Annotated in this window: 49 protein-coding genes (1 of these 49 running past the window's edge); 13 read left to right on the top strand and 36 right to left on the bottom strand. The window is 50.1% G+C overall.

From position 1 onward, the window contains the following. Positions 1–1,680, top strand: partial view of a DUF5776 domain-containing protein gene (locus EKM99_RS08355; protein ID WP_125582740.1) — the 3' portion only. Its footprint begins 150 nt before the window's first position; the window shows 1,680 of its 1,830 coding nt (coding positions 151–1,830); the start codon falls outside the window, past its left edge; the stop codon is at positions 1,678–1,680. A 256-nt stretch (positions 1,681–1,936) separates the two neighbouring features. Beyond that, complete coding sequence (locus EKM99_RS08350) at positions 1,937–3,808, top strand: DUF5776 domain-containing protein (protein WP_125582738.1); 1,872 nt, start codon at positions 1,937–1,939, stop codon at positions 3,806–3,808. A 181-nt stretch (positions 3,809–3,989) separates the two neighbouring features. Here EKM99_RS08350 and EKM99_RS08345 read toward each other — a convergent pair whose 3' ends face one another. Together EKM99_RS08345 and EKM99_RS08340 are read right to left on the bottom strand one after the other, a co-directional pair. After that, complete coding sequence (locus tag EKM99_RS08345; protein ID WP_225419822.1) at positions 3,990–5,828, bottom strand: S53 family peptidase; 1,839 nt, start codon at positions 5,826–5,828, stop codon at positions 3,990–3,992. 701 nt (positions 5,829–6,529) lie between these two features. Beyond that, the gene (locus EKM99_RS08340; RefSeq protein WP_367376938.1) at positions 6,530–7,441 is read right to left on the bottom strand and encodes an alpha/beta hydrolase fold domain-containing protein; all 912 of its coding nucleotides are present in this window, start codon (positions 7,439–7,441) and stop codon (positions 6,530–6,532) included. 139 nt (positions 7,442–7,580) lie between these two features. Between EKM99_RS08340 and EKM99_RS08335 the strand changes: the two genes are divergently transcribed. After that, entirely contained in the window at positions 7,581–8,375 is a 795-nt protein-coding gene (locus EKM99_RS08335; protein ID WP_125582734.1) for a tyrosine-protein phosphatase, read from the top strand. Between the two features lie 79 nt (positions 8,376–8,454). Then, positions 8,455–9,393: an alpha/beta hydrolase gene (locus EKM99_RS08330; protein ID WP_125582732.1), complete on the top strand. Its 939-nt coding sequence runs from the start codon at positions 8,455–8,457 to the stop codon at positions 9,391–9,393. Positions 9,394–9,773: 380 nt separating this feature from the next. Here the strand turns inward: EKM99_RS08330 and EKM99_RS08325 are convergent, their stop codons facing one another. From EKM99_RS08325 to purB, 3 genes are all read right to left on the bottom strand, one after another. Further along, positions 9,774–10,031, bottom strand: a complete 258-nt coding sequence (locus EKM99_RS08325) for a type II toxin-antitoxin system Phd/YefM family antitoxin (RefSeq protein WP_125582730.1) — start codon at positions 10,029–10,031, stop codon at positions 9,774–9,776. A 68-nt stretch (positions 10,032–10,099) separates the two neighbouring features. Further along, the gene (locus EKM99_RS08320; protein ID WP_125582728.1) at positions 10,100–10,330 is read right to left on the bottom strand and encodes a hypothetical protein; all 231 of its coding nucleotides are present in this window, start codon (positions 10,328–10,330) and stop codon (positions 10,100–10,102) included. 60 nt (positions 10,331–10,390) lie between these two features. Continuing rightward, entirely contained in the window at positions 10,391–11,689 is a 1,299-nt protein-coding gene (purB, locus tag EKM99_RS08315; protein WP_125582726.1) for an adenylosuccinate lyase, read from the bottom strand. Between the two features lie 274 nt (positions 11,690–11,963). On the opposite strand from purB, the gene EKM99_RS08310 reads away from it, so the two are divergent. Then, on the top strand, positions 11,964–13,250 hold the full coding sequence (locus tag EKM99_RS08310) for an adenylosuccinate synthase (protein ID WP_125582724.1): 1,287 nt from the start codon (positions 11,964–11,966) through the stop codon (positions 13,248–13,250). A 25-nt stretch (positions 13,251–13,275) separates the two neighbouring features. Beyond that, entirely contained in the window at positions 13,276–14,262 is a 987-nt protein-coding gene (locus EKM99_RS08305) for a GMP reductase (RefSeq protein WP_125582722.1), read from the top strand. A 221-nt stretch (positions 14,263–14,483) separates the two neighbouring features. Here the strand turns inward: EKM99_RS08305 and EKM99_RS08300 are convergent, their stop codons facing one another. From EKM99_RS08300 to EKM99_RS08270, 7 genes are all read right to left on the bottom strand, one after another. Beyond that, a complete protein-coding gene (locus EKM99_RS08300) occupies positions 14,484–15,005 on the bottom strand; it encodes a hypothetical protein (RefSeq protein WP_125582720.1) in 522 nt (173 codons plus the stop codon). Between the two features lie 184 nt (positions 15,006–15,189). After that, positions 15,190–15,972, bottom strand: a complete 783-nt coding sequence (locus tag EKM99_RS08295; RefSeq protein ID WP_125582718.1) for a CPBP family intramembrane glutamic endopeptidase — start codon at positions 15,970–15,972, stop codon at positions 15,190–15,192. A 136-nt stretch (positions 15,973–16,108) separates the two neighbouring features. Continuing rightward, positions 16,109–16,810 carry a B3/B4 domain-containing protein gene (locus EKM99_RS08290; protein WP_164511567.1) on the bottom strand — a complete coding sequence of 234 codons (702 nt, stop codon included), beginning with the start codon at positions 16,808–16,810 and terminating at the stop codon, positions 16,109–16,111. Between the two features lie 696 nt (positions 16,811–17,506). After that, positions 17,507–17,938 carry a universal stress protein gene (locus EKM99_RS08285; RefSeq protein ID WP_125582714.1) on the bottom strand — a complete coding sequence of 144 codons (432 nt, stop codon included), beginning with the start codon at positions 17,936–17,938 and terminating at the stop codon, positions 17,507–17,509. 10 nt (positions 17,939–17,948) lie between these two features. Next, positions 17,949–19,511 carry an Nramp family divalent metal transporter gene (locus EKM99_RS08280; RefSeq protein WP_125582712.1) on the bottom strand — a complete coding sequence of 521 codons (1,563 nt, stop codon included), beginning with the start codon at positions 19,509–19,511 and terminating at the stop codon, positions 17,949–17,951. Positions 19,512–20,058: 547 nt separating this feature from the next. Further along, positions 20,059–20,490 carry a universal stress protein gene (locus EKM99_RS08275; protein ID WP_125582710.1) on the bottom strand — a complete coding sequence of 144 codons (432 nt, stop codon included), beginning with the start codon at positions 20,488–20,490 and terminating at the stop codon, positions 20,059–20,061. Between the two features lie 3 nt (positions 20,491–20,493). Then, on the bottom strand, positions 20,494–22,086 hold the full coding sequence (locus tag EKM99_RS08270; protein ID WP_125582708.1) for an Nramp family divalent metal transporter: 1,593 nt from the start codon (positions 22,084–22,086) through the stop codon (positions 20,494–20,496). A 394-nt stretch (positions 22,087–22,480) separates the two neighbouring features. On the opposite strand from EKM99_RS08270, the gene EKM99_RS08265 reads away from it, so the two are divergent. Then, the gene (locus tag EKM99_RS08265; protein WP_125582706.1) at positions 22,481–23,146 is read left to right on the top strand and encodes a metal-dependent transcriptional regulator; all 666 of its coding nucleotides are present in this window, start codon (positions 22,481–22,483) and stop codon (positions 23,144–23,146) included. Positions 23,147–23,272: 126 nt separating this feature from the next. Here EKM99_RS08265 and EKM99_RS08260 read toward each other — a convergent pair whose 3' ends face one another. From EKM99_RS08260 to EKM99_RS08245, 4 genes are all read right to left on the bottom strand, one after another. Beyond that, a complete protein-coding gene (locus tag EKM99_RS08260; RefSeq protein ID WP_164511563.1) occupies positions 23,273–23,968 on the bottom strand; it encodes an ATP-binding cassette domain-containing protein in 696 nt (231 codons plus the stop codon). A 13-nt stretch (positions 23,969–23,981) separates the two neighbouring features. Beyond that, positions 23,982–24,719, bottom strand: a complete 738-nt coding sequence (locus EKM99_RS08255) for a hypothetical protein (protein ID WP_125582702.1) — start codon at positions 24,717–24,719, stop codon at positions 23,982–23,984. A 425-nt stretch (positions 24,720–25,144) separates the two neighbouring features. Then, positions 25,145–26,590, bottom strand: coding sequence for a Na+/H+ antiporter NhaC (nhaC, locus tag EKM99_RS08250; protein WP_125582700.1), 1,446 nt, complete (start codon positions 26,588–26,590; stop codon positions 25,145–25,147). Positions 26,591–27,049: 459 nt separating this feature from the next. Beyond that, on the bottom strand, positions 27,050–27,586 hold the full coding sequence (locus EKM99_RS08245) for a GNAT family N-acetyltransferase (protein WP_125582698.1): 537 nt from the start codon (positions 27,584–27,586) through the stop codon (positions 27,050–27,052). A 170-nt stretch (positions 27,587–27,756) separates the two neighbouring features. On the opposite strand from EKM99_RS08245, the gene EKM99_RS08240 reads away from it, so the two are divergent. Continuing rightward, positions 27,757–28,146, top strand: a complete 390-nt coding sequence (locus EKM99_RS08240) for a hypothetical protein (RefSeq protein WP_125582696.1) — start codon at positions 27,757–27,759, stop codon at positions 28,144–28,146. A 326-nt stretch (positions 28,147–28,472) separates the two neighbouring features. On the opposite strand, the gene EKM99_RS08235 is transcribed toward EKM99_RS08240, so the two are convergent. After that, positions 28,473–29,336 (bottom strand): aldo/keto reductase, encoded by an 864-nt coding sequence (locus EKM99_RS08235; protein WP_125582694.1) that lies wholly within the window; start codon positions 29,334–29,336, stop codon positions 28,473–28,475. Positions 29,337–29,542: 206 nt separating this feature from the next. Here EKM99_RS08235 and EKM99_RS08230 point away from each other — a divergent pair, with 206 nt between their 5' ends. Next, positions 29,543–30,151 carry a hypothetical protein gene (locus EKM99_RS08230; RefSeq protein WP_125582692.1) on the top strand — a complete coding sequence of 203 codons (609 nt, stop codon included), beginning with the start codon at positions 29,543–29,545 and terminating at the stop codon, positions 30,149–30,151. A gap of 403 nt (positions 30,152–30,554) precedes the next feature. On the opposite strand, the gene EKM99_RS08225 is transcribed toward EKM99_RS08230, so the two are convergent. The 6 genes from EKM99_RS08225 to EKM99_RS08200 all read right to left on the bottom strand — a co-directional run bounded on the left by EKM99_RS08225 (position 30,555) and on the right by EKM99_RS08200 (position 34,669). Further along, positions 30,555–31,322, bottom strand: a complete 768-nt coding sequence (locus EKM99_RS08225; protein ID WP_125582690.1) for a potassium channel family protein — start codon at positions 31,320–31,322, stop codon at positions 30,555–30,557. A 251-nt stretch (positions 31,323–31,573) separates the two neighbouring features. Next, complete coding sequence (locus EKM99_RS08220; RefSeq protein WP_125582689.1) at positions 31,574–31,840, bottom strand: hypothetical protein; 267 nt, start codon at positions 31,838–31,840, stop codon at positions 31,574–31,576. Between the two features lie 113 nt (positions 31,841–31,953). Further along, positions 31,954–32,226 carry a hypothetical protein gene (locus EKM99_RS08215; RefSeq protein ID WP_125582687.1) on the bottom strand — a complete coding sequence of 91 codons (273 nt, stop codon included), beginning with the start codon at positions 32,224–32,226 and terminating at the stop codon, positions 31,954–31,956. Positions 32,227–32,518: 292 nt separating this feature from the next. Continuing rightward, complete coding sequence (locus EKM99_RS08210; protein WP_125582685.1) at positions 32,519–32,854, bottom strand: hypothetical protein; 336 nt, start codon at positions 32,852–32,854, stop codon at positions 32,519–32,521. Beyond that, complete coding sequence (locus EKM99_RS08205; protein ID WP_125582683.1) at positions 32,851–33,309, bottom strand: Panacea domain-containing protein; 459 nt, start codon at positions 33,307–33,309, stop codon at positions 32,851–32,853. The genes EKM99_RS08210 and EKM99_RS08205 overlap by 4 nt, the downstream gene beginning before the upstream one ends. Positions 33,310–33,484: 175 nt before the next feature. Further along, complete coding sequence (locus EKM99_RS08200; protein WP_125582810.1) at positions 33,485–34,669, bottom strand: ArgE/DapE family deacylase; 1,185 nt, start codon at positions 34,667–34,669, stop codon at positions 33,485–33,487. 196 nt (positions 34,670–34,865) lie between these two features. Here EKM99_RS08200 and EKM99_RS08195 point away from each other — a divergent pair, with 196 nt between their 5' ends. Both EKM99_RS08195 and EKM99_RS08190 read left to right on the top strand, forming a co-directional pair. Continuing rightward, positions 34,866–35,375 carry a YbhB/YbcL family Raf kinase inhibitor-like protein gene (locus EKM99_RS08195; RefSeq protein WP_125582681.1) on the top strand — a complete coding sequence of 170 codons (510 nt, stop codon included), beginning with the start codon at positions 34,866–34,868 and terminating at the stop codon, positions 35,373–35,375. A 20-nt stretch (positions 35,376–35,395) separates the two neighbouring features. Beyond that, complete coding sequence (locus tag EKM99_RS08190) at positions 35,396–35,911, top strand: universal stress protein (RefSeq protein ID WP_164511562.1); 516 nt, start codon at positions 35,396–35,398, stop codon at positions 35,909–35,911. Positions 35,912–36,061: 150 nt separating this feature from the next. On the opposite strand, the gene EKM99_RS08185 is transcribed toward EKM99_RS08190, so the two are convergent. From EKM99_RS08185 to EKM99_RS08160, 6 genes are all read right to left on the bottom strand, one after another. Then, on the bottom strand, positions 36,062–36,526 hold the full coding sequence (locus EKM99_RS08185; RefSeq protein WP_125582677.1) for a VOC family protein: 465 nt from the start codon (positions 36,524–36,526) through the stop codon (positions 36,062–36,064). Positions 36,527–36,587: 61 nt separating this feature from the next. After that, entirely contained in the window at positions 36,588–38,348 is a 1,761-nt protein-coding gene (locus EKM99_RS08180) for a DUF5776 domain-containing protein (protein ID WP_125582675.1), read from the bottom strand. 309 nt (positions 38,349–38,657) lie between these two features. Further along, positions 38,658–39,032 (bottom strand): iron chaperone, encoded by a 375-nt coding sequence (locus EKM99_RS08175; protein WP_318531061.1) that lies wholly within the window; start codon positions 39,030–39,032, stop codon positions 38,658–38,660. A 1,072-nt stretch (positions 39,033–40,104) separates the two neighbouring features. Next, positions 40,105–40,884: a (S)-acetoin forming diacetyl reductase gene (locus EKM99_RS08170; protein ID WP_125582673.1), complete on the bottom strand. Its 780-nt coding sequence runs from the start codon at positions 40,882–40,884 to the stop codon at positions 40,105–40,107. Positions 40,885–41,129: 245 nt separating this feature from the next. Next, complete coding sequence (locus EKM99_RS08165; RefSeq protein ID WP_125582671.1) at positions 41,130–42,095, bottom strand: hypothetical protein; 966 nt, start codon at positions 42,093–42,095, stop codon at positions 41,130–41,132. A gap of 109 nt (positions 42,096–42,204) precedes the next feature. Beyond that, positions 42,205–43,578: a sugar porter family MFS transporter gene (locus tag EKM99_RS08160; protein ID WP_125582669.1), complete on the bottom strand. Its 1,374-nt coding sequence runs from the start codon at positions 43,576–43,578 to the stop codon at positions 42,205–42,207. Positions 43,579–43,946: 368 nt separating this feature from the next. On the opposite strand from EKM99_RS08160, the gene EKM99_RS08155 reads away from it, so the two are divergent. Continuing rightward, entirely contained in the window at positions 43,947–44,219 is a 273-nt protein-coding gene (locus EKM99_RS08155) for a hypothetical protein (RefSeq protein ID WP_125582668.1), read from the top strand. A 244-nt stretch (positions 44,220–44,463) separates the two neighbouring features. Here the strand turns inward: EKM99_RS08155 and xylB are convergent, their stop codons facing one another. Continuing rightward, entirely contained in the window at positions 44,464–45,972 is a 1,509-nt protein-coding gene (xylB, locus tag EKM99_RS08150) for a xylulokinase (protein WP_125582666.1), read from the bottom strand. A gap of 785 nt (positions 45,973–46,757) precedes the next feature. Beyond that, on the bottom strand, positions 46,758–48,107 hold the full coding sequence (gene xylA, locus EKM99_RS08145; RefSeq protein ID WP_125582664.1) for a xylose isomerase: 1,350 nt from the start codon (positions 48,105–48,107) through the stop codon (positions 46,758–46,760). A gap of 510 nt (positions 48,108–48,617) precedes the next feature. On the opposite strand from xylA, the gene EKM99_RS08140 reads away from it, so the two are divergent. After that, positions 48,618–50,828: a MucBP domain-containing protein gene (locus EKM99_RS08140; RefSeq protein WP_125582663.1), complete on the top strand. Its 2,211-nt coding sequence runs from the start codon at positions 48,618–48,620 to the stop codon at positions 50,826–50,828. A gap of 46 nt (positions 50,829–50,874) precedes the next feature. Here the strand turns inward: EKM99_RS08140 and EKM99_RS08135 are convergent, their stop codons facing one another. The 5 genes from EKM99_RS08135 to pglZ all read right to left on the bottom strand — a co-directional run bounded on the left by EKM99_RS08135 (position 50,875) and on the right by pglZ (position 57,434). Beyond that, a complete protein-coding gene (locus tag EKM99_RS08135; RefSeq protein ID WP_125582661.1) occupies positions 50,875–52,068 on the bottom strand; it encodes an ROK family protein in 1,194 nt (397 codons plus the stop codon). Between the two features lie 302 nt (positions 52,069–52,370). Next, a complete protein-coding gene (arsC, locus tag EKM99_RS08130; protein ID WP_125582659.1) occupies positions 52,371–52,787 on the bottom strand; it encodes an arsenate reductase (thioredoxin) in 417 nt (138 codons plus the stop codon). Positions 52,788–52,866: 79 nt separating this feature from the next. Continuing rightward, positions 52,867–53,331: a Panacea domain-containing protein gene (locus EKM99_RS08125; protein WP_125582657.1), complete on the bottom strand. Its 465-nt coding sequence runs from the start codon at positions 53,329–53,331 to the stop codon at positions 52,867–52,869. 169 nt (positions 53,332–53,500) lie between these two features. After that, on the bottom strand, positions 53,501–54,811 hold the full coding sequence (locus EKM99_RS08120; RefSeq protein WP_125582656.1) for a replication-associated recombination protein A: 1,311 nt from the start codon (positions 54,809–54,811) through the stop codon (positions 53,501–53,503). Between the two features lie 85 nt (positions 54,812–54,896). After that, entirely contained in the window at positions 54,897–57,434 is a 2,538-nt protein-coding gene (gene pglZ, locus EKM99_RS08115) for a BREX-1 system phosphatase PglZ type A (RefSeq protein WP_164511561.1), read from the bottom strand. Between the last annotated feature and the right edge of the window lie 237 nt (positions 57,435–57,671).

Genomic DNA, 57,671 nt, shown 5'->3' with positions numbered 1-57,671 from the left:
AGTGCCGTAGAAACACCCTACATACTAATTTCAACTACTGATGGGATTAAGAAAACTCCTGCAGTTAGCGGTTGGCCAGACAGTTTGACAACGACCCAGCTGAGCAATGATGACTATATGGCCAAATTAATTGCGGCAACCCCTGAGAATAATAAGGACTCAGCTGAAAACGTTAGAACCGCGATGACTACCCTTACCAGTGCCGTCACTGCAAATCCTAATGAACCTTACGTCACTTCCGTACAGAAATCTTTGGGCGCAACGCAGTATACTGCCGATGAATTTTTGGGCCTAATGATGCCTTCTTCATACATGCAATTTTGGAATGCTTCAATGTATGCCCACTACCAAGCAGGTTTAATGGACCGTGATGCTATGATTAAAGATTACGATGAAAACGTTCGACCAGAACTAATTAAGTTGGGCGTAAATAACACGATTATTTCTACTTATGATCCTGCAAATATCACGGAGAAAATGTTCAATGAAAAGATTTTGGATTTCTATAAGCAAGATTATGAAAGAATTTCTTCTAGTCCTACTTTTTCTGGGATTTCTAAAGAACAGTTTCTCAAGTTAGACCCTACCGGTACAATAAACGAACAAATAAAGCTTTGGAAGGCACCTCTCTCCGCTTACTATACTAAGCTCGCTGATGGTACGTATAAAGTCAGTGGCTTATTATCTGGGGGCCTGTCATTTTTTGATTTTGGAACGACCCCATCTATCATCCCCACCCCAGCCAAGAGCCAGCCGGTCACCGTTCACTACGTCGATGACCAGGGCAAGACTTTGGCCGCCGACAAAACGCTGACTGGCGACCTGAACGCCGCCTACCAGAGTGACGCGCTGACTATTACTGGCTACAAGCTGACCCAGACGCCCGCCAACGCTACTGGTAAATTTACCAGTGACGCTCAGACCGTGACCTACGTTTACACCAAGCAGGGCACACTACAGACGGGTTCCGCCGCCGACACTATCGAGCCAATCGCGGCCAAGGGTACCGTCGTTTACGCCACCAAGAAAGTTGGCCTCTACAAAACGGCCACCTTTTCCAAGAAGGCTCGCAAGCAGTGGTACGTGAAGAAGTCGCGGATGAACCGGCCGATGTTTGTCGTGACCGGCTACGCAACCTCTAAAAACGGGGTCAAGCGTTACCGCGTCAAGGACGTCAACCACCGGAGCGCCACCGCTGGCAAGACCGGCTACCTGACGACCAACCGTGCTTACACCACGCCCGTTTACTACGCAGCCAAGCACAAGACGGTCACGGTGATCAATCCCGCTGGCGTGAACAGTTATGCCAAGAAGACGTTGACCGGCAAAAAGACTCATTACCAGCAGGGACAAGTGTTGACGGTTAAGAAGATCGTTACCCATAAGTTGACCACCCGTTTCGTTCTCAGCAACGGTCGCTACATCACCGCCAACAAGAAGCTGGTGCAGGCTGGCAAGATCACGATGCCTAGTAAGGTCACCGTCAAGCGGGCCATCAACCGTTACGGCAACGCCAACCTGACCACGAAGAACAAGGCCATCAAGCGTGGCACCACCCTGAAGATTCGCGGCTGGCGTTACAGCAATGCCAACAACTTCAGCAAGCACGACACGCTGCGGTACCACGTCGCTGGCGGGTACATCACCGCTAACCCGCATTTTGTCAAAGCGATTCGTTAATTACCGAGAAGTCTGGATAACATCCAGGCTTCTTTTAAGACAATTACTGGGCAAAAGCACTTGCGCAATTGCCCATGCCAACCGGACACATCATCCAATCTGAGCAAAGTTAGTTCAATTACTTAACCGACCGACAAGTAGTTAGGCAATCCGCCCATAATCGCCTTCATACGGGCGATTGTCTTAGGATTAACACCTACATTCATGTTATACTGCTACTAGATACGACAGCCAAAGGTAAAAGGAGTGTTCTAAAATGACTAGGGGCCTTAGACAACTCGTGACTGTGGGATTGACCGTGATTCTTTGCGGCGGAATCCTCAGTCCCAGCGTAATTTCCGCTGACGCTGCCACTGCTGAACCGACTACGACGACCAAAGCTGCTGAACAGACCTATACGATTAGTTCCGTGGAATTGCCCTATACGAAATTAATTCAGAATCAACAAGTCACGAAGTCTTACTGGCTGAAGAAGGACCTGAGTGCCGACCCAGCTGGTGGCGCGAACGCTTTGACGGTTGACCAGCTGAACGATGATGCTTATATGGCGGATTTTGCTAAATATAATGATAATGATGAAATTGCACAAAGCATGTCTTACCTCTTTCAAACTTACTTTGGTGAAAAGCTAACTGCTGCCGCAGATACTACTGTCGGCGCGTACTTTTACAGCTTAGCGCCTGACGAGTATGACAGTTTGGCAGATTCCCTCTACGCCGCCGAATTTGGTGCCTACTCAGATGCATGGTGGATCAGTAATCTCACGCAATATCAAATTGACCAGAGCAACTACGCACACATGCAACAGACCTACAAGGAAAAGATTCGGCCCGGACTGATTGCCACCGGTCAAGACTCTTTGCTCACCCAATACGATCCCGCATTCGAGGACGAAGCAAAGTTTGTTTCACTTGAAAAATATCTGTATGGCATGGTTCTTCCTGCCCTGATCCAAAAGGTCCACGTTGCCGACTACACGCTAGAGCAACGGACCCAGTTGAACCCAGACACGTCCGCTGCTGAAACGAAAGCCGCGTTAGCCCAGCCACTCTCGACCTATCTGACGAAGCAAGCCGATGGCACCTATCAACTGAGTGGCATGATTATCTATCCTGAACTTTCCATCTTCAGCTTCGACGACAAGGTCCTGCCACCCATCGTGGACCCCAATCCGGGACCAGATCCCACGCCAACGCCCGCAACCAGCCAACCGGTGACCGTGCATTACGTGGATACCGCTGGCAACGCGCTGGCCGATCCCCAGACGCTGACGGGTGACCTAGGAACCACTTATGAAAGTTCCGCGCGCAAGATTACCAACTACGCGTTGAAGACCACGCCGGCCAATGCGACTGGCAAATTTACCAGTACCGCTCAGACCGTGACCTACGTTTACCAAAAAGTCCTGACCAGTGGTGCCGGGGCCGACATCACTGCGCCTAAAGGCAGTGTCGTTTACGCCACCAACAAGATTGGCCTTTACAAATCAGCTGCCTTCACCAAACAGTCGCGCAAACAATGGTACGCGAAAAAGTCGCGGCAGAACCGACCAATGTTTGTCGTGACCGGTTACGCGAAATCCAAGAATGGCGTTAAGCGTTACCACGTGAAGGACGTCAATCATCACAGCAAGACTGCCGGGAAGACGGGCTATATTACCGCCAACGGTCGCTATACCAGCCGCGTTTACTACGCGAAAAAGCAGGCCAAGATTACCGTGATCAATCCGCAAGGTATCAATGCGTACGGCAACAAGAACCTGACCAAGAAGACCACCCACTACCGTCAGGGACAGGTGCTCAAGGTGAAAAAGATTGTCAGCCACAAACTGACGAAACGTTTTGTCCTAAGCAACGGCCGCTATGTCACCGCCAACAAGAAACTGGTGCAGGCGGGCAAGGTGACCATGCCCAAACGCGTGACGGCCAAGCAAGCGCTGAACCGTTACAGCAACGTGAACCTGACAAAACGCAACCGGCACTACGCATTCAAGAGTCACCCAACCTTCACCGTTCTGGGTTGGGACTACAGCAACGCCAACAACTTCGGTAAGCGTGACACCCTGCGTTACCGCGTTGCCGGCGGCTACATTACCGGGAACCCGCAACTTGTTCGGAACGTGAAATAGCTGGGACAGCGCCTTACCAGTCAGACGAAATGACCTCTCGGCTGACATCCATTTAACCCTTACACTTGCGTCTCTCAAGTAATTCCATCTCATTTATTTAGTCCAAATTTGTCTAAACTAAAAACGTCGCCCACCAATTTCTCGGTGAGCGACGTTTTTCATTTAAACCAATCATTTCAGCTTACTTAAACACCTTGGCCAGCTGGTCAAAGTCCAACGTTCCCAGTCCGGCCGCTTGGTTGTACGTCTTGCCAGGTTGGCCGACGTAGAACAGGTTGCCGTTGTCCGTATCGGAATCTAATTTGGTAAACGGCGACTTGCTGGTCTGGGCTAACGCGTAGAGTTGCGGGTTCCAGAGGCCCATGCGCTTGCTGCGGTTACTGTTGATGACTGCCGCCATGGCCGCAAACTGCGGTGCGACCACGCTGGTGCCGCCCGTCGTTTCCCATCCGTCCGTGCTGGTGTACTCGTCATACCCGGTAATCGGGTCGGCATTGGCCACCACGTCCGGATAGTTCCGCCCGCTGGCCTTGCCAGTAATCAGACTCGGGTTCGACCGCGGCAGACCACTCGCCGTCAGGTATTGCCGGGCGTTATAGGTGTTGACGCCGGAAACGCCCTTTTGGTATTGCGGCGTGGCGTACAACGTGGAAATGCCACCGCCACTGCCGCTTTGGAGTGTGTCCATCAAATCTGAATTCTTTTTGAAAAAGTTTTCGTCCTGGAAGTAGGCGCCAAACAGCGCATCGCCGCCCCACGTCCGTTCCTTAGAAATGTTCACCTTCACGCCGTTGGCCAGCGTACCGGAGACTGGCAACGTGGTCCCACCAGTGGCCGTGACCCACGGATTGTTCGCGGGGAAGTTGGCGTAAATGCCCTCGCTCGTGTCGCCATTCTTGTCGAGCTCTTCACCGTAAGCCCCGGTATCCCCGGTGGCCGCAAACGTGGAGACCCCTTGAACGGCGCCCTGTGCCAGCAACGTATTCATGATGCTGCCGTAGAGCGGCGTGATTAGGTTGTATTTGTTCAAACTGGCCAGCACACCTTCTGACAGGCCCCAGCTCAGCGATAAGGAACTCGCCTTGTTCTCACCAAAGGCCGTGGCAAAGGCGTTCAACCAACCGACGTCACTCAACGACGCCGTGTAAACGCGCACGTTGGCCTTCGGTGCAATCGCTCCAGCCTGCTCGACGTCTAAAGATGTTTCCTCGTTGCCGGGATCGACATTGCCCCAGACATCCATGCCGCCCGTGGACTTAACACTGATTCGGTTGGCGGAAGACGAGATGCCCTCTTCGGACCAGAAATGGGTGATGTCACTCTTGTTCACCTTGCTAAAGCTAATGATGCCAATGGTTTCGCCCTTTCCCTGATTGCCCAGGTTCGTGGCGTCGTACTGCTTGAGGAAGTTCTGTGGCGCACCATCGCTGGTCGGCCCGTCGGAACTGGTGCTCGTGGTATCCGCCAGACTGCTCATCTTCACCAGGTTCGTGATGCCGACCACGGCCTTGATGGGCTTAGCCACGTTGGTCGGCAGCTTTGGCGTCTGCTTGGAGAACTGAATCTTCTTGCCGTGATAGCTGGCCGTCTTCAGTTTGGTCGCAAAGGTTTTATTGACGGCCGCCGTGCTCCCCTTAATCTGCATGATCAGGCCGTCATTAAATGTCGTGACCTTGAACTTATGTGCTTTAAAGTATTTTGCCAACCGCTTAGTTGTGGTCGTGGACTGCCCGAACTTTTGCCGAAACTGCTTAGGCGTTAAGTAGGACTTAAATTGCTTGTTGCCGGATGTGTTCACGGCGTAGGCGGTCTTGGTCAGCTCCGCCGAGTTACGCGAATTCAAAACTAAATCCAGCGTCACGGTCTTACTGCCAGAAACCTGTTTCACATTTTTTAAATTAGATAATTGACTCTCCCGATACGGTGTCGCCAGCGTGCTGGTACTTGCCGCCATGGCGGTTACGCCACCAAAGCTGCCCAGCCCCACAATTAGGCCAGCCACCAGAATACGAATCCTCATGAGCATCCCCTCCATATAAGCTTCATTATACCCCGCGCTGCCGGGAAAAGGACGACTAATCACCACGCGGCGTTAGCATAATTAAATGGTCTAACCAAGTCCCTGGTAACGGGTGGGTCGGGGTTTCCCGGGGGAGTGTAGGACTGGCTTAGCTTATCGCGGTGGCGGTTTAGTTATTGGGGTTAAGGTTGGGGCAATTTTGGAGATTTGGGGTGGTGCTTTTCGGGGGGCGGGGAGATAGTTTTGGGGGGATCGTGTAGGTTGGAATGATTAAGGGCTTTTAGATAGTAAAAGCGCAGACGGATGGTGGGTTTTAGCCCTTCGTCTACGCTTCTATATTGTTTGGATATTGTTTATTGAAATTGGTTGGCGTTTACCAGCCTTCTGGTTTAGCCCGTTTGACTGGTTCTACACGGAACAATTCGGAAATATGCAGCCTCTGAAACGTGCTACACGGGGCGGGTCCTTAACTTCGGTTCTGTTATTTCCCCTGTTCGATGCGGGACTTTCCTTTGAGCCTACTTTGCTTTAGCCCGTTTGACTGGTTCTCCACGGAACAACTCGGAAATATGCAGCCTCTGAAACGTGCTACACGAGCCAGACTCCTCCGCTTAGAAAGCCCCAGAACTCCTGCCCGGCGAAGCCGAACAGAAGCCCTGGGGCTCCCTAATGCTCAGAGTCTAAGCGGCTCGTTCCGCACTCTATAACTTTCCCGTCAATATAAACTGCTTAACTTCCTTCAAAGTCCGTTTAGACTCAGGCAACTTACCCCACAGGATATAATCGTGGAGCATCGACTTTAGCTCGTGGACCTTGGCCGGGGTGCCGCTGGCCTCTTGTAACTTTTGAATCAGCCGCTCGTCATCCGCGGCTAATAATTCATTCGTGCCGTAATACAATAGAATTGGCCCGAGATCGTCAAATTCGCCGTAAATCGGGCTGACGAGTGGGTCGGTCACCGGGTGCTTCCCGGCGTAATCAAAACCAATTTTCTTTAGCGTGGCCAGCGTTAAGTACGGATCGTGCTTGGCCGCCGTTTTTAAATCTGGATTCATCATGCTCAGGTCGGTCCACGGCGAAATGAGCACCGTGCCGGCTGGTAAGGGTTCTTGATGAATTTTCAACTGTTGGAGCAGCGTTAACGCCAGTCCACCACCGGCTGAATCGCCCATCAGGAAAAACTGATCGTCCGGATATTGGGCCCGCAGATACTCGTAGGCGTTCATGGCAAAGACCACGGTTTCGTCCACGGTGGCTTCGGGCACCAGCGGATAATCAATGTATGAGATGCGCAGGTTTGCCTGCTGGACCAACGTTTCCATCAACTCGCGATGGCTGTCGATGCCCTGCATCGTGTACGCGCCACCGTGAAATAACAACACGTGTTGCGGTAATGGCGCACCGGACGCTGCGGTTAAAATGCGCCCACCAAAAACTTGGCGCTCCTTCGTTACAATGGTAGCCGGAAACTTTTCTGGCACCACAGCCCGATTTTGCCGACTGGGCTGTAAAAATGCTTGTTGAATCTGCTGTTTGAGCTGACTATGCTGGGTCTTGAAGAGTAACCATTTCCCACGCAAACTCACGACTATCACCCTATCTTTGTCCTTCACCAATTCTCTCGACTTATATTGCCAGTATACAGCGTTTTCACAAAAAACGCTTCCCTCAGATTGAATTACTAGGTAATTTTCACCAAAACCGTTAGAATAGAGGGCGTACCAGTAAATCTGAAAGGGTGGCAAGAAACCAATGACAAATAACCGAAAATTAAACGTGACGGGCGGCTGGAACTTCCGCGAACTAGGGGGCTACAAGACTGTCGACGGCCACACGGTTAAGTGGCACAAGTTATTGCGGACGGACGGCTTAGCCCGCCTCACCCCAGAAGATCAACAACTGTTGACGGACTATGGGGTCGCGGCCGATGTGGACTTCCGGTCAAAAGACGAACAAAAAATGGCGCCCGACAAGGTTCCGGCTGGCGTTAAGTACCATTTTCTGCCAGTCTTCCCGGCCGACGATGAGACTGACGCCTCCGCCACACAGGAACAATTGGAGGCCCGGTTCAACGGCGACAACGAATCCGGTTATCGCCACATGCTCGACGTTTACCAGAAAATGGTGACGTTACCGACCGCGCAAGAAGCCTACCACAATTTCTTCGGCACGCTCTTGGGCAACGAGGTGGACCAACAATCCGTGTTGTTCCACTGTACCGCTGGTAAGGACCGCACGGGAATGGGCGCTTTCTTAGCCTTGAGCGCCTTGAACGTTGACCCGCAGACCATCCAGCAAGATTACCTGTTAACCAATCCGAACGTGATGCCATTGGTCGACCGCCAGAGTGACAAGGCCCGCCAAGACGGCCATACCGAAAATTTTGTTGCTAATATTCGGGCCCTCTCCACGGTCAACGCCGACTACTTGGCTGCGGCCATGAAGGTCATCAACACCCAGTATGGCGGCACCCAGGACTACTTGCATGACGTCCTCGGCCTCTCACACAGCGACTTAACCACTTTGAAACGACTTTATTTGGACTAAACATCCATGCCAGGCTAACCGATTAAACGGGTAGTCTGGTTTTTTAACCCCACCCACATTTGAAAGGAACTGATTGCTGATGAAGAAGAAAACATTGACCTGGGCCCTACCGCTCGCCGGAATCGCCCTGACCTCACTGGCCGCCAGTGAACATCTCTTTAATTTTGCATTTAAACGCGTCAACTACGTCCCCGAAACCTCGGCCGACAAGCAGAAATACGCGGACGCTTATTACGCTTACGTCGACTGGTACAAGCAGGTCAAGAAGGAGAAATGGTACCTCCACGAAACGGACCCGCAAAACCGGATGGTGGCGGAGTACATCCCCGCCGAGACCCCCAGCAAGCAGACCGTGATTATTTCTCACGGCTACAAGGGCAACGGCGAAACCATGGCGAACTTTGCCCAAATGTATCACCGCCTGGGTTTTAACGTCCTGTTACCGGACGACCGGGGCCACGGCGAGAGCGCCGGCAAGTATATTAGCTTTGGCTGGCTCGACCGGTTGGACTACCTCCAGTGGATCCAGCAAGTCATTGACCGTGCCAACGCCGACGTGAAAATTCTATTGTTTGGCGTCAGCATGGGCGGCGCCACCATGGAAATGTTGTCCGGCGAAACCTTACCACCACAAGTGAAGGCAATCATTGCCGATTGCGGCTACTCCAGCATCGAGGCCGAACTGACCTACCTGTTGAAGCGCCAATTTCATTTACCAAAATACCCGATTGAACCCATGGTCAGCACCATTTCCAAGCGGCGACTGGGCTATTACCTGGGTGACGTAACGGCGACGGAACAACTCCAGAAGAACAAACGGCCAATTCTCTTCATTCACGGGGAACAGGACGTTTACGTGCCGGTGGGGATGGCCTATGAAAACTACGCCGCCACCCACGCACCCAAGCAACTTTGGATTGTGAAAAACGCCTCACACGCGGAAAGTTTCTGGACCAATCCGGCCCGTTACCAACAACACGTGACGGAATTTCTGCAAACGTACTTTGACGAGAACTGAAGCTTAAGCCTAACTTAACAGCGTTTACGGCCACCTTGCGTTTTCCGCAGAATCTTCACACTTTATTTTTTCTTTACTTTTTAATCAAAAAGTCGTCACGAATTTGGCCCTTTTCTCTTCACAAGCTCAGGGTATAGTAATAATCATAGTAATTAGCCAATAACTATTACTAACCAAATTCTATATCCAATCCCTTTTAGATTCTCTCCCCCTAAGAGAATCATTCCCTGATTAGGTTCCCTCAAGCCTAATCACCCCTCTAAAATGCATTCACACCCCCTTAAGTGAATGCACTCCTCATGAAAAAAGATTCGCCACGTTCTTCCCCGAGAACGCGACGAATCTTTTTATTTTGCGCTGGAATTAGCCTAGCTTTTCAATCATATTGACCGCCAAGCTTGATCAAAATCTACATCTTCATCCGCTTCTCGATGACGAATTTGCTGATCAACACCGCGGTTAATTAAAAATAACGTCTCCTGAATAGCATGCCATTCATCTTCACCAACCACGAAAGCACTTTTCTCTCCATCCAATGGTTGAATTTCTACGGCTCCCTTGGACTGGTTTGCTTGCCGCAACAAAGCAAGTAACTCATGCTGATTACGGTTTGGTACATACGGCTTCTTCATCATCAAAAGCAGTCCTCCCAGAATAACACGCCAAAAATTCTCTTCAAGTTGCTGTATTCTAAGGTCCTAATCGTCTACAGCCACCGCCAAGCCTTATACAAGTCCTCACGATCCTGAATCTCATGCGTTTGGTTCGCCTGCTGTAACTGCTGTTGCATGGCGGTCCACTGGGATTCACTCACGAGAATGGCCCCGTTTCCGGCCTGTTGGGGCGCTTCAATTTTGACCGACTTCCCCGAACTAACCTGGCGTAACAAATCCAAAAAATCTCGTTGTGCATCCGCTGGTGCGTAAACTTTCGTCATGAGATATTCCTCCCGTTATTCAAGCGACTAGCACGTCATTCCGTCAGTCCAGCGACATGGCTATTCCGTTAACCCTAACCGTTTATAAATGAAGTCCACGCGACGCAGATGGTAGTGATAGTCAAACGCGTCCGCAATGTCAGCCGGTGTCAGGTGCTGGGTAATTTCGGCATTTGCTTCTACCAATGGTCGGAACTGAATCTGCTGATCCCAGGCTTGGGCGGTCAACGGTTGCACCAAGTCATAGGCATCTTCTCGACTCAGACCGGCCTCAATCAACTTCAATAGGAGGCGTTGACTGTAAATCAGCCCGTAAGTCCGGTTCATATTGGCCTTCATCGTCTCCGGGAAGACATCCAAATTGCTTAGAATCCGGTTGATGCGGTGGAGCATGTAGTCCAGCAACGTCGTACTCTCCGGCAAAATCATCCGTTCAGCTGAGGAATGGGAAATGTCTCGTTCATGCCACAGGCTAACGTCTTCGTAAGCCGTCACCATGGTGCCCCGCAGGACCCGTGCCAAGCCGGTGACGTTTTCCGAGCCAATCGGATTACGCTTGTGGGGCATGGCCGATGAGCCCTTTTGCCCAGCGCTAAAGTGTTCTTCTACTTCATGGATTTCTGAGCGCTGAAGGCTCCGAATCTCCGTGGCAATGTTTTCCACACTGGTCCCCACTAGGGCCAACGTCGCAATATAGTCGGCGTGCAGGTCCCGTGGCAGCACTTGGCTGGCGATTGGCTGCGCGCTAATTTTCAGTTGGTCGCAGACAAAGGCTTCAACTTCAGGTGGCACGTTGGCAAACGTCCCGACAGCACCACTGATTTTTCCCGTTTCCACGGCGGTCGCAGCACGGTCAAAGCGTTCCAGATTGCGTTGCATTTCGGCGTAGAAGCGCGCTAATTTCAGACCAAACGTGGTAGGCTCGGCTTGCACCCCATGTGTCCGACCAATCATGACGGTTTCCTTATATTGCAGCGCCATTTTCTTCAGGGTGGCAATCAGCGTCACCAAATCCTGGCGCAACACGGCATTGGCTTGTTTCAAACGGTAACCCTGCGCGGTATCCACCACGTCCGTACTGGTGACCCCAAAGTGAATCCACTTGCGTTCGGCACCCAGGGATTCCGAAACGTTCCGGGTAAAGGCAACCATATCATGGTGCGTCACGGCTTCAATTTCAGCAATCCGGTCAACGTCAAAGGTCGCATTGGCCCGAATCTTTTGCGCGTCTTCGGTGGGAACCTCGCCCAACTTGGCCCAAGCCTCATCGATCGCGATTTCGACGGCTAGCCAAGACTCGTATTGATTCTCTAAGGACCAAATCTGGCCCATCTCTGGTCGGGTATAGCGTTCTAACATGCACTTTTCCTCCTTGAAAATAGGTAAAAACCGAACATTAAATTTAATTTTCGTTTATTTCTCTGATATCTATTTTAGCACAGAATATCCCATTTTAGCCAGCAGTTTCACCGTTATTTTGATTATTAATCTATTTCTACCCGTTATTATAAGAACTTTTATATCGATTATTAAATAAATTGTTCGCTTTTCACTTGCAATTCATTTCCGAACTTGATACAATGATTCTTGCTGGGTGTTCGGCCTAGCAAATAATAACGATGAGGTGTTTGCAATGTCATCAACAGTAGTAGTTGGTAGTCAATGGGGCGATGAAGGTAAAGGAAAGATCACGGATTTTCTGAGTGAGAAGGCTGATGTCATTGCCCGCTACCAAGGTGGTGACAACGCCGGCCATACCATTGTTTTCAATGGTCAAACGTTCAAGCTGCGGCTGATTCCATCCGGGATTTTCTACGCCGACAAGCTGAGCGTGATTGGTAACGGTGTGGTTGTGAACCCACAATCCTTGATTGAAGAACTCACTTACCTGCACGAAAATGGCGTCTCCACGGACAATCTCCGGATTTCCGACCGGGCCCACGTGATCCTGCCTTACCATATCCTCTTGGATCAGGCGCAAGAAAAGGCCAAGGAAAACAAAATTGGGACCACTAATAAAGGTATCGGCCCCGCTTACATGGATAAGGCCGAACGAATCGGGATTCGAATCGCCGATTTGCTTGACCACGACATTTTAGCTGATAAATTACGGCAAAACTTAATTGAAAAGAATAACGTCTTAACCAAGTTATATAATGTAGAACCACTCAACTTTGACGATGTATTTGATAAATATTACGCACTGGGCCAACAAATTAAGGGCCACGTGACCGACACCTCCGTAGTCATCAACGATGCGATTGATGCCGGCAAGAACGTTCTGTTTGAAGGCGCGCAAGGTGTCATGCTGGATATCGACCATGGGACTTATCCCTTCGTCACATCCTCGAACCCCGTCGCTGGTGGTGTGACCATTGGTGCCGGCGTCGGCCCAACTAAGATCGACCACGTGGTTGGCGTCTGCAAGGCCTACACCTCCCGTGTCGGTGATGGGCCCTTCCCCACTGAACTCTTCGATGAAATCGGGGACACTATTCGGGAAACTGGCCACGAATACGGTACCGTCACCAAGCGGCCCCGGCGAATCGGCTGGTTTGACAGTGTCGTTCTCCGGCATGCCAAGCGGGTGTCTGGCTTAACTAGCCTGTCGCTGAACTGTCTCGACGTGCTGACTGGTCTGAAGACCCTTAAAATTTGCAAGGCTTACCAATTAAACGGCGAGGCCATTTACCATTACCCCGCTAGCTTGGTCGACCTTGACGCCTGCGAACCGATTTACGAAGAACTGCCCGGTTGGACGGAAGATATTACCGGCTGCCACTCAGTTGAAGACCTACCCGTTAATGCCCAAAATTACGTTAAACGCTTAGCCGAACTGGTTGGCGTGGATATTGCCACGCTTTCCGTCGGCCCCGACCGCGAACAGACCAACATTTTACAAGACGTCTGGAACGCCTAACCCCACGAACAAGGAGTGACTGCACATGCATCCTGCTGAAGTATTTGATTACGAAGATATTCAATTGATTCCCAATAAATGTATCATTGATAGTCGGAGCGAGGCCGATACCAGCATCGAATTTGGCCCCCACCGGTTTAAAATTCCGGTTGTGCCCGCCAATATGGAAACGGTCATCAACGAGCCCTTAGCCATTTGGATGGCGCAACACGATTATTTCTACGTGATGCACCGTTTCCATCCGGAAGAACGCCGCGGCTTCATCGAACGGATGCACGCCAAGTCCCTCTTCGCTTCCATTAGCGTGGGCGTGAAGGACGACGAGCACGCCTTCATTGACGAACTATCGGCTGCTGACCTGGTTCCCGAATACATCACGATTGATATCGCGCACGGCCACAGTGACGCGGTCATTCGGATGATCAAGGAAATCAAGAACAAGCTCCCCGACAGCTTCGTGATTGCCGGAAACGTTGGCACGCCAGAAGCCGTCCGCGAGCTGGAAAATGCTGGTGCGGACGCCACCAAGGTCGGCATCGGTCCTGGTAAGGCTTGCATCACCAAGCTCAAGACCGGCTTCGGGACTGGCGGCTGGCAACTCGCTGCCGTCCGTTTATGTGCCAAGGCGGCCCGGAAGCCAATCGTCGCTGACGGTGGGATTCGTTACAACGGTGACATCGCCAAGTCGATTCGTTTCGGAGCCAGCATGGTCATGATTGGCTCAATGTTGGCTGGTCACGAACAATCGCCTGGTAGCCTGTTGACCATCGACGGTCGGACCTTCAAGCAGTATTGGGGTTCCGCGTCCGAGAAGCAAAAGGGCGCCTACCGCAACGTAGAAGGCAAGCAAATGTTGGTGCCTTACCGTGGCGACATTGCCAACACGCTGAACGCCATGCAAGAAGACCTGCAATCGTCAATCTCCTACGCCGGTGGCCGGAACCTCCTGGACATTCGGACCGTGGATTACGTGATTGTGAAGAGCTCCATCATGAACGGCGATAATTATTAGTAAAAAATAAGATCCGTGTGCAACCAGCTTATGTCGGTTGCACACGGATCTATTTGTTTAGCTTCAAAAGATTGAAGGACCGCTTCCCAGGCTGTCGGCGTCCTACCCACAGCGTTCCGGCCTAAATTTGGTGAACGGTCAGCCGGTAGGTTTAGACAGTGCTGCCAATTCTTTAGTGTTATACCTCTACCACGTAACGGATCATGCCAACGCTTTACCTTTTAGTCACGATGACGACGATCATGATGCCGCTCGGCTTGTAACGCCGCATTGGCCCGTATTTCTGCCGGATATTGCCGACTGGCACGCCACCAAACGTAGCCGCGTTGCACCAGCAGCGTCACGCCTAGATAGAGCATCAAGGTCACCGAGCTCCCCGTCCACAGGCGGTCAACGCCCAAGTGGATGCCGATGCCGACAATCCACCAGACTAGTGTTAGCCAGTTTCCTTGACGCATAACGTAGCCGTCGGCGTTGACCCAGAAGCGATACGACCAGGCCCGCAACAACGCAAAGGCCACGGCACTGACCAGACTCAGCACGCCAAAGAGCACAGCCTGTTGCGCGGTGATCTGGAGATGTTGCTTGTTGAAGGCATCCCCCACTGACGCCGCCCCCAGCAACACCACTAGTAGGAAAAATGACATTTTAAACCGCACAACCTTTGGTGCCAACTGCCGTCTGATCACGACGACTAACAACCAGGCACCGAGCACCAAGTTGGTTAAATCTAAATTTTGCATGACGGACTCCCTCACTGTCTTTTTTTTAAAATTCCCTTTTAGGTCCTTGATTATACGCCTGATACCGGAGAATATCAGAACTTTTTACAGGCGACACGAATTCAGGATAGCCGACACTAAATGCCAAGCAAAAAGCCACAGTTCCACGGCATTTTTACGTCGCGTTCCTGTGACCCCTAATACTTTATTTTAAAAATCTAGCACTGATGTCCGCCCACTGTGACCGGCGGAGAAGCCACCAGGCAATGCCGCCATAGACGACCAGTAAAATCGCGCCTCCCAGCGCCCCCGAAAACGTCGAAAGCCCCACGCTGTGTTGCGAAAGGCCGGCGTGCGCCAGGACGCGGGCATCATCCATGAAATGCAACAGGATGGGCCAAGCCAGACTCCCCGTTCGCAAATACATAGCACTGGCCAGCAAGCCAAAACCAAGATTGACCAACATCTGAGCAACCGTCATCCCTAGACTCTGATGGGAGAGGTTTATCAAATGGCTCATGCCAAAGAGCAGACTGCTCAACCCGACCGCTAGCCAGATACGGCGCTGGCCGAACCGCCGAAAGCTCCGTAACAGCCCGCCCGATAAGACACCTCTGAACAGATATTCTTCAAAGATGCCGACGACCAACGCGAATAGGATGAACAGGATAGTGCGGCTGGTTAGCTGAAGGTGTGGCAAAAATAACATGAGGCAGTCTAACAAGATAATGATCAGCGGCAAAACGTTGATTTTCAATTGACCTCGCCACGAAATGTCTGATTTCAGTCGAATCGGTACCCGCAGCCAAAAATGATTCAACAAATACAGAATCGTCAATAACACGAATTCTTCAAGAAATATTGCCCCCATCGGCGGCACGTGGAGGATCCCCATCAGATCTCCCACGCCCTCCATGACAGCTAGCATCAACACCCAGGTCACTAACAATTGATAGACCGGCTGCTTATTCCCCTGACTTAATGCCAACGAATCTCCCCCTCTAACACCAATGTACCTCGATTATACCGCTAACCGCGCTGGAATTACGACCGCCCCAGAATTGATTCGCCCCTGAATCGCTTGCCAACAAAAAAAACTGGCCATCACGACCAGTTCATGGTGCTTATTTATCAGCAGCCTTCAGTACGGCTGTCTTGTCAGGCTTAATCCCGAAGTATTGTTGAATCAATTCTGCCAGGTCAGCCATGGCCTTCGTCGCCCGTTCGGCTTGATCCTGGTTGACGGATTCCATCACCACGATGCCGTTGGTGGTGCCGTCCGTCAACATGGTCCGTTGCGCTTCCCGCCAGTTCAAGCTCCGGCAAACGGCGCCCTCGTCGTCGTAGTAAATCATTTCGCCTTCACGTGCAGGATCGTCCTCGTCTGCGCCCAGTGGGAAGAAGGATTCGCCACCCTTAGCCGTTCCCAAATGCAGGTCGCCCGCAATTTTATCACGGTCTTCAATGCCCAACGGCACCCCGTAACGCAGGGAAATACTGTTGTATACGTCAACCAGCGGCTCGATGGGCGTGAACTCGTGGCCCTGACTAGCACGTTTCAGAAGCGCCTCGATTGAGGAACGGGCACCCTTGCGCTTGGGAAATTGTTGATAGGCATCGCGCCATTCCGCAACTACCGGATTGTCACGGAAGGGCTCAACCTTGGTAAACGCCTCGGAAGCCGCAGTAGCAGTCCGCAAGAGTTCTTGTCGTTCGGCCAAATTGTCGTCCGTGTCATGGTTGTCAAACCCGGTGAGCCACATCAAATTAATTTGTGCGTCGGGATACGTTTGCCAAAAGCTGTCGTCAATGATGACGTCTTTCATAGTCATAGTGAAAATCATCCTTTCAGTCGGCGTGATAGTTTGTTCTGAAACTTGGCTTGGTGTTGCCAGCGCCTCCGCGATGGTGAAAATGAGACCGGACCGCTGTGGGCGAACGTCTGGAGCCACAGGACGGTCTCCAGACTTACTTTGAGCCTCTAAGAACCGAGTCTCAAAGCTATCAATTCCCTAAGCGGCTAATGCCACTAAGGGAATTCCCACGGCTTGGCTCATTTTGACCATCGCTGCGGCTGACACTGATTTCATCCGATGCCAAATTTCTTCCTACTTTTATCATAAGGCATTCTACTGGAATTGCAACGACAGGAAAATGGGCATCCGCTGTGTTTGGGTTGCCCATTTTTTTGAATTCATTTTCAGTTCGTGCAACAGCGGGCAGCGGGTTCCGCTTAACCCCGCTAAGCAAACGCCCCAAGCCCAGGGTCACTCGGCTTTCATTCTCTGTTGCCGAAACGTGTGAACCAGAGGCAGCCAGTTCCGCTTAACCCCATTAAGACAACGACCCCCAAACCCGGGGTCATTGCCTTAATGACGTTTCCTTTCATTTTCTATTGCCGAAACGTGCAAGAGCGGGCAGCGGGTTCCGCTTAACCCCATTAAGACAACGACCCAAACCCGGGGTCATTGCCTTAATGACGTTAATGCTCGCCAGCTAATCGCCCGCTCTTGCACTCTACTCTATCTTACCACCATCACCGAAATCGGTGCGTACTTTGCCATGTAGGCCGCTTGGCTACCAAAGTGGCGGCTGACGCCCTTTTTCGCGATCGAGCCGACGATTAGAATGTCTGGCTTGATGCGGGGGATGACCTGTTTCACAATCGTTTCGCCGGGTTCACCCTCGGCTACCGTGATGCGGACGTTGGCGACTCCCGCTGCCTCCGCCTGGCGTTGGTACTCGCAGACGTGTTGCTTCAGCGCATCGTATTGGCCGTGGACAAAGTCCGTGTCCAACGCCTGGTAGACGTTCATGGTTTCATTTTCCAAGACCGACGCAATCACCAGCTCCGCGCCATCCCGTTTTGCTTGATGGATGGCGTAATCAAACGCCAGTAACGCATCCGCCGAGTCATCGACACCCACTAAAATTCGTTTAAATGTGGTTGGCATGCTGCATCCCCTACTTTCCTTTGGCTGCTAATTCCGCGGCCAAGCGCTTGTTACCCTTGTGCAATTCAACAATCGTCCATGCCAACAAGGCCAGAACCACCGCAATCAACGCGTAGGCAATACCGTTGGCCAGTGCCAATTTTGCACCGGTCACGTTGGACCCGAAGAACGCTTGAACCTGTCCCGGCATGCCTTCCATGTTGAGCGCGGTTAACGCAATCACGGAGAACCACCCGAGAATCTTCAACCACCAGGAGTTCTTGAAACGCTCGCCCATTTCCAATTTGCTATCCGTCATCATCAACAGCGGCAGCATGGAAAATGGCAACGCGAACGCCAGAAAGACTTGTGAGTTATTCATCAAATCGTTGAGCGCTTCGTGTTCCGCGATGGCACTCTTGCCACTGGTGAGCATGACGCAGATAAGCACTGGAATCACGGAAATCAACCGGGTTACTAACCGCCGTAACCAGAGTGGCATCCGCATGTGGACGAAACCTTCCATGATTACCTGACCCGTTAAGGTCCCGGTAATCGTGGAGTTTTGCCCCGAAGCCAGTAACGCTACCGCAAACAACGTGGATAAAACACCGGTCCGGGCGACACTGCTCAGCACGCCATTGCTCATGGTCGTGGTATCTGACAGCGCGTGGAACAAACCGAAGAACGAAGGATCCTTGACGGCACCCGTCTTGAAGACGGCGACCCCCATGATCAACAGTAAGGCGTTGACGAAGAAGGCAAAGGTCAGTTGGATGTTGGAATCCAACCCAGCAAACTTAACCGTCCGGGCCACGTCTTCCTCATCGTTGTGGTCAATCGCCCGCGTTTGTGAAATTGCAGAGTGTAAATACAGGTTATGAGGCATCACGGTCGCCCCGATAATCCCAAGGGCACCGTTCAATGGCGTCATACCGGCAACGGACTTGCTGGTGGAAAAGGTTTGCGCCGTCGGAATCAGGCCCTTGAAGACGCCACCCCAATCAGGGTTAGACAGTGCGACTTGGTAAACGAAGACGAAGAGAATCACCATAATCAGGCAAACGACAATCGCTTCAATTTTCCGGAAGCCGACCTTCGTCAACAACAATAAGAGCAAAACATCAAAGACCGTAATGAAGACGGCAATGATCAACGGAATGTGGAACAGCAGATACAGGGCAATCGCGGCCCCGATAACTTCCGCAATATCAGTCGCCATGATGGCGAGTTCCGTTAACAGCCACAGGACAATGCCCAACGACTTACTGGTCCGCGCCCGAATGGCTTGGGCCAAATCCATCTGACTCACGATGCCAAGTTTAGCGGCCATGTATTGGAGCAACATCGCAATCAAACTTGACATCAAGATGACAGACATTAACAGGTACTGGAAGTTTTGACCACCGGTAATGGACGTTGACCAGTTCCCGGGATCCATGTACCCCACAGCAATCAGCGCACCAGGTCCAGAATACGCAAACAGCGTCCGCCAGAAACCCATATCTTTAGGCACTTTAACCGTCCCATTAATTTCTTCTAGTGAGCGGCCGTTCGCATATTCAATCAGCTTGTGCTTCTTTTCTTCAGGCATGCTCTCACTCCTCCCAGCCAAACTTTCTGACCAAGGCTAGTGTACGGCAACCCCCAGCGACCGAGCCACTTAAAAGCTTACTCGTTAACTTTCGGGACTCGCCAGTTAAGTTTAAGGAATCAAAAAAGCCGCCAGGCCACGGTTTAGCGGTCTAACGACTTAGTTTGCATGACTTTACTATCATTCATTGCTTTTGAACTACGCCACAAACGCAATTATTAGTGAATCTGCTAAATAACGACGCTTACCCGTAAAGCCTATGGTCTGAATAAGCCTTACGCTAGCGGTTGTTCCTGATAATCAACTAAAGTTCACGACAATGCAACGGGTTAAACCCGTGTAGGCCGCAGGGATGGTGAAAATGGGCCACGCCGTGGGAATTCCCTTAGTGGCGGTTCTTGCCGCTTAGGGAATTGGTATCTTTGAGACTCGCACTTGAGGCTCAAAGTAAGTCTGGAGACCGCTTTCTGGCTCCGGACGTCCGCCCACAGCGATCCGGTCCCATTTTCACCATCCCGGAGGCCCTGGCAACGACCAAATTACCCCGTTACCGGACGACCATGACGGAGATTGGTGCGTACTTTGCCATGTAGGCCGCTTGGCTACCGAAGTAGCGGCTGACACCCTTCTTGGCAATCGACCCGATGACCAACAAATCTGGTTCCACGTGCGGAATCACGTCGCGCACGATGGTTTCCCCTGGTTCACCCTCAGCAATGACCAGCTTAACGTCAGCGACACCGGCGTCTTGGGCTTGCTTTTGATACGATTGTACGTGTTGCCGTAACTCATCCCGCTCCCCGTGGATGTAGTCACTGTCCAGTGCCTGGTACACATTAAGATCATCGTGTTCCAGCACCGAAACGATAATTAATTCTGCGCTGTCCCGTTTAGCTTGGTGAATCGCATAGTCAAACGCGAGCAAAGCGTCGGCGGAGTCATCGACCCCTACTAAAATGCGTTTAAACGTCGTTGCCATATGCTAGGCCTCCCCATTTTCTGCATCGTTGCTAGCCTTTTCAGCTGCAAGGGATGCGACCAATCGCTTGCTTCCTTTATGAAGTTCAACGACCGTCCAAACTAACAGAATCAAGATTGCTGCATCCAAAACGTAAGCAATCATATTAGCCATTGATGTTTGGCTTGCCGTAATGGCGCTACCATAGAAGCCTTGAATGGAGGCAGGCATGTTGATCAGGTTTAGGTAGGTCAACGCGAGAACTGAAATCCAGCCCAGCACCTTGATCCACATGGAGTTTTTGAAACGTTTCCCCATTTCTACCGCGCTATCCGTCATCATTAACAACGGTAGCATCGAGAATGGCAAGGCAAACGCCAGAAAGACTTGCGAGTTGTTCATCAGATCATTGAGCGCTTCATGTTCGGCCAGGGCACTCTTGCCGCTAGTCAGCATGACACAAATCAAGACTGGGATGACCGAAATCAACCGGGTAACTAAGCGTCGGAGCCACAGTGGCATCCGCATGTGAACAAACCCTTCCATGATAACCTGACCCGTTAAAGTCCCGGTAATCGTGGAGTTTTGCCCAGAAGCTAACAGAGCGACCGCGAACAAGGTAGATAAGACCCCGGTCCGGGCAACGCCAGCCAACACACCATTACTCATGGTGCTCGTATCAGACAGCGCTTGGAACAACCCAAAGAACGATGGATCCTTGACAGACCCACTCTTGAAGACGGCAACCCCCATGATCAACAACAAAGCGTTAACGAAGAACGCTAAGGTCAATTGGATGTTGGAATCCCAGCTGGTAAATTTAACCGTCCGGGCAACGTCTTCTTCATCCTTGTGATCAATTTCCCGCGTTTGCGAAATAGCTGAGTGCAAGTATAGGTTATGGGGCATAACCGTCGCTCCGATAATCCCTAGGGCCCCGCTGATTGGCGTTTGACCACCAATATGTGGCGTTGACGCAACCGTCTTCATGCTAGGAACCAAGCCGCCAAAGACACCGCCCCAATCAGGGTTAGACAGCGCAACTTCGTAAGCGAAGACAACCAGAATTACTAAAATCAAGCACACCACGATGGCCTCAATTTTACGGAAGCCAATCTTGGTCAACAGCAATAATAGCAGGACATCTAAGACCGTAATGAACACGGCGATGACTAATGGAATATGAAACAACAGATATAGCGCAATCGCTGCCCCGATAACTTCCGCAATATCTGTGGCCATGATGGCAAACTCCGTCATGATCCACAGCACGATGCCTAGTGACTTACTGGTCCGGGCACGAATCGCCTGGGCTAAGTCCATTTGGCTCACGATACCAAGTTTAGCGGCCATGTATTGGAGCAACATCGCAATCAAACTTGAAATCAAGATAATCGACATCAATAAGTATTGGAAATTTTGCCCACCAGTGATGGACGTTGACCAGTTACCTGGATCCATGTAACCGACCGCAACTAACGCACCAGGCCCGGAATACATGAATAATGTTTTCCAGAACCCTTTCCCCTTCGGTACTTTAACCGTACCGTTAATCTCTTCAAGTGATCGCCCATTGGCATATTCAATGAGCTTGTGCTTCTTTGGTGTATCACTCAAAATCAAGACCCCCTTCTGTTTCCTACAAGGCCCATTGTACCCTAATGTTTGCTTAAATCAAACACAATTTTAGGGAGACTTAACTTTAAAATGTGAATTAATTAAAATTATTTTGTGCAACTAAAGCGGTTTCATTCCCGTAACTTCACCACTAAATTTGGTGAACCGATTAAGTGAAAATGATAGAAAAGTTTTTTTGGTACTCGAAACTTTTCACCTTAAAACGCCTTGAATCGGGCATATCAATTAATTCTGTTCTTATGATTTCATCAGTAAAAACGTAAATCATTAGAAAAGTTTGCAAGTTGTCGCAGATACCGTTAAAATTTAACTTGTAAAATAAATTTTTTAGGGGCACTTAACTATTTTGCACTTTTCTCGGGGAGTTGATTGGATGTCGAATCATCAAAATACTTATTTAAAAATCATTGCGGAGTGTAGCTTTGCCCGGCCACGCGTCAGCAATAAGCAAATTATCCACTTTGCCAACGTCACACCGGCGACGGTCACTGAGACCACACGCCAGCAACAGACGCAGGGTCTGGTGAATCGGCGGCGCTATACGGGGGTGACGCTGACTGAACGGGGTAAGCAAGTCGCCTGTCAGTTGCTCACAACTTACCGGTTGTGCGAGGTCTTTTTAGACCAACAGCTCCGGATTCCCCGTGACCAGATTCCAGAACAGGCCTGGCAAATGGCGGACACGTTAACGCCCACCACAGCGGCCGCGCTGGCAGACTACCTGGATCATCCCCAACGCAGTCCCTTTGGCGGCACGCTAGCCCCCGACCGGCTACTGGATGATCAACAGGTCACCCGACTGAGCGACGTGCCCGTAAACGCGACCGTGACGCTCAGTGGCTACCTGGAAACGGCTAATTTAGTCGCCTACCTGGATCACTTGCAGCTGCCACTAGATGTTCCGCTCACCATTACCGCGCGTGATGATGAGCTCCATTTGCTATACCTGCAGTTGCCCACCCAACGGGAAGTCACCATCAATACTTTGGTGGCAACCTACCTGTACACGATACCCGTGGCGGTGCCGGCGGAGGTTTAGGGATTCTGCTATTGGGCGTGGGTGCCAAATTAGATGGCAAAAAGACAGGCAGTATCGCGAGGAAAATTCCGACGATGCTGTCTGCCTTTTGTTGTGATCGAACGTCAAATACTAGCCAAAATCAACCTAATCAATGCGACCTTGATTCAAGGCATCAATAAATGCTTGAACGGGATCATCCTCCGAATAGTGGGCCATCAGCTCTTCGTAATTTCCTTGGAAAATGCATTGCTGATTAGCAATGAAAATGACATGACAGGAAATATCTTGCAGTTCAAACAAGTTATGCCCCGTAAAGATCACCTGGCTGTGGACGGAAAGGTCCCGCAACAATTTCAAAATTTTCCGGGCGCTAGCAGGATCCAAGCCACTGGTGGGTTCGTCAAACAAATACAATGACCGTTTCAGCGTACACATCGCGTAAATAATCAGCAATCGCTTTTCACCGCCCGACATGTCGCGGAATTTTTCATCCAGAAGCGGAATGATGTTTTCCTGGTAAATCGTCGCTAAAAAGGCATCCGTACGCTGCGTTCCGGGATTCAGGTCCCGGAACATACTCAGAATATTCTGACCCGTGACTGACATGAGCATCGGGACACTCTGCATTTGGTAAACGATCTCGGCAGCTGGCAGCATGGGCACAATCGTCCCACTCTGGGGCTTGATCAATCCCGCAATCATGTCAAAAATCGTTGACTTGCCGACACCATTTTTGCCAATAATACAATTCGGCCGACCATCAACCGTTGAAAAACTAAGATCTTTATAAACCACTTTCTTTGCCGCATAGGTGAAGCTAACATGATCAACTTTAAGCATTGACATTCACCCCCTAAACCCGTTGGCTCTTAGACATAATCGGCATATGCGCCATGCACAGGTAGCCAATCACGCAATCAACCGCCCCAATACCGACGACCAATCCCCAGCCGAACAAGGTTGGCTCTAAAATATTTTCAATCACATTACTCGTCAAGATCGTGGGATTCAGCATCGTTAACGCCCGCAGTGGCATAAAGGCTGCCGTATAGCTATAGGTCAAAACTGATAGCAACAGGACGCCGCCGGACAAGGCCGTCATCGAAGCCTGTCTGATTGGTAAGAGGTATAGGATACTGAGAATCCCGCAAGTTGGAAAATAGATGATGGAAATAATGAGTAAGACTTCCAACAAAAGCAGCAGCGATAGATTATGAAAAACCACCATTGCCAATAAGGTAAAGCCAAGACATTCGATCAGGCTGATAAAGTAATACAAAATCTCAGGCGCCAACATCAGGTAGCTACGTCGTTCTACGATAAAGTAATACATCTTCAAAAAGCCCATTTCTCGCCGACTGAAGACCATCAAGACCACACTGTTCAGTGCATTTGACAAGACGACGTATGCCAAATATGGTGTTAACAAAATAATCAATTTCCCAGTGCCATACGTCTGTTGGGCCATGATATTTTTCCAATTGGACATTGCGAAAAAAAGCAATGGGAAAATCACGGCGTAGACGAATGCCAGGCGATTATCTAATAGGTCTTCCAAGTCAAATTTCATCAAAGCGCGAATTTTTTTCATGATTTTTTACTCCTTTAGGGAAAAGGCAGATAAGGTTTAGTATCTTTAGTGAATGACCAAACCACCCTTATCCTTAGAACAAAATTAGCATGTCGTAAAAAAAATGAAAAAATTATTAGCTTTTTTCTAATGGTTTTTTAATTGAGCTTCTTTTCTAGTGTTGCGTAGCCAGGTGGGCCCAAACAACTAACCCTCCCCCCCTATCCATCCCCACATCTCCCAAATAGACCGCCACCAAAAAAGTAGCAGGTGTCACTGGCAACGTTCCCAGTGACACCTGCTACAGTTATTTAGTCAGTCTACCCATCCCAATCAGGATGAAATTTTCCTCGGCCGCAACAACAGCGGCCACCCACGAGTGCCATTTATCCTAATTGGCAGCTATCAGACTATTCTATTCATACTGGTAAAACACGCGCTAATTTTTAACGCCCATCAGCCGCCATGCTAGCAGCCGTTGCACTATCATCATCAGAGGATGGCAGCCGCTTCAACCCCACGCCAGTGAACCCACTGAGGATGGAGAAGACGGGTGAGAAGAGACTGAAGAAACAGAATGGCAGGTATGCCAACGTGGAGACGCCCAGCGTGTTGGCCGCAAAGACTGCAGCGACACCCCATGGTACCAAGTAGTTGATAACGGTCCCACCATCTTCTAAGACCCGGCTCAAGGCCAAATTGTCTAAGCCACGGTCGTTAAAGGTTTGCTTGAACGCTTTCCCTGGTAAGATTACAGAGAGGTACTGTTCCCCAACGAAGACGTTTACCCCAATCCCAGACAGGATGGCCGCCGTCACCAGTGAGCCCGTGCCCTTCAGCCGCTTGGCCAATGGCACCATGGCCGTCTGGATCACGTTAAACTTCATCAACAGGCCACCTAAGGTCAGCGTCAGGATAATCAGGGATACCGTAGACATCATGGCGCTAATCCCACCACGGCTAAGCAAGGCATCCACACTGGCATTGCCCGTCTTGGAAACGAAGCCGGATTCAATCATCGTGGCCACACTGCTAACGGAGGTCGCTGGCTTTTCGATAAATAACATCACGATTCCTAAACCGACATTTAACAACAACGTTTCAATTGCGGGAATCTTCCGCCAAGCACAGACGAACATCACGATGATTGGTAAGGCTGCCCACCAGGTAATGGAGAAGTTGGCGTTTAACGTGGCCACCGTACTGTTGATTTTGCCCAGGGCGTTGGTATCAGAAGCACCGGTACCCAAGAAGAAGTATAAAATCAGCGAAACGACGAAGGCGGGAATCGTTGACCACATGAGGTTCTTGATGTGGGCAAACAATTCGGATTCCGCGATGGCCGAGGCCAGGTTGGTCGAGTCAGACAGCGGTGACGTCTTGTCGCCGAAGATGGCGCCGGAGATGATGGCCCCAGCAACTAATGCCGGGTTGAAGCCCATCGTGGTCCCCATCCCGAACAGGGCGATCCCAATCGTGGAGATGATGGTGAACGCACTCCCGATGGACGTCCCAACGATGGCACAGACCAGGAAGACAGATGGCACGAACCACTGTGCTGAGATTAAATGGAAGCCGAAGACCATCATAGATGGAATGATGCCAGCTGCGATCCAGACACTGATCAGCGCCCCAATCAACAGGAAGATGAAGATGGGGATGATCCCGGTCTTAATCCCGTCAATGATGCCGCCGTGAATCGTGTCCCAATCGGCCCCACGGACCTTGGCCCAGAGAATCACCAACGCGATGACCAGTAAGACGGGCGTCATTGGTGACAGCCCAAATTTGATAACCCCGGTCCCCATAATGACTAACATGCCTAACAGAATCACCATTGCTTCACCAAACCGAATTGGCTTTTGTGCCTTGTTGTTTGCTGGTTCTTTCATAAAAATCGCTCCCTCGTGATATGCCTAGTTTATGTACAAAAAAATCGTCCCCGCTGCAACTATGCAACAGGGACGATTAAGACTAAACCGTGGTACCACCCAACTTGAGCCACTGGTTCTAGACCCAGTAACTCCACTCTCTAGAAGGTAACGGTTCTAGTCATTCTCCGCCTGGCGTACCAGGACATTCCACTGTATTTCGTCGTAATCACCCTGATCGGTTCGCAGCAACCACCGACTTTCTGACACTCAGATGACACGCTACTTGGTAATGGAAATTAGCGTTCTGTATTTGATTGACTTTGATACTATCACGATGACCAATACCCGTCAACCTCTAATTTAATTTTAATCTTAGATGCTAGCCGCTGAATTGACCGTGACTAGTGACTTTGTGGTGAATTAAAAACTTTTGAAATTAATTTCAGTCTGTCGTCGCCACGTCACTCTCAGCGAATATTAATCGTTGCGAAACACCGCTGGATATTCCAGCATCCCACCCACGTGGGCCAACGAACCGGCCGTTAACGGTTTGATCAGGTGACTGCCCATCGGTACTGGCAGCGTGTTGTGAATGGCAAAGTCCTCCGCCATCACGTAGCCCCGGTCGCCGTAATAGTTCATGTCGCCGACGACGCTGATGGCGGGAAAACCAGCCAACCGGGCGCGCGTCTCTAACTCACTAAGCAGTTGACTTCCCACGCCTTGGCCTTGCCATTCCGGCGCAACCGCCAGTGGTGCCAGGGCAACCACGGTCGTCGTGTGCCGGTTGCCACGAATGGTTACGGGGCTCAACAGTCCGTGTGCAATCACCTTTTCCATCACCGGCTTAGCCACAACTTCCAAGCTCCCTTGATAATCGTAGGTCGACCGCAACTGGTGGATTAAATCCACCTCGCTACCGTCACTTTCCTCCACGGGTTCAAACGCTGCTGAAACTAATTGGTCTACCTGTTTGAAATCTGCTGGTTGGATCGTTTCAAAACTTAAACTCACTTCGTCTACCTCTCATTTCTTAAGCGATTGGCAACATTACCGTGTTATTATACACGACTGGCCGCAAAAGTCGAAGTTTCCTGCCAGAATTTAGCGAAATCGCTTGAATTCCGACCCCGAAACCCCGTAAACTAGACTCAACACTCTAGAGGAAACCGAGGTAACTTAATTTGACGCACAAACAGCGTTGGGCCAGCATTTCTGCCCTGATTTATGTCATCTTTGTCATCGCCGCCATCGTGATTGGCTTTTTAAACCCGAGTCAAATTGGTCTAGAATGGACCATCTTCTGGTACTTCGTCGTCGCAGCACTCTGTTATTACTTTTATTTTAAAAACGTCAGCTACCGCGAAATCGTGTACTACGCCAAGGCCCTGGACCTGCACAAGGCCGACCTCGAGGCCATGGTCCCGAATCGCAAGGAGACCCAGGACGTGCCCGACCCGGATCACCCCGACTTCTTTAGCCCCTTCGCCAAGGTGCCAATTAACGTGGTGAACGTGCTGTCTGATAAGCTGGTACCGTTGGCTAAGGAGCAGGGCATTCCGCTTTATAAGTGAGTTTTCCTGGTTGACGCGATGAGCCGGAATATCGTGAATAGATAATCGAAACCCGTTTTGATGAATTGATGCTAGGATAGCTCAGCTTACTTACTTTGGTTGGGGTGTTCTGGCTTTTTTATTTTTACTGGGATATGGATGGGATTCTGCTTAGGACATTGGACCGGCTCTCGCCATTCTATCCTGGTCCTGGCGGCCTCCGAAACGTGCGGAAAGAACCAGACTCCTCCGCTTAACCAAAATAAGACTCCTGGCCGACGTTGTCGACCAGAAGCCTTATTTCCGTTAAGCGGAGGAGTCTAAGCGGCTCTTTCCGCACTCTTACTCTATTTTCTCCCAGAATAAGTCTGTGACTTCTTCAACCAAGCCTCATCGTCAGGGTTCGGGCCCACACGCTTGCCTGCATCCAGGTCTGCGATGGCCTTCATTTCGTCTTCATCCAGACCGAACGCAAAGATATCGCGGTTTTGTTGGACGCGTTCTTCGTGGATTGACTTGGGAATCACAATTTCTTCACGTTGGACGTGCCACCGTAAAATGATTTGGGCCGCACTGACGTCGTGGGCCGCTGCCAATTCGTTGATGACCGGATCGGTCAAGGCGTTATTGGCACCGCCGCCTAATGGACTCCAAGCTTCGTGGAGAATGCCCTCGCTCTCAAGGTAGGCGTGCATTTCATCCTGCTGGAGGTAGGGGTGCGTTTCAATTTGGTCGACGACTGGCTTTACCGTGCCGTTTGCCAGAATATCTGCCATCTGTTTTTGATTGAAATTGGAGACACCAATGTTCTTAATTTTACCGGCCTTATACAGGTCTTCCATGGCGCGCCAGCTGTCTAAATAGCCGGGAGCTGGCCAGTGAATCAGGAACATATCCAGGTAGTCAAAACCCAGTTTGTCTAACGTTTCTTGAAAGGCTGCCTTGGTCTCATCGTAGCCCCGGACACTGTTCCACAGCTTAGAGGTCACAAAGACATCCTCACGTTTGACGTCACTCTCACGAATGGCCTCGCCAACCCACTGCTCGTTGCCGTAGTATGCGGCCGTGTCAATGTGGCGGTAACCAGCGGCCAGCGCCCATTTGATTGAATTCTTCGTGTCTGCTGCGTTGTCCACTTGGAACACACCCAGGCCCAGTTGCGGAATCCGGTTGCCATTGTTCAATGGTAATTCGGGAATATCATTATGCAAAAGTAAAACCACCTTTCAATCTTAGTTTCACGTCTATCATACAATAGGTTCAGCGATTTCGGGATTAGATTGACCGGAAAATCTGAAAAATCAGGGGTAAAATTTTCTTCTGCTGGCGTTTTGAGGTATTATGGAGGGTGTGGTAGTTTGTCGTCTCGGCGGCAAGCTTGTTTTTTCACACCGTTCTGGACATGGAGGTTTTTCAGTTGAACAACCAAGAACCAAAATCACGCGTACAACGGTATAACTTTAACCAGGGGTCAGATCGTCCCACCCGCCAGCGGCCCCGTAAGCCGCGGCGTTGGTGGCCATGGATCATGACCTTACTCACGCTGGCAGTTGCCATTTTACTGGTCTTAGCCATTAACCATCACAATAGCTCTGGATCCAACACCAGCGCTTCATCGAGCACCAGTGCATCCGTCATCGCCAAGTCTTCATCGGCTTCCGAACAGGCCGCTTTCGAGAGCTTCAAATCAACGTATAGCCAGTACAATGACAACGGGTTAACCGTCACGCAAAAGCAAAAATTACAAAACATCATTAACGACGAAACCAACGACGCCGTGCAGAGTCGGGAACAAAAACTTCTCGACAAAGCTCAGACCAAGCAGAGCGCCACGAGTTCTAGCAGTTCTGCCTCGTCTAGCAGTCACGCCGATTCCACGTTTGCCAGCACCCACACCTTCTCCTCGGTCGCCGACGCCCAAAATTGGGCCCAAGCTTCCAAGGAACAGTGGTTGGCTGCCGGTTACTCGACCTACACCATCACTTCAGATGGCCAGGGGAATTACAATTTGCAGTTCGTCCGTTAGTCATCAGCGCGAATCCCCAGGGTTCGCGCTTTTTTAGTGGGCTAAACTGGTCGTTGCTACAGCGCCTGCCGGGCGGTCAAAATAGGACTGGAGCGCTGTGGGCGGACGCCTGGGGCCGAACCGATGTTACTTACACCTTACCGGGTGGAAAAAATGAGCTGGAACGCTGGGGGTAGGACGTCCCAAGCCAAGAAGCGGTCTTGAGACTCGCTTCGAACCGCCAAAATCGCGTTTCAAAGTCGCCATTCTCTGAGAAAAACACTCAGAGAATCCCCCGGCTGAGCTCATTTTTTCCACCCTCACGGCTACCATCTGTTTGGCCCCTGGCGACCGTTGCTTTCTTCCCTGATTTTTTTCAAATTGCTGTCAGTACATTCGAGATCATCTAGCTGACGATTCTGGCTTATTTATCGTGTTTCTCCGACCGCTTCTCCAATCGATCCAGTTTCGTTTGGAGCTGGTCGACCTTGCCCGTGAGCGTGTCAATTTTTGTGAGTAGTGTCGTGATATCCGCCTGTTGCTGGGTTTCTTGGGCCGTTGCCGTTTGTTCTGCTCGGCTGGTGAAGAAGTCCGTGATCGTACTGGTCAGCAAACCAATGAACCCGATTCCCCCAAACATCAGGAAGCTGGCAATGATTTTACCGAACGCCGTGTGGGGCGTCTCATCCCCGTAACCCACGGTCGTGGCCGTTGTGACCGCCCACCACAGAGAGTTGGCGAGCGTTTGCTTCTCCGTCAGAGAAAAGAGAAACGCGCTGAGGACAATGATAGCGACGCTGATAGAGAACAGGTAAATGAATCCCGTTTTATAAATAAATCGATGGTAGGCCTGGGTCCACTTGCCGGCAATCCCCAACCGCCAGAAGAGGTGGTGAAACCGGATGAGGCGGACCAGTCTCGCCAGCCGGAAGAAGGCAAAGACCGGGTGCAGCGGGATGATTCCCAGCAGGTCAAATGCCGACTGAATCAGGAAAATCTTGCGGTCCTTGGTAACAATCAGCCGCACCAAATAATCGATCGCAAAAACGGCCAGTAAGACGTTGGCAATCGCCATTTCTAAGGGGTAACTGCCCCATTTTAAAAATAATAGACAAACGTTCAGGACCGACCCTAGTGTGAGGACGGTCACCCCCACGTGATAGGCGATCAGGCCCCGTGATTGCTTCGCCATTGTGTTCCCCTTCTCCGCGCAATTAGTTATCTTCTAATATAGTCAGAATCGCCAGCTTTTCCAGGGTTAATCGTTAAGTTTAGTCATTTTCTAAGAATTTCGTGCTGGGTTGGCGGTTAGTATGCAAAAAAATTGCCTAATCCCAAAGGATTGGACAATTTTATAAACAGGATTACCAACAACAGTTGACATAGAGACTTATAATCATGGTAATCAACACTCAGAACTGTAGCTGCATGATTTTCTGAGTTTTAGTCATCTATAGGCCAAGGTATCCCTTTTGTGTACCTTTTTTTAGCACGGAGTCGTTCCTGATGGTCAAACACAACAGTGAATTTTGTACAATTTAGAACTTTATCATCGTTAATTTTAATGCTTCTTGGAAAGAATGTATCATTCTGTCCCTTGATAGGTGATAATTCAATAGTATATGCTTTACCACTTGCCAATTTTAAAATCACAAAGAATATATCATCACGCTTAAATCGTTTCCCCATTGGCTTCCCAATAATATACATAGGCGTGTATGCCTGACATTCCTGAACATGGAGAAGCTGGTAGAGCAGCAAGACTCCGATTAGTTTATCTTGGTTGTTTTGAAACCATTTCTCATCACTCTTGATAAGTTTTGCTAACGTCCAGTCGCTCTTAATTCCGGCGAAAATCTCAAGAGGATCACTAGAGGGAAGACTAAAATGATGAGTTTTGACAATCCAAGTAAGTGTGGAATATTTCCATTTCTTACTTCAATATTAATACTCGGATAGTCTGCCAGACTTGTGGTATAAACATACCGAAATTGTGAAACATATACCTCAATGCTATTAGCAAGTTCAGCCATATCTACTTGTGAAGGGAGCATCTTCCCGTCAAAATTTTTTAGCCATTCTAAATCATATATCATACGTCACATTTCTCCTAAAAAAAAGGAAGGCATTTGCCTTCCTTTTCACGTATTGAGTTTCACCTCACGCTAGATATGCCCAGTCTAACCTCGTGGGACGGTAGTCTTGCTATTCTTTCTCTTCCACGGAAGCCCACAAGCGGGTGCAGATCATATCCACTGATCCACATGTGTTGTCATTCTATTACATTTAAGTCTTCAAAAAATCCACTTAGAATTTCTAATTTACATTAGCCATCCTAAACTCAAAGGGCATTCTCATCATCCCTTGTTCACCCAGTATAACATGCATTCAATTCAATTGAAATGTTTTGGCTTTAGCAATATGGGAAATAGCAATAAGCACGCTGAATGTATTTTCTTCCTGAATCATAGGGATAGCCGAATAAACGAGATCTCCACGCGATTCCACGATCATTTTTAGGATATGCTCGTTGTAAATAAGATAGAAATCGTCGGGCATACTCTTTACCGTCTTATCAAAATGCTTGCCCACAAAATTATATTTCTGGTTACGCTTGACAAATGAAAAGTTGAAGGCAAGGCGGTCTACCGATGTCTTTAGCGGGAGTCCGACCTTGGGTGATGGTGTATTCCCACCAGCTAGTTGAAGCCGCTTCTTCGTCACAGCACAATCTCCTGGGCAAAATAAGTCGCCATTAGCGCTGGTGAGATTACCTGGCTTTGCTTAGTTTCCAGCCAAGGACGCTCTTCATGGGTCTTCTTCATCAGCTGAATCGCCGACATATCACCAAATGCCTGCCACACTGCAGCCAAGACCTGTTCCAGATTTTCGTCGTCTTGGACGGTATGATAATCGGCCAAATCCGCGGCGCTTAACTGACCCACAATGCTGACCTGACCAGCATATTTGTCATGAACTGCCTTGACTGCTGGCCCGTAACGCCACGCCAAAATGTCATCGGGAAATGCCTTCTCACCATGTATTGCCAAGAAGGTTCCTTGCACGTAATACAAGAGTTTCATGACTTTCAATTGGCTCAGTTCATCTGCATCGTACTGGCGCATTTGCGCGTTGCTCACAGCCCTAAACCAGTTTACGATTTTAAAGACGTCAGTCATTTTATAGCTCCTTTGTCCCGCAGTCCGGTATCGTTTCACCTAGTATACCTGACCAACAACCATCCTGTATACTGACAACCACGACAATCGTACCAACCCCCAAAATCGTTTCATTTACCGTCAAAAAGGGCCTTAAACAGTTCCTAGTCAACTGCTTAAGGCCCTTCATTTCAAATTAATCCACCGTAGCCGTATGCCCGTCAGCCGCAATCGTCTGGTCGAAGAACGCTGGCACTAATTGCTCATACAGATCAACGGCTTGCAGAAATTCGGTCACGGAAACGTACTCGTCAACCTGGTGGGAGGTGTTGCTGCCGGGGCCGATTTCAATGCTGGTAAAGTCGCCCTTGGCCCGCAAGAATTCTGCGCCGTCGTTGGCCCCACCCGAGCCGACAATCTTGGTATCGTGCCCGCACACGTGATCACTCACCTGCTTGGCCAGTTGGACCAGTGGCGCCTGGGGATCACCCGGAATGGCCTCCTCAGGGTAGCTGTAGCTCAGGTCAAGCTGAACGCCATCCTCTTGATTGAGCTGGGCAATCAACGTTTCCAGCTCATCGTAAATGATTTGGTTCGGGTAGGCCGGAATCGTCCGCATGTTGGCCATCAATTCGGCGTGAGCGGGAATCGAGTTGATCTGCTCACCACCGGAAATGAGGTCGACATTGTGCAGCAGGCCGCCCAGTACGGGATCGGTCTTGGTGTGCTCCGCCATCAAGGGTCCCACGGCGTTGTAGAATTTCATTAAATTAGTAATGGCGTTGATCCCCTTCTCGGGATGCGCGCTGTGACTGCCTTTGCCAGTGGACACGACCTTGTAGTCGATGACGCCCCGCGCCGTATAGACCACGTTGTCCAAGCCACTCGGCTCCGCAATCACCAGGCCGGCCAAATGATCCGCGTAGCCCGCGTCGGTCAACGTGGCCGCGCCATACTCGCCGGTCTCCTCACCGACCGTCGCCAGCAACCGAATGCTGCCGGCCAAAGGTGCGCCCGTTTCCAAAAATTCTAGCATGGTAATCACAATCGCTGCCAGGCCACTCTTCATGTCCGAAGCGCCCCGACCAAACAACTGGTCGCCCACGACTTCGCCAGCAAACGGCGCATGCGTCCAGGCCGCTTCATCCCCGGCTGACACGACGTCCATGTGTCCCGACAACCCAATCATCGGGCCGTCCGGATTGCCAATCGTCACGACTAAATTGTCACGGTTGGCCGCGAACGGGACCTTCTCAACCTTAGCTTGGGGGTAGGAAGCAAACAGGCTGGCAATGTAGTCTGCCACGTCCGTTTCGTGGTCGTTGACCGATTTAATTTGAATTAATTTCTGTAAAATCTCAATTTTCTTTTGCGGCGTCATGGGCGTCATCCTTCCTTTTATCATTGAAACTTAATGATTTTATCATACGCCGCTTAGCCGAAAAAGCAACCGTTTCTTGTAATAATATTAGCGGTGGTCGCTATACATGCATTTTTATACATAATAAATGAATATTCGCGAAAGGTCACCCGCGTGCGGTATAATAATGTTAAGAACTGATCATAGGAGGGGTTTTATGAGAATTTTTGTGCCAAACGAAAATGGCTACATTGCCGATGAATACAGCAAATACGCGACTGGTGACGACGTTTATGGTGGCCAGCCCGTCAAGTCATTTCCCATCAGCCTATCTAAGATTCCCAAGAAAACGCAGACGTTGGCGCTGAACCTGATTGACTTCGACGCCGTGCCGGTTAGTGGCTTCCCGTGGATTCACTGGGTCGCCGCCAACTTCCCGGGCACCACACGGGAAATCACGGCCGACGTATCGCGAACCAACGCCATTCCCCACGTTCACGGCCGTAACAGCAATGCCGGCTCACTCGTGGGCAACACGGACCCCGCCGTTTTCCAAAACTACACGGGTCCCTTCCCACCCAACGTCGATCACGATTATAGCCTCACCGTTTACGCTTTGAATACCAAATTGGACCTCGCAGACGGCTTTTGGTTGAACGACCTGCTCCATCAAATCAACGGCCACGTTCTGGACACCGCAACGATTACGTTACGCGGACGCGTCTAAACTAGAAAAGAAGGCTAATTATGGAACAGAACTATGCAAACATCCTGGTTCCCGTGGACGGTTCAGTCCAGGCGGAACTGGCTTTAAAAAAAGCGGTCATCGTCGCCCAACAAAATAACGCCCACGTAGATTTGCTAAATGTGTTGCGCATCAACCATTACGGTTTCTATGTGAGCGGCTCCATGCCCGGTGGTGTGATTCATGATTTAGTCCAAGATGCCACGTCCTACCTCAATTCTCTGATTGAAACGACCCAGGCCGCCACGGGATTCAAGGATATGTCCGTTCACGTGCGATTTGGCAATCCCAAGACGGTCATCGCTCACGAGTTCATCAAGGACCACCAGAACGACTTAATTGTCCTGGGCGCGACCGGGATGAGCGCCGTTGCCCGGGTGGTTGAAGGCTCCGTCACGGCATACGTTAGCCGGATGGCAGCGGTCGACGTCTTTGTGGTTCGGACCGATGAAGCCGGCCAGGCCATTGATACGACGGCGATTGCTTCGGAGAATCAGGATCAACCGAAATTTTATTAGACAATTCATTTAAAATAGGTCCCTTAGAAACTGTGCACACAAGCTAATTGGGTGCACAGTTTTTTCTTTGGGTTCATTTGGGAGCTCCTCAATGAAGAAAGTCCAGACGCACAAAGAGCCCGGACCACTTCATCCAGGCTCTCAAGTTACCTATTTAGCAGCTTCCAACGCCGCAATATCAATCTTCTTCATCTGCATCATCCGCTGAATCTGTGCTGCCGTCTGGGTCAGCTCGGCCATGTTCGCCGGCACAATTTGCCAGGAAACGCCGAACTGGTCCTTGGCCCAGCCACACTGTTCCGCGGCGGGCACGTGGGAGAGTTTTTCCCAGTAGTAGTCGATCTCGGCCTGGTCCACACAGGGAATCGTGAAGGAAACCGCCTCATTGATGCGGAAGCTGGGGCCACCGTCGAGGGCAAAGAATTGTTGCCCGTTCAGATGGAAGCTGGCGTTCAAAACCTTGCCGCTCATTTCAGCAAAATGCGGATCCAGCTTGGCGTCCGGATAGTAAGTGATCTCATCCAGCGTTGCGTTAGGAAAGACGCTCAAGTAGTAATGCACGGCCGCCTCACAGTTGTTGTCGGCGAACCACAAACTCGGAACAATTTTATTCATATCGTCCTCCTAGAAATCCGAATTTACATGAAACATAGCTGATTTCAAAATGGCTTACCAGCTATTTAACCCGTATGACCAGGCGCTTGTTCGCCGAAACGTACTGGCCGTTTGGCAACTGATACCGCGTCGTAAGATTGTGCGTGACTAGTCGCTTGACCCGAACAATCTTATTCTTGGCAAAATGCCGCCGTTGACTGGTCAATTGCCGATTGGTATAGCTGTTGAGACCCCGCAACACCTTGATTTTGGTTGCAGCGGTCTGGTAGTAGGTATTAACGATATAGTCCGTTCTGGCCGTGATATAGCCCGTCTGGCCACTTGCCCCGGGGCTCACGTCCTTTACTCGGTAGCGTAACAGGCCATTCTTGGAGTGGGCATACCCCAGAACCTTAAACATTGGCCGCTGCGTGCGCGATTGCCGCGGGTACCAGCGACTGCGGGCTTTCGCGGTGAACGTTGGCTGCTGATACAAGCCAATTTTCCGTATCGGGGAGACCACCTTTTGCTTGGTTACCGCTTTGACTGGCTCGGCACCGGACTCACTGCTGGCGGTTGCTGGTGTCGTTGGTTGTGGGGCTGGATTGTCCCACTCAAGCGGAATTTTGTAGGTTTGGGCGCATCCCCTAAAGTGACCCCAGCCCCCGAGTATAAGCGTAATGACTCGTACCTTGATAGCCGTACTCCCTGCTGGAATATTCGTGATTTTCAGGGTGTCTTTATCTGGTAGAGCGCCTGTGAGGTAGGTAGGCTCTTTCGTCTGTATCTCCTCTAGTTCATTCCAAGCGTCACTGTCTAGCTGCGTAAAATACGTTGTTGCTCCGGCTTTTCCAGCGTCTAACCGATTAATCCCATTGATATCTATTGGAATTGCTATATTGGGATCATCAAAGTCATACGACGCAAATGGCAGAAGCGCGGTATTGAAGTTTGCGCCGGTACTGACAATACTATCGCCATCCATATTTTCAGAATCATTAAAATAATCCTCATCACCATGGTACACTCGCAATGCTACTGTAGCTCCACCATAAATACCTTTAGCTTGATCACGGTATTCGGGGAAAAGCGAAAACGGAATCTTGAGCACATTTTCAGATATCTTCTGCTTGGGTAATGAAATGCCATCAGTTCCCGTTTGTCCAAAAGCCCACAGCCTTGCTGTGTCAGCTCCTGGCTTCTTTAAACCTCTTAGGTAGGTCAGATAAGGACTAAAGTCTGAAATATTGTTGTGGTTAACAGTAACGCCTGCAATTTCTTTAGGAAAGGCCACCGGTAAAGCCGCAACCAAAGCCTTAAATTGGGTGTTATCTAACTTATTATTAGAAAGGTCAATGTCCACTGCCGGAAACGCTCTAGAGGGACGGTTGGTTCCAAATGCCTTCAAAATCAGCGAAATATTTTCGCTTGTTAACTGGGTTTGCCAATGAATAGATATTCCTGATAATGTATTAGCAATCTTCACTAGCGGCCCGTAGTCAGTCATTGGTTTATCGATCACAATTTTTGGCGCTATGTTGATTAATGTTTGAAAAGTATCACTGTCAGAAATGCTTACAGGATGACGATTAAAATCTATTGCGTTAGCCAATGCCTCCCTAACAATCGTTGCATTAGGATCGTCGGCAGGTAACAGCTCCGCAATCGTCGTTTTAGGATCAATCGTCGTAGCTGATGCGGTGGCGGCGTTACCCATCTTTGCCGGACTAAATAGCAGAATAGCAAAAATCGCCGCCACTGCAACAAAGCCCCGGCTTATGTATGTGACTAGCTTCCTCTTCATCAAAGACACCCTCCCTTGAATTGAAAAATTTCTACTCATCACCCGAAGTATATCACGAATTATAAATATTTTTAACTAACTAGTATCTTGATAGTTTCCCGCAGACATCATATGTTAATTTAATTTGGGGTAAATAGTTCTCTCGGAATGATTAAAATTGACTGAATCATTATTAAAGCAACATTTATCGCCAGTGAGCAACCTGGCTCTATGTTCGTTGCTGGTATCCACCTTCGTTAGTTACTTCTGATTTCAATCGCGATAACGACAGCAAAAAACTGGTTCTGGAAAATGGTGCTCCCAGAATCAGTTTTGATGGGTATATTTATCACAACTAAAAACTGCCTGTTACTTCCGCCAGAACGTGGTCACGTCAGCTTTGTCCGCGATATTGAAGGCAATGATCTGCTTCAACAACTCATAGTCCACATCCTGCGTCCACTTAATCCGGCCGAATTTCTTTCCCGGATTGTAATTAGCCGCGGCAATCTTATCCGCAAACTTCTCCATGACGGGGCCTTCGGGTGCGAACGCCATGTGGGCCTTGGCCACGCTGAAACCGATGATAAACGTGCCGTGATCAGTGAACATGGGTTGGTTCCAGGCGAAGCGCTGTTCCAAGTTTGGAAACGTTTCTTGGACCCAATTTAAGACGGTCCGTAGGCGTTCCTGATGGCCCGGGTCGTCAATCTTTGCTAGGTATTCTTCAAATTCTGCAATCATACTTTCACCCCTAAACGGTTAATTAATCGCTATCATTGTACCATGAACCGATTGCCCTCGCGTTGTGTGGAACTTGCTGAGCGACAAAAGCGGTTCCCCCGTTAATCACGATTTTCAGGCCTTTACAGCATCTGTACACGAATCACACGTAATCGTTAAACGGGCTTGCTACAATGACCTCGATGATACCTAAGGAGGCCTCATCAATGTCCCAATCCAACACACCCGATCTCATCAATCTAGTTTTGTTATCCCTTCTGTTGGTCGGCTTTGGTAGTCCCAGTCTAGCTACCGCCGTCCAAGAACTCCAAGCAAAGTAATCCAAAACATCTAGCAGCGTCCTTACCCTCCGTTGCTGGATGTTTTTGGTTTACTGGAGTTTTGTGGTTCAGGAGTTGTTGGAAGGTTTTGGGGGAGGTGGCTGGTTCTGATTAATAGTGCTGAGTAAAGACCCCTAGCCTCTGAAACGTGCTACGAGAGGCAACTGGTTCCGCTTAACAACGTAACGGAAACGACCCAGGCCCAGGGTTTTCGTTTCAGATTATCTTGCTTTAGACCGTTTGATTTGCTCTCGCCATTAAATCCCAAGTCTGGCGGCCTCTGAAACGTGCTACGCAGGGCAACTGGTTCCGCTTAACAACTTAACGGAAACGACCCAGGTCCGGGATTTTCGTTTCAAACTATCTTGCTTTACACCATTTGACTGGCTCCCCACGGAACATCTTTCGGTCCTGGCGGCCTCCGAAACGTGCTACGCGAGCCAGGTCCCTGCGCTTAACCCAGCTAAGAAAATAGCTCTAACTTGGACTAGCGTTTCAAACTATCTTGCTTTACACCGTTTGACTGGCTCCCCACGGAACATCTTTCGGCCCTGGCGGCCTCTGAAACGTGCTACGCAGGGCAACTGGTTCCGCTTAACAACGCTAAGCAAAGACCCCAAGCCCAGGGGTCTTCACTTAGCGCCGTTAATGCTCGCCAGTTAGGCGCCCTGCTCCGCACTCTGCTCTACAAAAAGCCCCCACACATCCCTGCGTGGAGGCTACCAATCAATCTTTGGTTCAAAGTTTAATGTTTAGTGGAATTGCATCCCGCCGTCTACTTCGAGAGTTTGGCCGGTGATGTAATTTGAATCTGGACCTGCTAAGAAGGCAACACCATTGGCAACGTCTTCTGGTTCTGACAGACGGCCTAACGTGATGTCCTTAGCAAAGGTTTGCATACCCCATTCGTCGTCCTTGCCAGCGTTTTGACCTACCTTGTGGGCAATGTCAAACATCATTGGCGTCTTAACGATCCCTGGTGCGTATGCGTTAACCGTAATACCTTCTGCGGCTAAGTCACGGGCAGCTACTTGGGTAACCCCCCGAATGGCAAATTTAGTCCCACTGTAGAGTGCTAAGTTAGGATTCCCAACAACTCCGGCTTGAGAAGTAGCTGAAATAATCTTCCCACCGTGGCCGAGTTTCTTAAATTCAGCATGTGCAGCTTGAATTCCCCACAGAACACCACCAACGTTAACGTGGTAAACTGTATCGAATTGTTCTTGGGTGATTGTGTCGATTGGGGTAGTTGGGCCAAGGCCGGCGTTGTTGACGATAACGTCAAAGCCGCCAAGCTTTTCTGAGGCTTCCTTAACTGCCGCAAAGACACTGTCGCGATCGGAGACATCCGTCTTGACTGCAACGGCTTTTCCACCATCAGCTTCGATAGCAGAAGCAACCTTGTTGGCATTTTCTAAGTTCAAATCAGCAATTGCAACTGCGAAACCATCGCTAGCTAAGCGTTTTGAAATTGCTTCACCAATTCCTTGTCCGCCGCCAGTAACCATTGCTACTTTTCCATTTGATGCCATGTGCCATTCACTCCTTCAGAATAAGTAAATTTCCAGGTACGCTCCTATCATAACGGATAAATTATGAAAAGGAAAGCGATTACATCACATTTTGTGAAAAACTGTTCATTTATCACATGCAAAGCCAGCCAACGGCTAACTAACCCGGTACGCTTGCGATTGTCGCCCCTTAATGGTTTGCTAATTTTACAGTTTGCTCACTTAAAAGGTGAAATTCAGAAAGATTTTTTTCTGAAAACACTCGTCTAATTTTTGCCGTCTGGAACCCGTGTGTAAAGGAAGGTAAACTCTAGGCTCAATTGACCATCAACACCGCTCCCTGCTTCGACTCTACCCGGATAGCCAATTCCCGTCGTAATAAAGAAAGTCTTGGCCTGATGGGCCTTGAGAATGTTTTCCAAGTATGTTGCAAAGTCTTGGACCAGCGTCCCCGTATTTCCGGTTGTGCTATCAATATTGGTTGTGTGCAAGACCCGAGCCATGGTTGCCACGTTCCAGCCCGTCAGATTCGGCGCAGACTGGTTGTTACCAACCGTTCCGTTAGCTGCCGAATAAATATAATGAATATCTTTCGGCGTTAGCTTACCCGTAATTTCGTCGTAGGAATCCCAGTTATCGGCAAAGAAACTAGGAAAAACCTGGCCAGTCCAGTCATCAGTTTGCGCTTCGGCATCCGTGTAAGCGCGACTCAAATCACGGCCGGCACTAAAGCCATCACGGGTCATCTGATTGGTGACCAATGTCTCAAACTGGTCGCTTTGCGTAGGGCCTTTTTGCAGGGTACGTGAGACCACAAAATTGCTAGCTGTCGGCTGTGCTTTGGTCGTTGTTTGCTGGTTAGATGTGACCGTTGCCTTAGTCAAGTATCCCCGCCAAATCCAGCCACTTAATTGGCCGTCTGCGCTGGTAACGTGGTAATAAATTGCGGAATTACCTTTGGCCTTGCGGTAGAGCTTTTCGTGCTTATCCGTGACTACCGTCTGTTGTGTTAGTTGACTGCCATATGTATTGCGATACCCCAGATGTTTAGAATACAACGTCCCCTTAGCCGTCGTGTAGGTCTGGGCTTTCATATTAGAACGCCAGAGCAGTTTAACGCCATTGGATCGGTATGCCGAGTATTGACGACTGGCCGCCGCGGAAATTCCCGAGGTACCCAATAAAGCCGCAATGACACCCAGTGTTACCCCTAACTTCACTTGTATTTTCATGTTATCTCCTCCTTAACCTACTCATTTTATCACAAGTACACCTTCACTATCCGATGCAAAAAGGGCCCGGCACAATCGCCAGGCCCCAAGGGGGATACCTTCAGTTAAATTACTTCGTGGTACTCAGGGTTGCGGCTTTTTCGTCGGCCTTTTCCCGTAAGGTTGCTTCGATATCTTCCAAAGAACGGTTCCGTGTTTCGAAAACCTTCTTTTGGACGAACCAGATGGAAACAAAGCAGAGCACACCATAGCCGATGAACAGGCTCCCAGTGCCGAAGAAGTCCAGCAGAGATGGGAACGTCAGGGAAACGATCATGTTCGCCGTCCAGTTGATAACGGAGGCAAAGGAGTTTCCTAAGCCCCGGATGTTCAATGGGAAGACTTCCCCAATCATCACCCACATCACGGGACCCCAAGTTGCGGAGAAGAATGCAATGTAGATGGTCAAGGCAATGACGGAGATCACAGCGGCCGTTTGGGAGCCACCGGAGAACTTCATCCCCAGACTCATAACGAACAGGGAAATCCCCATCCCAACGGCACCGATGTTCAACATCTTTTTCCGGTCGATCTTATCCATGATGGCCACGGCAATCGCGGTCACAATCACGTTGAAGACCCCGATCCCAATGTGGGCTAACAGTGCGGCGTTAACCCCGAAACCAACGTCGGTGAAAATTGTTGGCGCGTAGTACAGAACCGTGTTACAACCCATGACTTGTTGGAAGATTGCCAAGCCCAACCCGATGATCAGGGAAGGCCGAACCATTTTACCAAACAACTCAGACCAGCCGCCACTCACAATTTTGGCTGATTCTTGAATCTGACTAACTTCTTTGTTAACGGCAGCTTCGTCGTGCTTGTTCATGGTTTCCAGAACTTCACGCGCCTGGTCCATGTGACCGGTCTTAACCAAGAACCGGGGACTTTCGGGTAAGATTAACCCACCCAAGAACAGTAAAGCGGCAGGAATCGCAGCGAACCCTAACATCCACCGCCAGCCGGAGTACATCCCGGAGAAGCTGTAGTTGGTGATGTAGGCCAACAGGATTCCAGTCATGACCATCAATTGGAACAGACTGGAGACCGTCCCCCGTTTGTCAGCTGGTGATAGTTCAGCCAAGTACGTTGGGATCAAGGCGGAAGCGGCCCCAACGGCCATCCCTAAGATGATCCGGGAAACAATCAACGTCCAAAATTCAGGTGAGAAAGCGGAGCCTAACGCCCCGATGAAGAAGATAATGGCAGATAACAGTAATAGTTTACGCCGACCATAACGGTCAGAGGAAGGCCCAATGATGGCGGCCCCTAAAATGGCACCCAACAGGACGGCACTCACGACCCAGCCCTGTTGCCAGGAACCCAGGTTCATTTGCTTTTGGATAAAGAGAATCGCACCAGAGATAACCCCGGTATCATACCCAAACAGCAGCCCACCCAGGGCCCCAAAGAAATAGACAAATCCAGTTGAAACTTTTCGCATAATCTCGCTCCTTATGCGGCTCGTAGCCGTTGATTTAATCTCAATCGCAGAAACTTGCTAGGCGCTGGGTCAGCTAGAGAGCAATCCCCGTCCCCCGTCTCGCGAGGTAACTTGGCAGGTCGACAGCTAGGCCAACGTCTTATCTATGTGAAGAAGTGTAAGTTGGTAATCCCAGTTGGTTGATTGTCGCAACCAACCATGACAATATATTACCACTTTCCGTCGTCCTTTGAAAGCGTTTTCTTTATTTATTTTAAAATAAGCCGTTTTCATCAGGACCCTTAATCCCGTGGTTTCCGGCCTTCACCTTTCACCCCATCTCTGCTAGACTAAAGGTACGGGGATTTATTTAGGAGGAGGAAATAGACATGAAAACAACCACGCCACTGCTGGCGCTCTACGACATCTGGTGCCTTTTTGCCATTGGCCTACTGCCAGCCATTTTTCTTGGGAAGAGCTTTACCATCCAGTTTGTGAATTATTTACTGATCTTGTTGCTGACCTTTTTCTGGTTACGCCATTTTATCGGCGATAATCGTCAGGCCACCCGAATGCACCTGGTCTCATGGGGGTTACGCTGGTTCACACTGGGGTTGACCTGCGTACTATTCATGATTTCCGCCATTGCCAACTATCTTTAACCTTTGAGGGACTTAGCTATGTGAAAATAGCTGAGTCCCTTTTTATTCACCGCTTTCCAGGCTGTCGGCGTCCTACCCACTGCGTTCCAGCCTAAATTTGGCGAACGGTAAGCCGGCCGGTTTAGACCGTGGTGCCGAAATCCAGCCCACGACAAATACCCGAACCAACGTCTTTGTCAGTTCGGGTACGGTCTCTGTTCAGTTAAAAATTTCAGAGGAATGCCAGTCCACGGTGACCAGCGGGCTAGAGTTCCGCCTTCCGGTAGTCCAACAGTTGTTCACTGATGGCCTTGGTTTGTTGGTAAACCTGCTTGTAAATAGCATGCATCTTCGCATACTTCTTCACGTTCTCAGGATTTGGTTCGTAAGCCTTGCCAAAGTGGACGAAGGTTTCCGCACAATCCTGCAGGGAGTCGAACCAGCCCAGACCGGTGGCCGCAATCATCGCTGCCCCCATGCCGGGTCCCTGTTCGTTAGTCAGGCTGACCACTTTACGGTTAAAGATGTCGGCCTGAATCTGCAGCCAGAGCGGACTCTTGGCGCCACCACCAATGGAAACGACCGTATCAAAGTCACCACCATTTTCCTCATAGATATCAAAGAGATCTCTAAAGGAGTAGCTGATGCCTTCCAGGACGGCCCGCACGAAGTCGTAGCGCTGATGCGTGCCGTCGACACCGGTAAAGCTTCCCCGGATGTCAGCGTCCGCGTACGGTGCCCGTTCACCCACGATGTATGGCGTGTACAGCAGGCCATTGGCCCCGACCGTTGATTTGGCCGCGCTCGACACGAACTCGGTGAAGTCCTCAGCTGGTGCGAAGGTCTTCTTAAACCAACTGAGTGAGTACCCAGCGGCCAGCGTAACCCCCATGGAGTAGTATTTATCAGGAATCGCGTGATCTTCGAACTGCAAAACGCCGTGGTAGTTGACGTCAGCGTTGTCTTCGTATTTCAAAACAACTCCGGACGTCCCGATGCTGGACAGCACCATGTTGGGGTGGAGAATCCCCGCCCCAACGGCACCAGCCGCGTTATCGGCCGCACCACCAAAGACTTTGGTAGCTGTCGTTAACCCTGAAAATTCAGCGTAAGCCGGCGTCACCGTGCCAGCAAAGTCGATGGACTTGATCAGTGGTGGACACATGCTCAACGGAATGTCGAAGGCGTCACAAATTTTGGCGCTCCAGTCTCCCTTGGCAACGTCCAGTAATACCGTCCCGGTCGCATCGGAATAGTCCATGGCGAGGTTACCCGTCATCCGGTAACGCACGTAGTCTTTGGGCAGGACAAAGTACTTGGCCTTGGCCCAAATGTCGGGTTCATTTTCCTTGACCCACAACAGCTTGGTCAGCGTGAAGCCTTCCAGCGGTTGGTTACGGGTAATGTCCACGAACTCGTCGCCCATTTTGGCTTCGATTTCTTCCCGTTGAGGCGTGCTCCGCGTGTCATTCCAGAGAATGGCCGGGCGCAAAACCTTCTTGTTTTCGTCCAGCAAAACCAGTCCGTGCATTTGCCCGGAGTAGCTCAGTCCTTCAATGTCTTCAGCGGCCAAGTGGTCGTTTAAAATCAACCGTACAATCGCTACGGTCGTGCCAGAAACCCAGTCCTCCGGGTTCTGTTCGTTGTAGCCGGGTTGTTTCTGAATTAAATCGTAATCAAAACTTTCCTGGGCAACGATCTGCCCGCTGTGGTCGAGGGCGGAAATCTTGACGGCACTGGTGCCGAGGTCCACGCCGAGTACGTACTTCCCCATTTGTCATTCCTCCTAGATTACTTTTCCTTGCTCTTGGTACTTGCCACATTGCGCGTTGTCAGCGCCTCCGGGATGGTGAAATTGAGACCGGAACGCTGTGGGCTTGTACACAAGAAGTCGTTCATATTCTATTCTTTAATGTTGCCATACTTCTAACTAAAAACTTGCGGTGTGTTGGTCGCTTCGGCTGCCAGGTACTCCGCCTGCTATGGGGCCGGTTACAGCCTGGGAAGCGGGCTTTCACCTCGACTTGAAGCCACGCAGTTCACGTGTCTCCAAGATTGTCCCACGCTGTAAGCTGAGAAAATCCTCAGCTAACACCGTCGACACAGCTGGCTCCGTACCTGGCCTCCTTCAGCTTAGATAACGCGGTCAGATGAAACAGCGTCATAATAACAGTCATCTGACACTTGTCTTAGACTACCTAATTGTACGCTATCAGTGATTGCTGGTCGCCTCAGCTACAGCTTCCGCAACGAAAATTGGTCACCGCCTAATTTTCGTCGTCACCCGTTGCCATAGCCGCTGGTCACCAGGCAGAATGCTGTGTCGGTGTCGTTAGTCAGAGTTCTTCCTGACTTAGGACACGGCTGGGCGGGAAACTCGTGCTTGTCGAGGTTCCCGTCCACCCTTGAAGACCGTCTTTTGGCTTCAAGGTCTGCCACAGAGCATGGGCGCCTGGTGACCAGCGGCGACTCCACACAATCCAGACTACGAAAAATTGGCAGACGAACACACCGTTCGTCCGCCAATTTAATGTCAGTTATTTCGTATTCAATTGAAGATTACTTGCTAAGGGTATCGATGATGTAATGGTTGATCGTGTCCTTAACTTCTTCAAGGTGATCTGAGTGCGTAGCAGCAACCAATTCTGATTGTGGCTTGTCGATAGCGTACTTTTCAAGGGACTTCAAGTCAGCCTTGCCGCTTTCGATTTCGGCACCAACACCAGATTCGTATGAGCTGTAACGGTCAGCCTTCAAGGTGTCTAAGAAGCCGTCTTCCTTCATAGCAGCGGCAACACGCAGGCCGGCAGCGAAACTGTCCATCCCAACGATGTGGCCTAAGAAGAGGTCTTCTGGGGCAAATGAGGAACGACGAGGCTTAGCATCGAAGTTCAACCCACCACGAGGTCCGATGCTGCCGTTTTCAACAACTTCGTACATTGCAGCAGTGGTTTCGTACAAGTTAGATGGGTATTCATCAATATCCCAGCCGATTAACTTGTCGCCTTGGTTGGCGTCCAATGAACCTAACAAGCCAGCTTCACGGGCAACGCGAATTTCGTGTTGGTAAGTGTGACCAGCCAAGTTAGCATGGTTACCTTCAAGGTTCAACTTGAAGTCTTTGTCCAAGTCGTATTCCTTCATGAAGGCAATCGTGGTTGCGGCATCAAAGTCGTATTGGTGCGTCGTTGGTTCCTTAGGCTTTGGTTCGAGTAACATTTGGGCGTCAAAGCCGATTTCGTTAGCGTAGTCCTTAGCCATGTGGAATAACTTAGCAGCGTGTTCTTGTTCTTGCTTCATGTTGGTGTTCCAGAGTGATTCGTAACCTTCACGGCCGCCCCAGAAGACATAGTTTTCAGAACCGACGCGCTTACCAACTTCCAAACTGTGCTTGAGTTGAGCAGCACTGTAGGCGTAGATGTCAGCGTATGGAGAAGTCCCAGCACCTTCGACGAAACGAGGGTTGGTGAACATGTTTGAAGTGTTCCAGAGAACCTTCATGCCGGAAGTCTTTTGGTTTTCAACGATCTTGTCAACAACCTTGTCCAAGTTGGCGTTGGTTTCACGTAATGTGTCGCCTTCAGGAGCTAAGTCCCGGTCATGGAAGCAAAGGTAGTCAACACCTAATTTGTTGTAAAATTCAAATGCTGCATCGACTTTGGCTAAAGCCAAGTCCATTGGGTCGGTGTACTTGTCGTAAGGACGTTGAGCAGTCCCGTCACCGAATGGGTCAACTAAACGTTGATCAAAGGTGTGCCAGTAGGCAACGGCGAACCGCAACCAATCTTTCATCTTTTTACCAGCAATAACTTCTTCTGGATTGTAGTATTGGAATCCTAAACCTGATTTTTTGTCTTGATGGCCGACGTATTGAATCTTGTCGACGCCTTTCCAGTATTCTTCAGTCATAATTTTATAATACCCTCCTAGTTAGTTCGTTGCGACAACCAACTTACAAATATCAGTATACAAGGTTTTGAATTTATTGCAAGCGTTTTCGCGAGAAAGTTTTAAAAAATGTGGTTGTGCTGCTTTTGACGTTGGTTGGTTGAGGATTGTCCGTGTGGTTGGTTAGGTGGGCTAGCTTAACTGGCGGCGTGCCCCGTGCGTTGGGTGTGGCCGTAATGCCATAAATGTGCGATAGGAATTTTAGGCTAACTCTTAGCCAGAGTAGCCGAGATGCCAGATTACTCGACAGATTACTATCGCCGCTATGACGGCCTATTTCATTTAAATTAGTTGATAGTGTCGTCGAGTAATCATTGGGATTAACTTTGTGGGATATACAATAGCTATCTTTTATAAAAGCAGTTATACTGAGGTGTGAAAGACCAAGTTAGCCACCGATAAATCAGGTGGTTGTGGCCCGTCACCATTGCGTTTTACAAAGATTACTCACTCATTTAGGGAGGAAATGTCATGTTAGAACCAGGAACCAAGTCATTACACTATAAGATGTACAAAAGTGGCAAGTCGTGGGTATTTGCCGGATTGATTTCTGTTGGACTGCTATTCAGCTTTGGTGGCGAGAACGCCTTAGCCGATACCACGCTGGCTAGCGATGCCCCGCAGTCGGAACAGGTGAGTCAAGAATCAGAACAGGTTGGCCAAGAACCAGTAGCCCCAGAGAACGCGGCACCCAAGGCGGTAACGCCCGCTGGGACGACCGACTCTAGCGATGATGCCTCAGAAAATGGGACTAATCCTACTGGTGCCCTCACACCAAAGACGCCGGCGGAACCGAAGACGATTACGCCGACGAACACGGATTCGAAAATCGTTAACCAGCAATCTAATGACGATTCAAACAACTTAGATGTACATAAGAACAATCAGGAATCTTCTATTAAGGACAGTGACTTACAGCGTGAAGCACCAGCCACTTCGGTAATCTCTAAAAAGAAATCTTTACTGCGGACACCGGCCCTGACTACGGCTCCAGCCAACACAGCAGTTTCTACCGCCGCTCCCCTAGCGGCCGCGGATGAGTCGATTGATACTTGGATGCCGAACAAGGCCTTGCAGACGTTAGTGGCCGACCAACTGAAGAAGAGCGTTTCTACGCTGAACACAACCGACCTCTTAAAGCTGAACAAGCTAGAAATTGGTTACGGACAAACTTCCACGTTTATTGATGGGACTTCTTCTTACTCACTCAAGGGGTTAGAGTTCGCTACCAATCTAACCTATCTCGATCTCGGTTACAATTTAATGAATCGCCAGCTTAACAAATATTTGCATGGCGACATCACCGACATCACCCCGCTCAGCAATCTGACCAAGCTGACGTCTCTCGACTTGAGTGCAAATCGAATTGCCGATGTCTCATCATTAGCTGGTCTGACTAATTTGAAGAAGCTATCGATTTCTGGCAATTCGATTGCTGATTTCTCCTCGCTCGACTACAAACAATATAGTGATATGGAGTTTGGCACTCAAGACATTGTGCTCACAACGCCCGTAACTGTTGATTCGGCCGACCCCACAATCACGATTCCTCAGATATTTAAATTGCCTCAGAACTACAATGCCAATTTACAATACGACGTTTCATCCGACTACACGAAAACCATTAAGGATTTATACATTTGGCAGGATAATATGGTCGGCAACGGCGCGATGCATCGGTTTATTCGGGGAGGCGAGATTAAGGCGGATGCGCAGGGCAATCACATCGCAAATGCCGATGGCAGTGTGACCTTCCTGAACATTCCTGATCAAATCTCACCAGCTAATCTCCGATCCGATCGCCCCGAGATTGCCATCGTTCAGAATCCGGTCACCTACTACCTAATGGAAGACATCGTTGCTGGCGTTGAAGTACAGGTAAATATTTTCATTCCGTATGTCAACCCACAGCCCGCTGGAACGTTGACCCTAAACTATTGGGATGAAAACGGAAAAGCCATTCAACCTAGCAAAGTTTTAACTGGTCACATGGTCGGCGATGATTATACGATTGCTGATAGCGATACTGCTATTGCCGGTTACCATTTGACGAGTACCGATGGCGCCATGGCGGGAAAGTACACCGCTGATGACCTGGCAATTACCTTCCACTATAAGAAAGACACCACCCCCGTCACGCCTGTCACCCCACCGGTTGTCACCCCGACCACGCAGGTCACCGTGACCGCCCACTACGTTGACCAAAATGGCAATACCATCCACGCGGACCAGGTCCTGACGGGTAATGCCGGCGACTCCTACGCCACGACAGCGTTTGCTGTGCCAAACTACCGCCTGACCGCGACACCCGCGAACGCCCAGGGCACCTTTGGGACTAGCGACGCGACGGTCACCTACATCTACGAGAAAGTAGCCGATACCGGTGCCCCTGTGATTATCGACCCGGCGACGCCCAAGCCAGCAATTGAGACCGGTGAGCTTCCCGCCAAGGCCAGTGGCGAACGGACATCTGCCCAACGACCAGTCACGGCTCTCAAGACTACTGGTGCAGCGGTAAAAATCACTGCTGCCACGACCGCGACGCCACAGGGGAAATCCGTGAAGTCGACGCCCACGACGACGTTGCCCCAGACTAGTGAGCGTGCTGTTTCACCCGTGATTGGGCTCGCCCTATTGCTGGGCACGCTGCTAGGCTTCGGTCTCAAACGTAAGCAACACTAAGCCACAAAAAAATGGTTTTCCCCAATCGGAAAACCATTTTTATTTACTATTTTGTGTCATCGGCACTTGGCCGTTCGAAATTCAATTCATAGTGATCCAGCCCCAACACGCGGTGGGTAATCAGCGAGCACCCGCCCAAGACCGTGGCCAGTCGGGCGTTTTGCGTCAATTCAATCGGTACATCGTTTTGCGCTAGGCTCTGGTAAACAGCGCGAATCTGCTTCAAGAGCGCCGGAATTTCTTCCACTAAGGCTGAGTTCAAGAAGAAGGCATCTGGATCCAGCGAGCGCATCAGGTTGTAAATGAGTCCGCCGATGGCCGTGGTGAATTGCGTCAAGACGGCAGTAGTATCTGGGTCATGGACTTGATACAACTTCACGACGGCGGTCCGGTCGAGATTCTTCAGGTCCTTTTTGTCCTCAATTTGTTGAATGATGGCGTCTTCGGAACTGATGTCTTCGGCGTGGATAGGATGCGGATTGCCCGCGCCGTCCATGGCAATGCTGGCAACGGTTTGACCGATTTCACCAGCGTCGCCGTGCTCGCCCCGGAACAGGTCGCGTTTCAGAATAATGCCGGCCCCAATCCCGCGGTGAATGCTGACGGTGACGGTACTGTTGAGGTTCCGGGCACCGTTGAAGTCCCGTTCGTAAACGGCGGCCAAATTGGCTTCGTTTTCCAGAACAACAGGAACCTGGTAGGCCTCACCGAAGACCTGTTCCAAATCAATGCCGGCCATGTCAATGAACGGCGACGTTTGGACCTGGTTGTCCATCACGATACCGTGGATGGAAAAACAAATGCCCAGTAGGCCGTGGCTGGTGGTATTTTCCTGATTCAGGTTATCCAGATAATCCCGCATCGTGGTAATCATTTCCTGGATGGATTGGCCCTTGGTCTCAATCCGGTCGTACTTCCACACGTGCCCGTCCAAGAATGTGACGAGCGCATGTAGGTGGCGAAACCCGAGGTCAAATGTGAGTGTGTACCCGTAGTCCCGGTTGATTTCCACCAAAGTTGGCTTGCGGCCACCCGCAGTCGAGGCCTCGCCCAAGCCCAACTCTGTCAAGTAACCGGCGGCCATCAGGGTGTTGTACAGTGATGAAATCGTGGACTTGTTCAAGTTTAACTGGTGAGAAATCTCGATTCGCGAGGTGGGATGGTTGTTGAAAATTTGTTGCAGAACAAAACTCAAGTTCTGATCATGCAACTGGTTACGATTCATGCTGCGACGAACCATGTTGTCCCCTCCTCAAAATACGCTAATAACGGTTCAGTTAGACTACTGAGAAAACCAACCAACTTACTGACACGCCATGGTGTGCTATAGCAGTCATGCAAGCGGTAACATTTTTCTAAGCATGGTTTACCGAACCAACTAACCTCAGTATCACCTACTCAACCTTAAAATTCAACTGTTTTCCAGAATTTTCTAGGCGTTTTGGTAAATATCAGCCGTTATTTAGTTAAGCGCCAAAAGAAACCACCGGCATGATTGTCGATGGTCACTATTTTATGGGGTATTTGTAGCTTTTTCATTGATTAAGCCAATTCCTGGATCAGTGCCGTCGCGCGGTCCTTGATTTCATCACGAACTTGGCGGAACACGATCAACTGGGCCGCTTCATCCCCGGTCGCTTGCGCGGGATCCGGCAACGGCCAGTGGCGGCGGTCAACGGTCGGCGGGGTCATCGGACACTTGTCACGCGCATCCCCACACAGCGTCACGACTAGATCACTGCTGTTGAGGTACGCCGTGTCAATGAGCTTAGAGGTGTGTTGGGAAATGTCGATGCCGACTTCGGCCATCACTTTGACGGCCAACGGATTCAGGCCGTGCGTTTCAACACCGGCGCTGGCAATCGTCCAGTCAGCGGGGGCAAGTGTTGCGGCAAAGCCTTCCGCCATTTGGCTGCGGCAGCTGTTACCGGTACAGAGGAAGTAGAGTTGTTGGGACATGGGGGAAGCCTCCTTGTGGATTTTTCTTTATTATACTGGAAAATCCTATGTAGTTGTTGCCGAATGATTTCATCAATGACTAACTGGCCGCCCGACTAATGTAAAAATCAAAAACAGTCCGGTCCCGGAGCTTCTGATTGCTAGCTTCTAATGGTGACAGACCGCCACGGGCTTCCTGCCAAGGAAGTTCTTGATGCGTCATACTCTCAAGCTCATTAGCCGTATAGCCACCGTAAACATCCCAAACTTGACCCAGAATATCTAACACATCTGGCGTGAACTCAGTTGTCTGAGACCTCTGTGGAATCTCACTAAACCCATACTGATTGTACGCATGATAGATTTGCTTTAGTACTGGGCCATGAACCCAGGCTTCAAATTGCTCATCAAATAAGCGATTGGTTAGCTGTTGGCTATCTTCATTTGTTAAGACCAATGTCCACGCGTAGGCGTAGTACATCAGCTTTTGTAGCTTCTTGGGAGACATGCTGGATTGTCCTAGAAACCAATTTGCAACTTGCTGGACCGAATAATTTGCTGGCATGTGCTCATCCCCTTATTAAGTGTTGCCCTATGATACCACATTCCCTGAACAATCAGAATAGCCTGCCCCCAATTCCCTACAAATCCCATTGTATCAACGCTTTCACAAAACACAAAAGACCGACCTGGCACCCTTTACGGCACCCAGCTCGGTCCAAAATAATTTTCAATTAGTGCTCCCGATGCCACTGCTTAATGGCCTCCAACCGTTGCTTAAACCGGCCTTCACGCCCCTCTTCAGTGGGTTCGTAGTACACGTGGCCCTGCAAGTCGTCCGGCATCGTCTGCATGTTGGTCAATTTGGCCTTCGTATCGTGAGCGTACTGGTAATCCTTGCCGTAGTCCAAGTCCTTCATCAACTTGGTCGGCGCGTTGCGAATCTGGAGCGGAACTGGCTCGTCGCGGGTCTCTTTGACGTCCTTCTTCGCCGCCAAGCGCGCCTTGTAAATGGCGTTCGACTTAGGCGCCAGCGACAAGTAGGCCACGGCCTCAGTCAAATGGACGTCACATTCCGGCATCCCCAGAAACTGGCAGGCCTGAAAAACGTTGACCGCCACGTTTAGTGCGTTGGTATCGGCCAGACCAATATCTTCACTGGCAAAGCGGACCAACCGGCGGGCAATGTACAACGGGTCTTCGCCGCCCTCTAGCATTCGCGACAGCCAGTAGATAGCGGCGTCAACGTCGGAGTTGCGCATCGACTTGTGCAGCGCGGAAATGATGTTGTAGTGCTCCTCGCCAGTCTTGTCGTAGAGCACGAACTTCTGCGTGATCAACTGCTTCAGGTCGTCCATGGTCACGGTCACCTGCTGGCCCTGTTTGTCGCCGTTCAAGACGGCCATTTCCAAGGTATTCAAGGCATTGCGGGCGTCCCCGTTAGCAAATTCGGCGATGGCCCGCAGCTCGTCTGGGCCAATCTTAACGTCGGTATCGAAGCCGTCCTTGTTCTGCAGCGCGTTCGTCAGTAATTGGACGATGTCTTCGGTTGCCAAGCCCTTGAGCACAAAGACTTTACAGCGCGACAGGAGGGCGGAGTTAACTTCAAATGAAGGGTTCTCAGTAGTCGCCCCAATCAAAATGATGCTGCCGCGTTCCACGTACGGCAGAAAGGCGTCCTGTTGCGCCTTGTTGAACCGGTGGATTTCGTCGACAAAGACAATCGTTTCCTCGCCAATCTCCCGGTCGCTTTCGGCCTGGTGCATGATCTTTTTAATCTTGCTGATGCTACTGTCGACGGCGCTAAAGCTGAGAAATTTCGACTTGGTCTGGCGGGCAATAATCTCGGCCAGCGTGGTTTTCCCCACGCCAGGTGGTCCCCAAAAAATCATCGACGAGACTTGGTCATTTTCAATCAGTTCCCGCAGAATCTTGCCGGGGCCCAGCAGGTGCGTCTGCCCAACGAATTGGTCCAACGTCCGTGGCCGCACCCGACTAGCTAACGGCGACTTCTGTTGGTTGGCAAATAGCGACTCTTGTTCCACGTGAAACACCACCTTTTAGGTCCATGATAACCCGTTTTGGCTGGATAGAAAAGTCATTAAAACTAGGGATGAGCGGACCTAACCACTAGAAATTAAAATCGTTGAGGTTCGCAATATCCATCGTAAATGGCACCTTTGTCTGCTCATGGCTACTCATATTTTCAATGACCAAGAAGTAAGTCCGCGCCTTATCGTAGGTCCGGTCGGCCAAAATCAGTTGAACGCTCTGCATCCGTTCCTTCACCGACTCTGAACGGCTATTAGCGTTAACCGTCTGCTGTCCAGAAATCTGTTGTCCCTGATCATTGACAAAATACAGTGTGAATTCGGCCGGAATAACCGTCGCGCTAATTGGTTGTGCCTGCCGTAAGACTAATGGCACCGTCAATGAAGTGATCTGGCGATTCATACTAAAGAGTTCCAACTCTACGTCCTGTGCGGCTGAACGGTTAGAAGTCGTTTTTACCTCTAACAACGGTACAACCATTTCCTGTAGTGAAGAACCGCCATGAACGTAATTAAACGACCCCACCGACTTGAAAACGTTGGCCGTCTTCGGGTAATAAACGTAGCGTTGATCATCATTTGCTAAAATGTCGCCGAGTTTTTGTCGGCCAACACCAGGTAGATCAAACTCTCGCGACGTGACCAAATAACGCTGGGATTTAAGATCAGTTTCATCAGTGGCCACATCAATCTTATCCGTTGGCTTCAGCTGATCATCACGGTAAATATACCCGTGATCCGCCGTCACATAGATGTGCCCAATGCCTTGCGTTCGCAGTCGCGTGATTACCTGTTGGATTTCGTTGATGGCTTCCTCAGTTGCTTTAAAGACATCATCTTCCGTCTTCTTGTTGTCGCCAATCGCGTCGACCTGGTTGTGGTAGATGTACACAACCTCTTTGCCCGTAAACTTCGCCCGAATATCTTTGGCGGTCGCGCCCTTCAGCTCGTCTAAGCTGTAGGCCGCGCTCTTCGGGTTCTGTTTTTGCAGAATCTCCTGGCGCTGTAGCCGATTAGCTGTTGGCTGGCCATCCACGAGCAACTGCTTGTCTTGCAGGGTTAATTGGCGATTAGGGAGTAGCATCGGCATCCCCATGTACGTTACCGATGGGAGTCCCGTGACTAAATAGTTCATCGCTAATGCAGTGATCTGGTCTTCCCGGCTCAGGCGCTTCTCCAGTTCTTTAGCCGCTTCAAATCTGAAGGCATCAGAAATAATCACCGCAATTCGGTTCTTTTCTGGGGCAACATAGAAACGATAGAAGTTTCGCTGCAAGTGCTGGGGATTGATGTCCTTAGCCGTGAAAGATTCATTCCAAGCGTAAATAGATTTGTCTAAATAATTATTAACATAAATAGATTCAATCAACTTTTTCGTTTTCGCAAAAGCCTCGGGTAACCCAGCTTGTTGGTACTCGTACGTGAACTTGCGGTAGTCCGTGTCCATTCGGTAGTCCTTTGCCACGTAGTTATCTAACATTGTTTGCAGGTCGTTAGCGGGCGCCTGATGCCCCTTACGGACAATATTCCAAGCCTTGCGAATCATCCGGTAGAGCCGTGAAAAACGTGGCTGACTGCCGTAATGCGTATTTAGCCGTTGACGTGTCACTGAGGCAATATCTTGGTCGTTCAGCCGACTATCCAAGTCCTCCAGCTGCAGGCGCTCTTGAATCCACAGTAAGATTAACTGGTCGAAACGCGGAAACATGTCGGATTTAGCTAAATCATCAATCTTGGTGCCCTTAAAGATACGGTCACCCTCCGCTTTTTGCCAGACCAGATCCGCAATACTGTCGAAATTATCCTGGCCTTGCGCGGCACCACTCGCGTCATTTCGATTGCCAAACTGTTGCACGAACGTCTGCACGTTAGCGGCATGCTCACTCAAGTCGTGCTGTTTTAAACTGGCTGGCATTGGCTTACCCATTTGCTGGTAGGTCATGGTCAGGTATAGGTCGACCATTAAGTCATCAAGCCGTGGCGCATCGGCCGTGTAGCCGAAATGTTCTGCCACCTCTTGCCAGAATGCTTCGGCCACACCAAAACGGGTAAACTCTACTAGGACAGGATTGTCTTGAACGCCTTTAACTAGCAATTCCTGTAAGAGGTCGAAGAAATCTACGATGGGCTGATTTAAAGGAACCAGCGCGGCCATAATTGCCAGTTCCGGCTTTGCTGAATAGCTGGCAACGTCGTAGCGGGCAAAAATTTTGCGGCGCCGACTACTGGCAAAAAAGCTGGTATATTGCTTGATGAATGGCTTCAATGTTTCCGGCAAGCCCAGTTCCTTACGCAAAATTTCCTTTGAATCCGCGGTAAAGGTCCCAGAGTACAGGACGATGCTTCGCAAATGGTCTTCGTCAAGCGCAGGTTCAGGAGCTGGTGAGTAAATCAACGCCTTCGTTTGAAACGGTAACGCCAATAATTGTTGTTTCGTTGCCAACTGATGTCCGGGCGCCATAACAATGACGTCAGCAATGTCAGTCAGTGCCTCACGGATGTCAGCAATGCTCTCAATAAAATCGCCATTGTCATCGTACCAAAAGACAAATTGATTCTGCGCAGTGAATCGCTGTTTAAGCGTTGTGATAATTTGATTAATGTCCACGTCTGCCACGGTGCTTACTCCCTTTTCATTCCGTTTTATGATATAGCTTAATCATAACGTAAACGGGTAAGGACTGCAGTAGAATTTGTGAAATTTATTGTTCACTCCAAACTATCACGACGGCGTCATTCAGCATTTGATCACCGACGTCAGCGCGGATGATTTTAACGTGGCCGTTGGTGGGCAGGTGGAGATTATTGGGTGGCTGTATCAGTATTATAATACTGAGCCGCACGATCAGGTGGT

Source organism: Levilactobacillus cerevisiae (genome assembly GCF_003946245.1).
GTDB lineage: Bacteria > Bacillota > Bacilli > Lactobacillales > Lactobacillaceae > Levilactobacillus > Levilactobacillus cerevisiae.
Note: the sequence above shows the minus strand (reverse complement) of the source record. Positions and strands in the feature narration are given on the sequence as shown.

Coding starts and splice junctions, on each gene's coding strand:
- EKM99_RS08350 (WP_125582738.1), top strand. CDS start 1,937: ATGACTAGGGGCCTTAGACAACTCGTGACTGTGGGATTGACCGTGATT.
- EKM99_RS08345 (WP_225419822.1), bottom strand. CDS start 5,828: ATGAGGATTCGTATTCTGGTGGCTGGCCTAATTGTGGGGCTGGGCAGC.
- EKM99_RS08335 (WP_125582734.1), top strand. CDS start 7,581: ATGACAAATAACCGAAAATTAAACGTGACGGGCGGCTGGAACTTCCGC.
- EKM99_RS08330 (WP_125582732.1), top strand. CDS start 8,455: ATGAAGAAGAAAACATTGACCTGGGCCCTACCGCTCGCCGGAATCGCC.
- EKM99_RS08320 (WP_125582728.1), bottom strand. CDS start 10,330: ATGACGAAAGTTTACGCACCAGCGGATGCACAACGAGATTTTTTGGAT.
- purB (WP_125582726.1), bottom strand. CDS start 11,689: ATGTTAGAACGCTATACCCGACCAGAGATGGGCCAGATTTGGTCCTTA.
- EKM99_RS08310 (WP_125582724.1), top strand. CDS start 11,964: ATGTCATCAACAGTAGTAGTTGGTAGTCAATGGGGCGATGAAGGTAAA.
- EKM99_RS08305 (WP_125582722.1), top strand. CDS start 13,276: ATGCATCCTGCTGAAGTATTTGATTACGAAGATATTCAATTGATTCCC.
- EKM99_RS08300 (WP_125582720.1), bottom strand. CDS start 15,005: ATGCAAAATTTAGATTTAACCAACTTGGTGCTCGGTGCCTGGTTGTTA.
- EKM99_RS08290 (WP_164511567.1), bottom strand. CDS start 16,810: ATGAAAGACGTCATCATTGACGACAGCTTTTGGCAAACGTATCCCGAC.
- EKM99_RS08285 (WP_125582714.1), bottom strand. CDS start 17,938: ATGCCAACCACATTTAAACGAATTTTAGTGGGTGTCGATGACTCGGCG.
- EKM99_RS08280 (WP_125582712.1), bottom strand. CDS start 19,511: ATGCCTGAAGAAAAGAAGCACAAGCTGATTGAATATGCGAACGGCCGC.
- EKM99_RS08275 (WP_125582710.1), bottom strand. CDS start 20,490: ATGGCAACGACGTTTAAACGCATTTTAGTAGGGGTCGATGACTCCGCC.
- EKM99_RS08265 (WP_125582706.1), top strand. CDS start 22,481: ATGTCGAATCATCAAAATACTTATTTAAAAATCATTGCGGAGTGTAGC.
- EKM99_RS08260 (WP_164511563.1), bottom strand. CDS start 23,968: ATGCTTAAAGTTGATCATGTTAGCTTCACCTATGCGGCAAAGAAAGTG.
- EKM99_RS08255 (WP_125582702.1), bottom strand. CDS start 24,719: ATGAAAAAAATTCGCGCTTTGATGAAATTTGACTTGGAAGACCTATTA.
- nhaC (WP_125582700.1), bottom strand. CDS start 26,590: ATGAAAGAACCAGCAAACAACAAGGCACAAAAGCCAATTCGGTTTGGT.
- EKM99_RS08225 (WP_125582690.1), bottom strand. CDS start 31,322: ATGGCGAAGCAATCACGGGGCCTGATCGCCTATCACGTGGGGGTGACC.
- EKM99_RS08220 (WP_125582689.1), bottom strand. CDS start 31,840: ATGTATATTATTGGGAAGCCAATGGGGAAACGATTTAAGCGTGATGAT.
- EKM99_RS08215 (WP_125582687.1), bottom strand. CDS start 32,226: ATGATATATGATTTAGAATGGCTAAAAAATTTTGACGGGAAGATGCTC.
- EKM99_RS08205 (WP_125582683.1), bottom strand. CDS start 33,309: ATGACTGACGTCTTTAAAATCGTAAACTGGTTTAGGGCTGTGAGCAAC.
- EKM99_RS08200 (WP_125582810.1), bottom strand. CDS start 34,669: ATGACGCCGCAAAAGAAAATTGAGATTTTACAGAAATTAATTCAAATT.
- EKM99_RS08195 (WP_125582681.1), top strand. CDS start 34,866: ATGAGAATTTTTGTGCCAAACGAAAATGGCTACATTGCCGATGAATAC.
- EKM99_RS08190 (WP_164511562.1), top strand. CDS start 35,396: ATGGAACAGAACTATGCAAACATCCTGGTTCCCGTGGACGGTTCAGTC.
- EKM99_RS08185 (WP_125582677.1), bottom strand. CDS start 36,526: ATGAATAAAATTGTTCCGAGTTTGTGGTTCGCCGACAACAACTGTGAG.
- EKM99_RS08180 (WP_125582675.1), bottom strand. CDS start 38,348: ATGAGTAGAAATTTTTCAATTCAAGGGAGGGTGTCTTTGATGAAGAGG.
- EKM99_RS08175 (WP_318531061.1), bottom strand. CDS start 39,032: ATGATTGCAGAATTTGAAGAATACCTAGCAAAGATTGACGACCCGGGC.
- EKM99_RS08170 (WP_125582673.1), bottom strand. CDS start 40,884: ATGGCATCAAATGGAAAAGTAGCAATGGTTACTGGCGGCGGACAAGGA.
- EKM99_RS08165 (WP_125582671.1), bottom strand. CDS start 42,095: ATGAAAATACAAGTGAAGTTAGGGGTAACACTGGGTGTCATTGCGGCT.
- EKM99_RS08160 (WP_125582669.1), bottom strand. CDS start 43,578: ATGCGAAAAGTTTCAACTGGATTTGTCTATTTCTTTGGGGCCCTGGGT.
- EKM99_RS08155 (WP_125582668.1), top strand. CDS start 43,947: ATGAAAACAACCACGCCACTGCTGGCGCTCTACGACATCTGGTGCCTT.
- xylB (WP_125582666.1), bottom strand. CDS start 45,972: ATGGGGAAGTACGTACTCGGCGTGGACCTCGGCACCAGTGCCGTCAAG.
- xylA (WP_125582664.1), bottom strand. CDS start 48,107: ATGACTGAAGAATACTGGAAAGGCGTCGACAAGATTCAATACGTCGGC.
- EKM99_RS08140 (WP_125582663.1), top strand. CDS start 48,618: ATGTTAGAACCAGGAACCAAGTCATTACACTATAAGATGTACAAAAGT.
- EKM99_RS08135 (WP_125582661.1), bottom strand. CDS start 52,068: ATGGTTCGTCGCAGCATGAATCGTAACCAGTTGCATGATCAGAACTTG.
- arsC (WP_125582659.1), bottom strand. CDS start 52,787: ATGTCCCAACAACTCTACTTCCTCTGTACCGGTAACAGCTGCCGCAGC.
- EKM99_RS08125 (WP_125582657.1), bottom strand. CDS start 53,331: ATGCCAGCAAATTATTCGGTCCAGCAAGTTGCAAATTGGTTTCTAGGA.